The organism is Mycobacterium sp. (assembly GCF_965229105.1).
Classification (GTDB): Bacteria; Actinomycetota; Actinomycetes; order Mycobacteriales; family Mycobacteriaceae; genus Mycobacterium.
On the sequence record NZ_OZ245858.1, the window covers coordinates 5,368,027 to 5,425,697 of the forward strand.

The 57,671-nt window shown below is 64.9% G+C and carries 53 protein-coding genes and 1 tRNA gene (2 of these 54 only partly in view); 32 read left to right on the top strand and 22 right to left on the bottom strand.

What is annotated here, in order from left to right:
- The 6 genes from ADBZ9O_RS25200 to ADBZ9O_RS25225 all read left to right on the top strand — a co-directional run.
- Positions 1-45 (top strand): IS3 family transposase gene (locus ADBZ9O_RS25200; RefSeq protein ID WP_526523762.1) (it extends 1,115 nt beyond the left edge of the window). Within the gene, positions 1-45 belong to an annotated coding region that runs on past the window's edge; the region does not span the whole gene.
- 146 nt (positions 46-191) lie between these two features.
- On the top strand, positions 192-1,067 hold the full coding sequence (locus ADBZ9O_RS25205; protein WP_526525768.1) for an alpha/beta fold hydrolase: 876 nt from the start codon (positions 192-194) through the stop codon (positions 1,065-1,067).
- A gap of 111 nt (positions 1,068-1,178) precedes the next feature.
- Positions 1,179-1,856, top strand: a complete 678-nt coding sequence (locus ADBZ9O_RS25210; RefSeq protein WP_526525770.1) for a cysteine hydrolase family protein — start codon at positions 1,179-1,181, stop codon at positions 1,854-1,856.
- Positions 1,857-1,901: 45 nt separating this feature from the next.
- A complete protein-coding gene (locus tag ADBZ9O_RS25215) occupies positions 1,902-2,378 on the top strand; it encodes a nuclear transport factor 2 family protein (RefSeq protein WP_526525772.1) in 477 nt (158 codons plus the stop codon).
- The gene (locus ADBZ9O_RS25220) at positions 2,375-2,983 is read left to right on the top strand and encodes a carbonic anhydrase (protein WP_526525774.1); all 609 of its coding nucleotides are present in this window, start codon (positions 2,375-2,377) and stop codon (positions 2,981-2,983) included. Before ADBZ9O_RS25215 ends, ADBZ9O_RS25220 begins: the two co-directional genes overlap by 4 nt.
- Positions 2,974-3,903 (top strand): SDR family NAD(P)-dependent oxidoreductase, encoded by a 930-nt coding sequence (locus ADBZ9O_RS25225; protein WP_526525776.1) that lies wholly within the window; start codon positions 2,974-2,976, stop codon positions 3,901-3,903. Before ADBZ9O_RS25220 ends, ADBZ9O_RS25225 begins: the two co-directional genes overlap by 10 nt.
- A 239-nt stretch (positions 3,904-4,142) precedes the next feature.
- Here ADBZ9O_RS25225 and ADBZ9O_RS25230 read toward each other — a convergent pair whose 3' ends face one another.
- Positions 4,143-4,865 carry a GntR family transcriptional regulator gene (locus tag ADBZ9O_RS25230; protein ID WP_526525778.1) on the bottom strand — a complete coding sequence of 241 codons (723 nt, stop codon included), beginning with the start codon at positions 4,863-4,865 and terminating at the stop codon, positions 4,143-4,145.
- A 174-nt stretch (positions 4,866-5,039) separates the two neighbouring features.
- Positions 5,040-6,803 carry a flavin monoamine oxidase family protein gene (locus tag ADBZ9O_RS25235; protein WP_526525779.1) on the bottom strand — a complete coding sequence of 588 codons (1,764 nt, stop codon included), beginning with the start codon at positions 6,801-6,803 and terminating at the stop codon, positions 5,040-5,042.
- 589 nt (positions 6,804-7,392) lie between these two features.
- Here ADBZ9O_RS25235 and ADBZ9O_RS25240 point away from each other — a divergent pair.
- Complete coding sequence (locus tag ADBZ9O_RS25240) at positions 7,393-8,145, top strand: hypothetical protein (RefSeq protein WP_526525781.1); 753 nt, start codon at positions 7,393-7,395, stop codon at positions 8,143-8,145.
- A complete protein-coding gene (locus ADBZ9O_RS25245; RefSeq protein WP_526525782.1) occupies positions 8,142-8,723 on the top strand; it encodes a hypothetical protein in 582 nt (193 codons plus the stop codon). The genes ADBZ9O_RS25240 and ADBZ9O_RS25245 overlap by 4 nt, the downstream gene beginning before the upstream one ends.
- Positions 8,724-8,982: 259 nt before the next feature.
- On the opposite strand, the gene ADBZ9O_RS25250 is transcribed toward ADBZ9O_RS25245, so the two are convergent.
- Positions 8,983-9,213, bottom strand: coding sequence for a hypothetical protein (locus ADBZ9O_RS25250; RefSeq protein ID WP_526525783.1), 231 nt, complete (start codon positions 9,211-9,213; stop codon positions 8,983-8,985).
- 3 nt (positions 9,214-9,216) lie between these two features.
- Between ADBZ9O_RS25250 and ADBZ9O_RS25255 the strand changes: the two genes are divergently transcribed.
- The 7 genes from ADBZ9O_RS25255 (at position 9,217) to ADBZ9O_RS25285 (ending at position 15,454) form a co-directional block, all read left to right on the top strand.
- Positions 9,217-9,654, top strand: coding sequence for a TIGR03618 family F420-dependent PPOX class oxidoreductase (locus ADBZ9O_RS25255; RefSeq protein ID WP_526525785.1), 438 nt, complete (start codon positions 9,217-9,219; stop codon positions 9,652-9,654).
- A 271-nt stretch (positions 9,655-9,925) separates the two neighbouring features.
- A complete protein-coding gene (locus ADBZ9O_RS25260) occupies positions 9,926-10,711 on the top strand; it encodes a TetR/AcrR family transcriptional regulator (protein ID WP_526525786.1) in 786 nt (261 codons plus the stop codon).
- A gap of 53 nt (positions 10,712-10,764) precedes the next feature.
- Entirely contained in the window at positions 10,765-11,634 is an 870-nt protein-coding gene (locus tag ADBZ9O_RS25265; protein ID WP_526525787.1) for an alpha/beta fold hydrolase, read from the top strand.
- Positions 11,635-11,726: 92 nt separating this feature from the next.
- Positions 11,727-12,665, top strand: a complete 939-nt coding sequence (locus ADBZ9O_RS25270; RefSeq protein ID WP_526525789.1) for a transketolase — start codon at positions 11,727-11,729, stop codon at positions 12,663-12,665.
- Positions 12,662-13,657, top strand: coding sequence for a transketolase family protein (locus ADBZ9O_RS25275; protein ID WP_526525790.1), 996 nt, complete (start codon positions 12,662-12,664; stop codon positions 13,655-13,657). The genes ADBZ9O_RS25270 and ADBZ9O_RS25275 overlap by 4 nt, the downstream gene beginning before the upstream one ends.
- Positions 13,650-14,459 (top strand): meso-2,3-butanediol dehydrogenase, encoded by an 810-nt coding sequence (gene budC, locus ADBZ9O_RS25280; protein ID WP_526525791.1) that lies wholly within the window; start codon positions 13,650-13,652, stop codon positions 14,457-14,459. The genes ADBZ9O_RS25275 and budC overlap by 8 nt, the downstream gene beginning before the upstream one ends.
- Positions 14,456-15,454: an alpha/beta fold hydrolase gene (locus tag ADBZ9O_RS25285; RefSeq protein ID WP_526525793.1), complete on the top strand. Its 999-nt coding sequence runs from the start codon at positions 14,456-14,458 to the stop codon at positions 15,452-15,454. Before budC ends, ADBZ9O_RS25285 begins: the two co-directional genes overlap by 4 nt.
- A 989-nt stretch (positions 15,455-16,443) precedes the next feature.
- On the opposite strand, the gene ADBZ9O_RS25290 is transcribed toward ADBZ9O_RS25285, so the two are convergent.
- The gene (locus ADBZ9O_RS25290) at positions 16,444-18,153 is read right to left on the bottom strand and encodes an ATP-dependent nuclease (RefSeq protein WP_526525795.1); all 1,710 of its coding nucleotides are present in this window, start codon (positions 18,151-18,153) and stop codon (positions 16,444-16,446) included.
- Here ADBZ9O_RS25290 and ADBZ9O_RS25295 point away from each other — a divergent pair.
- The gene (locus ADBZ9O_RS25295) at positions 18,138-18,464 is read left to right on the top strand and encodes a DUF8370 family protein (RefSeq protein WP_526525797.1); all 327 of its coding nucleotides are present in this window, start codon (positions 18,138-18,140) and stop codon (positions 18,462-18,464) included. The genes ADBZ9O_RS25290 and ADBZ9O_RS25295 overlap by 16 nt on opposite strands.
- Complete coding sequence (locus tag ADBZ9O_RS25300) at positions 18,428-18,580, top strand: hypothetical protein (protein ID WP_526533806.1); 153 nt, start codon at positions 18,428-18,430, stop codon at positions 18,578-18,580. The genes ADBZ9O_RS25295 and ADBZ9O_RS25300 overlap by 37 nt, the downstream gene beginning before the upstream one ends.
- Positions 18,581-18,635: 55 nt before the next feature.
- On the opposite strand, the gene ADBZ9O_RS25305 is transcribed toward ADBZ9O_RS25300, so the two are convergent.
- A complete protein-coding gene (locus ADBZ9O_RS25305; protein ID WP_526525798.1) occupies positions 18,636-19,034 on the bottom strand; it encodes a VOC family protein in 399 nt (132 codons plus the stop codon).
- A 158-nt stretch (positions 19,035-19,192) separates the two neighbouring features.
- Here ADBZ9O_RS25305 and ADBZ9O_RS25310 point away from each other — a divergent pair, with 158 nt between their 5' ends.
- Positions 19,193-19,384, top strand: a complete 192-nt coding sequence (locus ADBZ9O_RS25310) for a DUF8371 domain-containing protein (RefSeq protein ID WP_526533478.1) — start codon at positions 19,193-19,195, stop codon at positions 19,382-19,384.
- Positions 19,385-19,661: 277 nt separating this feature from the next.
- Here the strand turns inward: ADBZ9O_RS25310 and istB are convergent, their stop codons facing one another.
- Complete coding sequence (istB, locus tag ADBZ9O_RS25315; protein WP_526525800.1) at positions 19,662-20,471, bottom strand: IS21-like element helper ATPase IstB; 810 nt, start codon at positions 20,469-20,471, stop codon at positions 19,662-19,664.
- The gene (gene istA / locus ADBZ9O_RS25320) at positions 20,468-21,976 is read right to left on the bottom strand and encodes an IS21 family transposase (RefSeq protein WP_526525801.1); all 1,509 of its coding nucleotides are present in this window, start codon (positions 21,974-21,976) and stop codon (positions 20,468-20,470) included. Before istA ends, istB begins: the two co-directional genes overlap by 4 nt.
- A gap of 560 nt (positions 21,977-22,536) precedes the next feature.
- Here istA and ADBZ9O_RS25325 point away from each other — a divergent pair.
- The 6 genes from ADBZ9O_RS25325 to relB all read left to right on the top strand — a co-directional run bounded on the left by ADBZ9O_RS25325 (position 22,537) and on the right by relB (position 26,112).
- The gene (locus tag ADBZ9O_RS25325; RefSeq protein WP_526525802.1) at positions 22,537-23,046 is read left to right on the top strand and encodes a hypothetical protein; all 510 of its coding nucleotides are present in this window, start codon (positions 22,537-22,539) and stop codon (positions 23,044-23,046) included.
- A gap of 1 nt (position 23,047) precedes the next feature.
- On the top strand, positions 23,048-24,619 hold the full coding sequence (locus tag ADBZ9O_RS25330; protein ID WP_526525803.1) for an exonuclease domain-containing protein: 1,572 nt from the start codon (positions 23,048-23,050) through the stop codon (positions 24,617-24,619).
- A gap of 123 nt (positions 24,620-24,742) precedes the next feature.
- Complete coding sequence (locus ADBZ9O_RS25335) at positions 24,743-25,039, top strand: site-specific integrase (RefSeq protein WP_526525804.1); 297 nt, start codon at positions 24,743-24,745, stop codon at positions 25,037-25,039.
- A 170-nt stretch (positions 25,040-25,209) separates the two neighbouring features.
- Positions 25,210-25,389 carry a hypothetical protein gene (locus ADBZ9O_RS25340; protein WP_526525806.1) on the top strand — a complete coding sequence of 60 codons (180 nt, stop codon included), beginning with the start codon at positions 25,210-25,212 and terminating at the stop codon, positions 25,387-25,389.
- Between the two features lie 46 nt (positions 25,390-25,435).
- Complete coding sequence (locus ADBZ9O_RS25345; protein ID WP_526525808.1) at positions 25,436-25,786, top strand: type II toxin-antitoxin system RelE/ParE family toxin; 351 nt, start codon at positions 25,436-25,438, stop codon at positions 25,784-25,786.
- Positions 25,783-26,112, top strand: coding sequence for a type II toxin-antitoxin system RelB family anti-toxin (gene relB / locus ADBZ9O_RS25350; protein ID WP_526525809.1), 330 nt, complete (start codon positions 25,783-25,785; stop codon positions 26,110-26,112). The genes ADBZ9O_RS25345 and relB overlap by 4 nt, the downstream gene beginning before the upstream one ends.
- Before the next feature lie 97 nt (positions 26,113-26,209).
- Here relB and ADBZ9O_RS25355 read toward each other — a convergent pair whose 3' ends face one another.
- The 8 genes from ADBZ9O_RS25355 to ADBZ9O_RS25390 all read right to left on the bottom strand — a co-directional run bounded on the left by ADBZ9O_RS25355 (position 26,210) and on the right by ADBZ9O_RS25390 (position 38,713).
- On the bottom strand, positions 26,210-27,949 hold the full coding sequence (locus ADBZ9O_RS25355; protein ID WP_526525811.1) for a DUF2326 domain-containing protein: 1,740 nt from the start codon (positions 27,947-27,949) through the stop codon (positions 26,210-26,212).
- Positions 27,946-28,137: an ABC-three component system middle component 6 gene (locus ADBZ9O_RS25360; RefSeq protein ID WP_526533480.1), complete on the bottom strand. Its 192-nt coding sequence runs from the start codon at positions 28,135-28,137 to the stop codon at positions 27,946-27,948. The genes ADBZ9O_RS25355 and ADBZ9O_RS25360 overlap by 4 nt, the downstream gene beginning before the upstream one ends.
- 35 nt (positions 28,138-28,172) lie before the next feature.
- A complete protein-coding gene (locus tag ADBZ9O_RS25365) occupies positions 28,173-28,874 on the bottom strand; it encodes a hypothetical protein (protein WP_526525813.1) in 702 nt (233 codons plus the stop codon).
- 553 nt (positions 28,875-29,427) lie between these two features.
- Positions 29,428-29,501 (bottom strand) — tRNA-Met (locus tag ADBZ9O_RS25370).
- Positions 29,502-29,645: 144 nt separating this feature from the next.
- Positions 29,646-31,031, bottom strand: a complete 1,386-nt coding sequence (locus tag ADBZ9O_RS25375; protein ID WP_526525815.1) for an FAD-binding oxidoreductase — start codon at positions 31,029-31,031, stop codon at positions 29,646-29,648.
- Between the two features lie 88 nt (positions 31,032-31,119).
- Positions 31,120-34,545, bottom strand: coding sequence for an ATP-binding protein (locus tag ADBZ9O_RS25380; protein WP_526525817.1), 3,426 nt, complete (start codon positions 34,543-34,545; stop codon positions 31,120-31,122).
- Between the two features lie 7 nt (positions 34,546-34,552).
- On the bottom strand, positions 34,553-37,552 hold the full coding sequence (locus ADBZ9O_RS25385) for a UPF0182 family membrane protein (protein WP_526525819.1): 3,000 nt from the start codon (positions 37,550-37,552) through the stop codon (positions 34,553-34,555).
- A 138-nt stretch (positions 37,553-37,690) separates the two neighbouring features.
- Complete coding sequence (locus ADBZ9O_RS25390; RefSeq protein WP_526525821.1) at positions 37,691-38,713, bottom strand: YlbL family protein; 1,023 nt, start codon at positions 38,711-38,713, stop codon at positions 37,691-37,693.
- Positions 38,714-38,831: 118 nt separating this feature from the next.
- On the opposite strand from ADBZ9O_RS25390, the gene ADBZ9O_RS25395 reads away from it, so the two are divergent.
- The 4 genes from ADBZ9O_RS25395 to ADBZ9O_RS25410 all read left to right on the top strand — a co-directional run bounded on the left by ADBZ9O_RS25395 (position 38,832) and on the right by ADBZ9O_RS25410 (position 43,652).
- A complete protein-coding gene (locus tag ADBZ9O_RS25395; protein WP_526525822.1) occupies positions 38,832-40,235 on the top strand; it encodes a zinc-dependent metalloprotease in 1,404 nt (467 codons plus the stop codon).
- A gap of 66 nt (positions 40,236-40,301) precedes the next feature.
- The gene (locus ADBZ9O_RS25400; RefSeq protein WP_526533482.1) at positions 40,302-41,132 is read left to right on the top strand and encodes a bacteriocin biosynthesis cyclodehydratase domain-containing protein; all 831 of its coding nucleotides are present in this window, start codon (positions 40,302-40,304) and stop codon (positions 41,130-41,132) included.
- A 54-nt stretch (positions 41,133-41,186) separates the two neighbouring features.
- Positions 41,187-42,518: a macrolide-binding ATPase MABP-1 gene (locus ADBZ9O_RS25405; protein ID WP_526533484.1), complete on the top strand. Its 1,332-nt coding sequence runs from the start codon at positions 41,187-41,189 to the stop codon at positions 42,516-42,518.
- A gap of 114 nt (positions 42,519-42,632) precedes the next feature.
- Positions 42,633-43,652, top strand: a complete 1,020-nt coding sequence (locus tag ADBZ9O_RS25410; RefSeq protein ID WP_526525824.1) for an EamA family transporter — start codon at positions 42,633-42,635, stop codon at positions 43,650-43,652.
- A 6-nt stretch (positions 43,653-43,658) separates the two neighbouring features.
- Here ADBZ9O_RS25410 and ADBZ9O_RS25415 read toward each other — a convergent pair whose 3' ends face one another.
- Together ADBZ9O_RS25415 and ADBZ9O_RS25420 are read right to left on the bottom strand one after the other, a co-directional pair.
- Complete coding sequence (locus tag ADBZ9O_RS25415) at positions 43,659-43,928, bottom strand: WhiB family transcriptional regulator (protein WP_526525826.1); 270 nt, start codon at positions 43,926-43,928, stop codon at positions 43,659-43,661.
- Between the two features lie 490 nt (positions 43,929-44,418).
- Positions 44,419-46,527 (bottom strand): UvrD-helicase domain-containing protein, encoded by a 2,109-nt coding sequence (locus tag ADBZ9O_RS25420; RefSeq protein WP_526533486.1) that lies wholly within the window; start codon positions 46,525-46,527, stop codon positions 44,419-44,421.
- 77 nt (positions 46,528-46,604) lie between these two features.
- Here ADBZ9O_RS25420 and ADBZ9O_RS25425 point away from each other — a divergent pair, with 77 nt between their 5' ends.
- Positions 46,605-46,868, top strand: a complete 264-nt coding sequence (locus ADBZ9O_RS25425; protein ID WP_526525828.1) for a mycoredoxin — start codon at positions 46,605-46,607, stop codon at positions 46,866-46,868.
- Positions 46,869-46,873: 5 nt separating this feature from the next.
- Here the strand turns inward: ADBZ9O_RS25425 and nudC are convergent, their stop codons facing one another.
- Both nudC and ADBZ9O_RS25435 read right to left on the bottom strand, forming a co-directional pair.
- On the bottom strand, positions 46,874-47,863 hold the full coding sequence (gene nudC / locus ADBZ9O_RS25430; protein ID WP_526525830.1) for an NAD(+) diphosphatase: 990 nt from the start codon (positions 47,861-47,863) through the stop codon (positions 46,874-46,876).
- Positions 47,796-48,878 carry a potassium channel family protein gene (locus ADBZ9O_RS25435; RefSeq protein ID WP_526525832.1) on the bottom strand — a complete coding sequence of 361 codons (1,083 nt, stop codon included), beginning with the start codon at positions 48,876-48,878 and terminating at the stop codon, positions 47,796-47,798. Before ADBZ9O_RS25435 ends, nudC begins: the two co-directional genes overlap by 68 nt.
- Positions 48,879-48,917: 39 nt before the next feature.
- On the opposite strand from ADBZ9O_RS25435, the gene ADBZ9O_RS25440 reads away from it, so the two are divergent.
- Complete coding sequence (locus ADBZ9O_RS25440) at positions 48,918-49,322, top strand: DoxX-related protein (RefSeq protein WP_526525834.1); 405 nt, start codon at positions 48,918-48,920, stop codon at positions 49,320-49,322.
- On the opposite strand, the gene ADBZ9O_RS25445 is transcribed toward ADBZ9O_RS25440, so the two are convergent.
- Complete coding sequence (locus tag ADBZ9O_RS25445; RefSeq protein ID WP_526533488.1) at positions 49,297-52,659, bottom strand: ATP-dependent helicase; 3,363 nt, start codon at positions 52,657-52,659, stop codon at positions 49,297-49,299. The two genes, ADBZ9O_RS25440 and ADBZ9O_RS25445, sit on opposite strands and share 26 nt — an antisense overlap.
- Entirely contained in the window at positions 52,590-55,664 is a 3,075-nt protein-coding gene (locus ADBZ9O_RS25450; RefSeq protein ID WP_526533490.1) for an ATP-dependent helicase, read from the bottom strand. Before ADBZ9O_RS25450 ends, ADBZ9O_RS25445 begins: the two co-directional genes overlap by 70 nt.
- A 175-nt stretch (positions 55,665-55,839) precedes the next feature.
- On the opposite strand from ADBZ9O_RS25450, the gene ADBZ9O_RS25455 reads away from it, so the two are divergent.
- Together ADBZ9O_RS25455 and ADBZ9O_RS25460 are read left to right on the top strand one after the other, a co-directional pair.
- On the top strand, positions 55,840-56,631 hold the full coding sequence (locus ADBZ9O_RS25455) for an alpha/beta fold hydrolase (RefSeq protein ID WP_526525836.1): 792 nt from the start codon (positions 55,840-55,842) through the stop codon (positions 56,629-56,631).
- A 2-nt stretch (positions 56,632-56,633) separates the two neighbouring features.
- Complete coding sequence (locus ADBZ9O_RS25460; RefSeq protein ID WP_526525837.1) at positions 56,634-56,933, top strand: MGMT family protein; 300 nt, start codon at positions 56,634-56,636, stop codon at positions 56,931-56,933.
- Here ADBZ9O_RS25460 and ADBZ9O_RS25465 read toward each other — a convergent pair.
- Positions 56,930-57,671, bottom strand: partial view of a TIGR02569 family protein gene (locus ADBZ9O_RS25465; RefSeq protein WP_526525838.1) — the 3' portion only. The gene runs 113 nt beyond the window's last position; only the last 742 of its 855 coding nucleotides appear in the window; its start codon lies beyond the right edge, outside the window; its stop codon occupies positions 56,930-56,932. The genes ADBZ9O_RS25460 and ADBZ9O_RS25465 overlap by 4 nt on opposite strands.

Consider the following 57,671-nt stretch of genomic DNA (forward strand, 5'->3'; position numbering starts at 1 on the left):
ATAGAGTTCGAACTGCTCCACACCCCAGCCGCAACCGCGGCCTGAAATTCACACCCCGCGAGTCAACTGAACTCGGGGCAGTCCCTTACGTGAGCTTCCTGTCTTCGAAGACGCCGCCGCAGAATCGCGCTCCCAACCACTGGGGTGTATCCCGGATTCGCGCCGTCGGGGTTTCGTGGTCGGCTCGGGGTATGAGTGCTTTTGCCACGCGATACAACACGGCCACGATCGAGGGACTTGAGGTTTTCTACCGCGAGGCCGGTGATCCGACCAATCCAACACTGCTGTTGCTGCATGGTTTTCCGTCCAGCTCGCACATGTTTCGCAACCTGATCAACTCCCTGGCCGACGAATACCACCTGGTGGCACCCGATCACATCGGGTTCGGCCGCTCAGCGATGCCGACCACCACCCAGTTCACCTACAGCTTCGACCGACTCACCGAGATCACCGAAGGCCTCATCGAGCATTTGGGCCTGACCCGGTTCGCCCTCTACATCCACGACTACGGCGCCCCGATCGGTCTGCGTATCGCCAGCCGCCGCCCCGAACGGATCACCGCACTGATCACCCAGAGCGGCAACGCCTACCTCGAAGGTTTCACCCCGTTCTGGGACATCCTGTTCGCTCACGCCAAAGACCGCGCCGCCAACGAAGACGGGGTCCGCGAGAAGTTCACCCCGGAAACCACCTACTGGCAGTACACCCACGGGGTGCCCGCCGATCGGCTCAATAGGATCGCCCCCGAGGCCTGGCAGCTCGACCAACTCGGCCTGGACCGCAAGGACAACGACGCGATCCAGCTGCAACTGTTCTTCGACTACCAGTTCAACCTCGACGGCTACCCCGCGTTCCAGGAGTACTTCCGCACCTACCAGCCACCCCTGCTGCTCACCTGGGGCAAAAACGACGAAATCTTCGGCGCCCCCGGCGCTGAGGCCTTCCGCCGCGATTTCCCCAACGGCGAATTCCACCTGCTCGACACCGGCCACTTCGCCCTGGAAACCCACGGCGAAGAAATCAGCGGCTACATCCGCGACTTCCTCCCCCGCGCGCTGGCGCGCTAGGGCAGCGTCCGACAACCGCGCAGGTACGCCGGGTGATCACCAAATAGTCTACTTCCGAATGTGATTCGTGCGCTTTGAGCCGATCCCGCAGGCCGCACAAGGAGACTCACGATGGAGTACCACAACAACGACACTGCCGTTGTCATCATCGACCCACAGAACGACGTCTTGAGTCCTACCGGAAAGAACTGGGCCAGTGTCGGTGCCAGCGTCACCGAGAACAACACGGTCCAACACTTGGTGGATATCTTGCGCGCCGCCAAGACCGCGGGCTTCGGGGTATTCATTTCGCCGCACTACTTCTACCCCACGGACAGCACCTGGCAGTTCAATGGACCGTTGGAATCAGACGAGTTCCGCACTCAGAGCTTCGCCCGCAGTGGCGCGCTGACGCTGGACGGATTCACCGGTTCAGGCGCGGACTGGCTCGACGAACTCAAGCCGTACATCGAAGACGGCCACACGATCGTGGCCAGCCCACACAAGGTGTGGAGCCCACAATCGAACGACCTGATCCTGCAACTGCGAAAACGGCGGGTTTCCACCGTCATCCTGTGCGGCATGTTGGCGAACATGTGTGTGGAGTCGCACCTACGGGACCTCCTCGAGAACGGTTTCGAAGTAGCCGTCGTTCGCGACGCCACCGCCGGCCCCCGCCATCCCACCTGGGGGGACGGCTACCGGGCAGCATTGATCAACTACGCATTCCTGGCGCACGCTGTCGTGTCCACAGAAGAGATCGTGAAAGCCATGGCGTCACCTCACCGCGAGAGGCAAGCTCCAACCTAGTTCGCGCCAACCATCGACCGAGAGGTCGCAGCCCGAGGAGAACCGATGTCCGCGATTACCCGACCGCCGTTACCTCCCTTCACTTTCGAGACCGCGGTGCAGAAGGTACGGCTGGCTGAAGATGGCTGGAACTCGCGTAACCCGGCAAAGGTCGCACAGGCCTACACCGAGGACAGCTGGTGGCGCAACAGGTCCACCTTCATCCAAGGCCGCGTCGGGATCATTGAGTTTCTCACCGCGAAGTGGGAACGCGAACTCGACTATCGACTGATCAAGGAACTGTGGGCACACGACGGGCACCGCATCGCTGTGCGGTTCTGCTACGAGTATCACGACGCAGACCATCGATGGTTCCGCGCCTACGGCAATGAGAACTGGCAGTTCGAAGACAGCGGTCTGATGAGATGGCGGCACGCCAGCATCAACGACCTGCCGATCGACGAATCCGACCGAAAGTTCCACTGGGACATCAGCGGCCCTCGGCCGGCCGATCATCCCGGACTCAGTGAGCTGGGCCTGTGATTCCAACTTCGTTGGACCGCTTCGTTTACTCGCAGCAACCGGGCTACGACGAAACGGCCACTCGCGCCGCCTTTACCAATGCGGTCCCGCTGAGAACCATCGTCATCTACTGCTATGACCCACGCGCAGTGGCCATCCCGAGCGAGCTAGCCAAGCTGTGGCCGGACGAGACCTACCCCGGAGAGCTCGTCCTCGACGATCACGGCAACAAAGTCGGCAGCACTGCGACCATCTTCCCCATCGTCGTAGCCGGCGGCCGCGCCGTCGATGCCTTACGCTCCATCACCATCGGCCACCACCTCTTCGGGCTGCAGAACATCGTGGTCGTACACCACACAAACTGCGGAACAAGCAGTTTCACGCCCCAGGGCTTACTTGACGCCTACCGCTGCGAACAAGGTGTCGACCTCTCTGACACCTATAGCCTGGACAGTCTCGCCATCGGTCACCTCGAAGCGTCACTGCGCTATGACGTCGACCTGCTGCGAAAATCACCGGCGGTTCCCGCAGCGGTGAAAATCCTCGGCATGGTTTTCGACATCGATCGCGACGAATTCACGGTGCTGATTCCCGACGACACAACGAAGACAGCATCATGGCATTGATCACGACTGGGTTCGGATTTGCATCGACGACCGACGAGGTCCTCGCGGGAGTGGATCTGGAGGGCAAACGGGCGGTGGTCACCGGCGCCACCAGTGGCCTGGGCGTGGAGACGGCACGGGCGTTGGGTGCGGCCGGCGCCGCGGTGACACTGGCGGTCCGCAGACCCGAGGCCGGGGAGAAGGTAGCGGCCGATCTTCGGCGTCAAACCGGCAATGACGCCATTGATGTCGAGCCGTTGGATTTGGCGGATCAGTCATCGGTCACCGCGTTCGCCGAGCGGTGGCAGGGCCCGCTGCACATCCTGGTCAACAATGCCGGCGTGATGGCGATCCCTGAGCTGACCCGGACCGCGGAGGGTTGGGAGATGCAGTTCGCCAGCAACTACCTCGGCCATTTCGCCCTGGCGCTCGGCTTGCGTGCGGCGCTGGTATCAGCGAGCGGTGCCCGGGTGGTTTCGGTGAGCTCCACCGGGCATCTCTTCTCCCCAGTGGTGTTCGACGACTTGCATTTTCGGTTCCGGCCGTACGACCCGTGGGCGGGGTATGGCCAATCCAAGACCGCGAGCATTCTTTTGGCGGTGGAGCTGACCCACCGGTGGGCCGACGACGGAGTGGTGGCCAACGCCCTTAACCCCGGAGCGATCGCGACCGGGTTGCAGCAACACTCCGGTGGCCTGCAGACACCCGAAGAGTTCCGCAAGACCGTGCCGCAGGGAGCGTCGACCGCGGCGCTTCTCGCCGCGTCTCCTCTGGTCGACGGGGTGGGTGGACGCTACTTCGAGAACAACGAGGAAGCGCCCGTCGTGACTGAGCGGGCCGCCAGCCTCGGGCGGGCGGGCGGCGTCGCCGGCTACGCCCTCGACCCGGACAACGCGGTGCGCCTGTGGGAGACGTCTATCGAGTTGATCGGACACCGCTGAACTGCGCACGAATCTGGAGCGCGCTCTCCTAATAAGGATCAATTGCAACGTATCTCGTTGACTCGGTCGCTTACCCAATGTGCGTCAATGGAAGCGCCGAGTAGTTTCTGCCCGACTCAGCCAGCCGCACCGGGGAACATTTTGGGTCGTCGGCCAGTTCTGTCTTCAATCCGACCAGTCTAAATTTTGCGTGGAGCGGCGGATTCCCTCGACGCCCAACGGGCGACCGGCGAAGGGTCCTACGCCGGCGAAGCCAAATTACATCGCGACAAGGCTGCCTCGATATGAGACGTCGCCGCATTCTCGATCAACGCGTCGATATCATCGGGACACTGGCCCACGGGGAGTCCGATAAGTTCCATCAGCTTGTTGTGCTCCCCACAGATTTCGCGCAAGTTTGTTCCGGTATAGCGGATGCCATGGCGCACACGGTAGAGCCGCGTCAGGTTGCGCCATTGACTGATGTGTCGGGCCGCGAGCGTGTAACCCGTCGATGCCGCGATAAGTGTGTGGAAACGAGTGTCGTGATCGGCGAACTCCATCTCGACATCGAGCTGGACCTCGCCTGGCGGTGTCTCGATTGCGAGCCGATCCATCGCCTGCAGCGGTTCATAGATGCGCCTGAACTTGTCGCTCTCTGTAGTAATCGTTCCGTCCGTAAGACTCGCGCCCAGGAAACTCGCCACCATTGCGTCAGCGTCTGCGCGCATGGAGCTGATCTGCAGTAGATCGCGCTCCGTGTGTTCGACTACCCAAAAGCCATGGCGTGCCCGTTGCGCGACCAGTCCCTCCGAGGCGAGGACGGCCAGAGCCATGCGGATGGGCATCCGTGAACCGAACCCGTATCGGGTCTGCAACGCGATCTCAGAGGACGGTTCGTCTTCCGTGGGTGAGAGATCGCCCCGGAGGATGTCCGTCAGGATGCGTTCGTAGGCCTCTACCGCATGCGAACGAGCTCCCACCGATGGATGATTAGGGTCTCCATCAGCGAACGCTAGATCACATGGGCCGGATTGGGCCGCCGGTGGCTCCATCGTTCTGGCCATGATCCCCTCCTCTCAGATCCTCTCCAGGTGAACCTTTGGGATCCCAACGATGAGCGTACACCTCTGGGATCCCAAAGGCGTACCTCTCACTCAGGATGCATCGAGCACGTCAAGGGTCGCCTTGATCGACGAAAAAATCGCGCTCTGCATCCAACCGTGCAATGGGCAGATGTGTTCGCCGGCAAAGAACACCTTCGGGCTATCGGCCGGATGCGGATCGTTGAGCGGCTTCTGAAAGCGGTAGCGCTCTCCTGGATCAAAATGCGCCCAGGCTCCGCCTCCGGCGACGGACTCCTCTATCCATTCCCAGTGCGCGATGTCGCGCACGTCGTTGCGAATTCCAGGGTGGAGATCCTCCAGGCAGCTTAGGACCACCTCGGTCTTTTCGGCTTGACTCAACGAAATAAATCGGTCAGCGTTCACCCCGGTCATGTACGCCCCGGTCAAGATCGCGGGTCGCAGCCAGCCATTCGGGTCCCCCGCCACCTCGAGAGTCGTGTAAGAACCGAGGCCGTTTGCACCCCCGCCGGGGACGAATTCCAGAGGGATCGAACGCTCGCCAGTGTCCTGAACGTCCCACACGTTGTCCGACGGGTACCAGCACTGCTGGATAAGCCGGTCGGTGTAGCTCGCACCTCCGAAGATTGGTGGGTTTTCATCTTCCCAGACTCGGCGGTTGACACTCACCAAACTCTTGGCGGCATTCCGATAATGGAGGCCCGAGAGTGCTGCTGCTTTCCTTCGATCCAGCCGCGGCTCAAATGAGATCCGTGACGTGGCGGAGGCAGGCGTAGCACAGATCACGTAGTCGAATGCGCGACCATCATCCGCAGTGATCTCCTCGTCACCAGTGAAAACTCGCATGCACCGACCGTCAGCTTCCTTAATCACTGCGGTAACGGCTGTCTTGAGTAATATCCGGCCGTGACGTGCCCGGATTTCCGCCTCGAGTGCCCGCGGGAGCGCATCCATTCCGTCTACTAATCGTGTTCGACGGTCAGCGCCTCGTATCCCGTAAGACTCGGTGTAAATTTCAAGTGCTGACATGCCTTCTTCCCACCGCTCGCCGGACGCACGACTCAATAGTTCGTATTCATCTTCGGTGAGAAGCTCGTTGCTTAGGCGGCCAGGACGTGCACCAGGCCTGCGATAGGTGTGGACTACCGACTTTGATCCGCCGTTCCGCTTGGAGGCCCGCAGACTGACGTCGACATCGCGCAGGTACTGCCACAACGAAACTCGATCGACTGCCTGCGCGAACTCGTCCATTGGATCGGCGACGCGCGGCTTGGATTCAAACTTCAAGTCCAGCTGCTCTCCTAACAGTTCGGTCATACTGCCTTGCGGGTGATGGCCCCTCAGAAGCCAGGTTCGATTCAGGTTGGTCCCGTAGGCGTTGTCATAAGCTGCGATGAGACTGCCGAAGTCGGAGCGGCGGCACCTAAATTCACCGACCTGACACCAAGCATTTAGGTTGCTTTGAATGAACACCGCGGTGGCGAGCCCAAGCTCTTCAACGTAGTGCCATGTGCCAGCATGGTTAGGCGGGAAACGCATCGGACCAAACTCGCCGTGTATGTCGTTACCGTACATATCAGTGGTGCGCCAGGTTCGAATCCGCCCACCCAGGCGGTTCCCCGCCTCCACCAGGACGACTTCGTGACCTCGCTCTGAGGATGAACCCAGCAGTTCGTACGCTGCGATAAGACCAGCTATTCCGCCGCCGACGACGCAGACGGTTTTTCGTCGGCTGCTTTTGCGTAGAACGGCGAAATCTCTTGCGGGGAATTCGAATTCGTTGAAACCCGCATCACCTTCATGACCATTTATCGCCGACCAGACTGCTTCTACCATGCTTCCTCCCGACCAAGACTCACGCCGCTTGCTAGGCATCCGAACAATCTCACGTCGCTCGATTCATTGTGGCGGTTTCTCTGAAATTACAATCAGATACACAGGTAAGGGCCACCCGGATGCCGTACCGCCGACATCTAATATTCACGCAATGAATTAGAGCGCACAGATGTGCTTGCAATAACGACGCGGAGAACCTCGATTACAGATCGCCTGGGACAGGCGGCCGATTGTGCTCGCACCCAACCGGCCAATTGTCGTACCCATTTGCAGACATCGTGGAAAATACCGGAGCTATGAAGAAAGGCGTACAGATCCGCTGTCCGATAACGGAACTCGATGGGTCATCCGCCACTGCATTCGGAGCCCCGACGCGTAGCGGCCATACGACTAAGTCCGGTCGATAGGTAGCCCATCAGCGTACTCGGATGGGATTCGAAGTACATTTGGGAGACGTCAAGCTGGTCCGGACTGCTGGGCGGTTTTCCGAAGCCACCGCGTGTATGCAACGATCGGTCAACATCGAGTCTGAGGAACGTAGGGTAGCCATGTCCTGCTTTTCATCCCGCCCGTTACGGTGGGACGCACTGTGACTGCGGGGGCTGCGTTACTACCCAGGGGCTTACGGCCTGCTATCGAGAAGGCGATCGCGGATTCATCGCCTGCGTGGGCGACGTTCGTCGATGCCAACCGGCGATCGCCCGGCCAACCGCCCTTGGCGGTCAAGTATGTCCCGTCGAAATACGCGGCGAACTACCTAAAGCCAAACAATGGCCTGTTTATCGGAAGCAGTAACTTCACCTGGGGTCGAGGCATCTATGTAACCGGCGTTGAGGAGCCTCTCTCGACGGCGATCTACGGACGCGTAGGGATTGTTTCGTGGTTCAATCCAGTCGATTGGAATGCTTTCGACGCTCGTGATCCGTATAACGTACAGCTATATCTGGCATGGCTAATTTCTCAGCCGGACTACAATGAAGCGATATTGACGGTTCACTCGGACCACTGGTTGCATCAGTTCCGTAATACCTTTCGCGAGCAGTTCCAAATTGACGTAATTCTCTTTCACCCAGACGAAAAGGATAATCGCCAGTGGTACACGGATCCAGGACATACCTGGATAGCGGTCAGCGACTGGCAAAGCCCCGGGAAGCTCGCACACAACTACTCGACGCGGTTCCGTGACGTTCGACTGGCGATCCTGGCCGAGGAGGAGTTCACTCCTGACGATCCCGCACTCACGCGCTCTGCGCAGTTCATGCTCAGCGGGACGGCACCCATCGCGCCGACAAACTTGAGACAGGCATATTCGCTGAATCAGATCGTGCGAGTCGAGTCATGAGTCTAATTAGGATTGCAGCGCCCCTAATTCACCTTGCGGCAGCAGACGACGGCTACGCTCAGGATCTGCGCGACGCCATCGCCGACGACGACCGCACGTACAGCGGACTTGTGACCGCGGAGGTCCGCCCCACCGAGCTGGAGTGGTTGAAACCTACAGAGTGGCAATGGTTTGCGGACTGGAGGCAATCGCTCGGCGGCGAACTTGACCCGGTCGTCCTCTCACACCTCACAACCTCTGCCGGATCTCGTTTTGCGCGGTTTCAAGTCCGCGCGCTTGCTCTCCGCGATCCATCTACGAACCGACTTGCTTCGGAGACCGCCAATGTTCCGAATGTCGAAAACGGCGTCGGATTCCAGTGGCTCATTGAGCAGGTTCACGAGCCAACGGTGGATCCGCTTGAGCTGGCGCGTGACTCACTACAATGTGCGACCGAGGCTTCCTGGTTCGTACTAAGGCGACTGACCTCACTCGACGACCTGGATCGCGCCGGCTTTGTGATCGAAATGCTCGACAACTTCGAGGCAACCATCGAAATCGATCCGAGCCTTGCTAGGCGCTGGCGACACCGCTTCTAAGGCAAAACGTCCCTCGCTTCTGAATCGCCGCGACCAGCTCCTGACTTCGATGCCGGAAGGAAAGTAGCGGTAAGGCTTCCCCGTCACGGTGATGTCATCTAGAACGTCGTAGAGACATTCGAGCTGATCGCCTTCGACCCATGTGCTGTGCCGGTGGGACACCTTCAGGTCCCGCCGCCGCCGCCGGCGGCGTAGTTACCCGATCCTCCGTTACCGCCGACACCGCCGATACCGCCGCCACCTCCAGCTCCAGGATCGCTTAGTAGACCACCGTCCCCGCCGATAGCGCCACCACCACCTCCGCCGCCGGCGGAGCCGCCGGGTGCACCGTCGCCGCCGTTGGGGGCAGCGGCGGTACCACCGGCTCCCCGGGGGCTTGGGGGGCGTTGAGATACGAGCCCCCGCTGCCGCCGTCGACCGCACCGCCGCTGATGGCCGCGGTGGTCGAACCAAAGACGAAGAACATGGACCACGACAACGAAGAGGACATTCCGTGACCACCCTTCAAGAAGCAGCATCGCTGTCCAACGACGAGCAAGGCCTGATGGTGCTGCCGACGTTGCGAGCCAACGGCACCATCCAGTCCTCGCTAGTCAACGCAGGCGTCCTCACCCATCCCGTCACCGGGGAGACAATCTTGGCCGTGGTCGCGGCAGGCCCCGTCAAGCTCGCGAACCTGCGGGCTCGACCCCAGGTCACCGCCACCTTCCGCAACGGTTGGCAATGGGCGGCGGCCGAAGGGCACGCCGAACTCGCCGGACCCGATGACCCCCAACCCTGGCTGGACGCCGAAGGGCTGCAACTCTTGCTCCGAGCGAGCTTCGCCGCATCCGGCGGTGAACACGACGACTGGGACGAGTACAACCGGGTGATGGCCCAGCAGCGCCGGGCAGCGGTGCCCATCCGCCCCGACCGGGTCTACAGCAACTGATAGCGCTGCGAGGAAAGGTGTTCGAGGTTGGCCGGCGTAGGTGTTGGAGGTCTACGTGGTTTTTCAAACCGACAACTCCGAGACCTACCTGACCTGCCGAGGGCCGGGCTGGAGGTGCCAAGCGACACTGCGGTCAACTAGGACGTCGTTACGCCCGAAGAAATCGCCGACCGGATCAGCGAGAGTGTCCGGCTAGCAGCCGCATTGCGCGCCGGCGTACCTTCGATTCCCGTCACCGGCGTCACAGACTGGCTGCGGCATACTCGTCACTGTGACGGGTGCGCGCACCGGAGTGTGCGAATGGTGCGGGGAGCGGTTCGAAGCGAGGAGCCCGCGCGGCCCGGTCGGCCGCTACTGCCGACCGTCGCACCGGCAGCGGGCCTGGGAGGCGCGCCGGGCGTCTCGCTGGCCCGCCGCTACTTCGCCGTCCGACGCCGAACATGCCAGAGCGCTCGATGAGGCGAATTCCTCAGTGCCACAGAGCAAGCGCAAGGTCACCCCACGACGCCCGTCGGGTCGGGACGCCATCGTCGGCTCGCTCGTTTCGGCGGCCACCGAGGAGTTCGCGGCTGTCGGGTTCCGCGGCGCGTCGATCCGTTCGATCGCGGGGCGCGCCAACGTCAACCACGGCATGATCAGCCGGTACTTCGGGTCGAAGGGTCAGCTGCTGCACGCTGCGTTGAGCGCGCTGGCCGAGGAGAACGCCAAGCACCTGCGAGCCAACGATGACTTCGACGCCTACCTGTCGAGGCGGTCGTTCCAGTTGGAGACGCAGATCGTCGGGCGGCTGATCCTTGAAGGCGTCGAGCCGACGCTGTTGCCGACGTCGCTGCCGGTGTACGACTTGCTGGGCCCGGCCATCGCCGGTCGGTACGGGCTCTCGGCCGAGGAAGGCCGGATCGCCGTCGCCGCCCGCAGCGCCCTCACGCTGGGTTGGGCGCTGTTCGGCGAGTGGATCGGCTCTGCCTCGGGGCTGTCGCCGGACGGGCAGCAGCGGCTGCAGGCGAGCATCGGCGAGCACATCCGCCGCCTCGGCGTCGAGACCGGTGGATGTTGACTCCAACCGACTGCACCCGGTTGTATCCACTGGTGATGATGCGCGGAGGCCCCATGGGGACCACGGTGACGAGGACGTCGATCGATGCGGCGGGACTGACGTTCGAGGCCTTGGCCTCCGGGACGGACGGCGAGCCGGTGATCCTGCTGCACGGCATGCCGGAGACCTCAGCGATGTGGATTCCGGCCATGGATCTGCTTGCCCGCCAGGGCTATCGGTGCCTCGCCTTCGATCAGCGGGGCTACAGCCCCGGCGCTCGGCCCGACGACATCGCCGCCTACGACCACCGGCACCTGGGGCAGGACGTCCTCGACGTCGCCGACGCGGCGGGATTCGACCGCTTCCACCTGATCGGGCACGACTGGGGTGCGGCGGCGGGCTGGTGCGCGGTCGACCTCGACGGTGGGGAGCGGATCGCCTCCTACGTCAGCCTGTCCATCCCGCACTATCGCGGCTTCGCCGAGGCCACGCGCGACGATCCGGCGGTGCAGGCCTACCGGGACTTCCTCGGTGCCGTGCAGGCCCCGGGGCAGATGGTGGAATCGTTCTGGTCGGCAGACGCGTTCGCCCGGCTGCGCGACGTGTGGACCGCGCACGACGAGGAACTCGTCGAGCAGTACCTCGCCGTCCTCGGGCAGGACGGCGCACTCACTGCTGCGCTCAACTGGTACCGCGCGACGAACGGGCACATGACCGTGCTCGACGGGACGTCGCTGGAGTTCGCGCCTGTTTCCCTGCCGACGATGCTCATCTGGGGTAACCGCGACCCCTACGTCAGTCGGATGGCCGTCGACGTCGGTCGTGGATACGTCGTGGGCCCGCATGAGTTCGTCGAACTGGACGCCGGGCACTGGCTGCTCCAGGAGGAGCCCGAGCTGGTCGGGGTGCTGCTAGCGCGGCACCTGAGCCGGCATCCCCTGTAATCGAGGTGGCGCGTAACCCGTCACAGTGACGAGAACGCTGGCCGATTCCAGTGGCGGCCTTGCCTAAGAGAGCCGAATTAAATTCTCGCACAATGGATGACGGCAAACACCGCTTCCAGAGCGTCATCGACTACCACACGTTGTTGACGCCCACCGACTGCAACCGGTTGTATGCACTCATGGTGGAACACACGATCCTCGCGGCGCATCCCATGCGCGACGCCGCCGACCTTCGGGCCGTCGCGCGCCGGCTGCGACTCCACGCGCTGTGTGCCGCCCGCGGCAAGGGCGAGGCCTACATCGGTCAGGCGCTGCAATCGGCCGAATTGTTCGCGGTGCTGTACTTCCGGGAGCTGAACTGGTCCCCCAGCACGCAGTACGACGAAGCGCGGGACCGCCTCCTGCTGTCGGTCGGGCACTACGGACTGGCGCACTACGCGGCGATGGCCGAACACGGCCTGCTCACGGAGGACGACCTGCGGACCTACGGCGCCGACGGCAGCGCGCTCACGCTCGGCGCCGAGCCCGGTGACGTGCCCGGGATGGAGTTCGCCGGCGGGTCACTGGGCCAGGGACTCGGCGTCGCAGGTGGACTCGCGTGGGGGCTGCGGTACCGCGGCAATTCGGCGAGGGTGTTCGACTACATGTCGGACGGGGAGACACAAGAGGGGTCGACGTGGGAGGCCGCGATGTTCGCCGGCGCCCGCGGGTTGTCCAACCTCACTGCCATCGTCGACGTCAACCGCACCCAGGCCGATGGTGACCTCGTCCTCGAAGTCGAACCGCTCGCCGACAAGTTCCGGGCCTTCGGCTGGTGGGCCTGCGACGTCGATGGCAACGACGTCGACGCCCTCCTCGATGCCTTCGCCGCCGCCGATGGGGAAGCGGGTGCACAACCCCGCGCGCTGATCGCACACACCCGCCTCGCGCAGGGTGCACCCAGCCTGCAGAACCGGCCCCACGCCCACTTCGTCCGCATGAGCGCCGACGAATGGGTAACGGCGCAACGCGAGATCGAGGAGGGTTTGTGAACCAGCACACCGGTGCGGCCGCCGCGATGGGGCTGCGAACCAAGGCCGGACCGTGGGGTCAGGCCCTGCTGGCCGCCGCCGCCGAGCGCGACGACATCGTCGCAGTGTCCGCAGACCTGAAGAAGTACACCGACCTGACGGCCTTCGCCAAGTGCTACCCGGACCGCTACGTCGAGGTGGGGATGGCCGAACAGAATCTCGTGATGACCGCCGCCGGCTTGGCGCGCGCCGGATTGACCGTCGTCGCAACGACGTTCGCGGCCTTCCTGGCCCGCCGCGCGCTCGACTTCGCGATCATGCAGATCGCGCTCCCCCGAGCCAATGTCAAGCTCATCGGCGCCACCCCGGGCATCTCGGCGACGTTCGGGCCGTCGCACACCGCCATCGACGACCTCGCGGTCTGGCGGGCCGTGCCGAACATGATCGTCATCGACCCCGCCGATCCCGCCGAAGCGGCGGAAGCACTCACGGTGGCCCTGGACTACGACGGGCCGGTCTATCTTCGGCAACCGTTCAATCGGGCGTCCGCGAGACGCACCGTGGAGATGCCGCCGTTCGAGCTGGGCAGGGCGGCCCTCCTGCGCGACGGTGCCGACGTCGGCATCATCGCCAGCGGCGACCGCGTCGGCGAGGCGCTCATCGCCGCCGACGTCCTGGCCACATCGGGCGTTCATGCCGCCGTTCTGCGGGTGAGCACCCTGAAGCCCTTCGACGGTGACGCGGTCGCCGACCTGGCCGCCCGCACCGGCCGGCTGGTCACCGCGGAGAACCACTCCGTCATCGGCGGCCTATTCTCGGCGGTCGCCGAGGCCCTGGCACGCCGTGGGGTCGCCGTCCCGGTCAGGCCCGTGGGCGTGCCGGACGTGTTCCCGCCCTTCGGATCTCCGGAATATACCGCCGACCTCCTGGGCATGAGCAGCCGTCACATCGTCGAGGCAGCGCTCGTCGTGACCGGCATCGAGGGACAACCGAAAGAGGCAGCCCGTGGATGAGATCCGACACCAAGGCAAGGTGGCCGTCGTGACCGGCGGCGGTCACGGCATCGGCGCCGCCACCGTGCGAAGGTTCCTCGCCGAGGGGGCGACGGTGCTCGCGTGCGACGTGAACCCCAAGGGTCTGACACGGCTCACCGACGAGTTCGGTGAGGACCGACTCGCCACCCGCATCACCGACGTCTCCGACGAGCAGCAGGTCACCGCCATGATCGAGCACGCGGTGGAGCGGTTCGGCCAGCTCGACGTCCTGGTCAACAACGCCGGTGCGATCACCATGGGTACCGTCGTGGACGTCGAGCCCGCCGACTGGCGCCGCATCATGGCGGTCGACCTCGACTCCGTCTACTACGGCTCCCGCGCCGCCATCCCGCACCTGGCCGCCACCCGCGGCAACATCGTCAATACCGCGTCGATCTCTGGCCTGGGCGGGAACTACGGTCTGGTCGCCTACTGCACGGCCAAGGGTGCGGTGGTCAACCTGACCCGCAACATGGCAATCGACCACGCGCGCCAGGGTATTCGCGTCAACGCGGTATGCCCCGGACCGGTGAACAGCCACCCCGGCGGGATGATGGACCATCCGAACATGAAGCCGGTGTACGAGCGGAACATCCCGATGGGCCGGGTGGGGATGCCCGACGAGATCGCCAGCGTCATTGCCTTCCTCGCGTCGGATGACGCCAGCTTCATCACCGGCGCCAACCTCGTCGCCGACGGTGGGCTCACCGCGCACACCGGTGAACCCAACTTCCAGGAGCTCTACGCCGACGAGTTCCACGCCCGACAGAAGCCGCAATGACATTGAGCGAGAACCAGTTCGAGCACGCCGACCTGACCGTCAACGGCATCAGCCTGCACACGGTCTCGGCCGGCGAAGGCCCGCTGGTCGTCTTCTGCCATGGCTTCCCCGAGTCGTGGTACTCGTGGCGCCATCAGCTGCCCGCGGTGGCGGCGGCCGGCTTCCGGGCGGTGGCCCTCGACATGCGTGGCTACGGCCGCAGCGACGCGCCCGCCGACGTCGCCGCCTACTCCCTGTCGCACCTGGTGGCCGACGTGGTGGGCGTCGTGACGGCGCTCGGCGCGGTGGATGCCGTCGTCGTCGGCCACGACTGGGGAGCGCCGGTGGCATGGTACTGCGCGCTGATGCGACCCGACGTCTTCCGGGCCGTCGCCGCCCTCAGCGTCCCCTACCAGGCGCCGACGGGCTGTCTGCCCGAGGGACTGACCGTCGGTGACCTGATGCGCGCCAAGGCATCCGACGCCGACTACTACCGGCTGTACTTCCAGGAGCCCGGCGTCGCGGACGCCGAGATCAACGCCGATCTCGAGGCCTTCCTACGCGGCTTCCTCTACGGCATCAGCGGCGACGTCGTCACCGACGGCGTGCGTGAGTCCGGCTGGGCCGGATACTTCCCGCGCGGCGAGACCTTCATCCAGCAGCTGCCGGTGCCCGCCACCCTGCCCGGCTGGATCACCGAGGACGACATCCGGATCTGGGTCGCCGAACTCGCCCGCAACGGCATCCGCGGTGGCCTCAACTGGTACCGCAACCTCGACGCGATGCCTGCCATCCTCGCGCCGTTCCTCGGCTCGGCGATCCGGCAACCCGCCCTCTACCTCGCCGGTGAACACGACCTCATCGGCGGCAACACGGCGAAGGCTCTGGACCGGATGCATGCCGAGGTGCCGGGTCTGCGGGACGTGCGGATCTACCCCGGAGCGGGGCACTGGCTACAGCAGGAACGGCCGGACGAGGTCAACGCGGCACTGCTGGACTTCCTGCGCTCGCTGTAGCGCGCTCGACACGCTGCACGTCTGAGGGCAGTACTCACATCCGGCGGCGACACCGGCCGCCGTGCGCTAGTTTCGCCGCACTTCAGGAAGGACACCCCGAGTTCGCCCCCATCGGGCTTGCCGAATACGGGGACGTCCGTCCATCTCGACGCTGCGACACCGCCCGCCAGGGCTACATACCCGCCATTCAAGCGCCTCTGGCGCGACACCAGCCAACGCCGCTCAGCCCGCAGGATCACCACAGCGTGGGCACGGCGCCACCCGCGGTGGACCCGTTGAATTGATTTCGGACGGCCGAGCTGACGTTCACAAATCCGTTCACAAGTGACATGAAAACGGCCCCCGGAGAGATCTCCGAGGGCCATTTTCACTTAGTAGCGGGGCCCAGGATTCGAATCTACGACCTCTGGGTTATGAGCTGCGCCCCAAGGGATTTCGGGTGTACGCGTAATCTTGAAGGTGCAGGTCAAGGTGTGTTGGCGTCTGGACGGTACCGGCGCATCCGGCCGATTTCAGGGGGTTTCGCAGAGTTTTGGTCCCAAATCCGTTCCCAAAGATGGGCGCACTGACGACGTATAGCGCAGCGGTGTTGTAAGTCTCCATTATGGCGTTCACGCGCGGCGTCCGGCTGCTGAATGTCTTCATGAAATCGTTCTGGTCCGCTACACGCTGCATGAGCGAGAAGGACCGCGTTAACCGGGCGTATTGGTCCTGCCAGGTTTTTTGCAAACCAGCAGCGTTGTCTAACGCTCGGCGCAGAACCCGCACGCGAAGGTGATGGCAACGCATGCGAACGACCCATCAATACATATAAACTACCGAGAATTGTTGTGCGACAGTCAAAGTCGAGCGGACTGCATCTATGCTGCTCGGTGGTGCTACCCCAGTTCAGTAGGGCATCAACAGCTCCGACGACCAGCTGTTCACGGTCGGCGCGCGGCCGAACGTAGCCGAGGCGCAATCCCCGCAGTGGACCAATAGACCCGAGACTAGCTCGCGGTCCCGTCTGGCGCGGCAAGGTTTAAGTCGTTGGCGGGTGAGTCTCGCGAGAAAACAAGTGACCAACCTGCAAACTCGTCCGGCTTCAACACGGTCAGTCGGTGCGCGCCATCGCCAGTGGGCTCAACATTCACGAGACGTGCGTCGCTGCTCTCTGGCCCATCAACGGGGTAGGCAAACTCGAGTTCCGGTTGATCGCGCTGCGCTTCCATTATCGCGTGGGCTATCCGCTCAACGTTGACGGCAAGAAGGGCCTTTATTTCACCAGATGCATCGAGCTTGTATGCACACCACTTTGCCACTTCATCAATTAGCCCCGGCTGTTTTGCCGCGAGTTGCGCTTGGGTGAGACCTTTATCTTCGGGTATGCCAAGAACGTCCTCAAGCGTACCTTGCGCGTGAAGCCAAAAGCCGTGGTCTTTCCAAATATCAATAAGCTTAGTAATTCGCGATTGATGGCCCGGAAGTAGCACCGAATTCGCCAACCATTTCGCCCGTTCCTTAGCATTCTTTTCGATTCCATCGGCATTCATGGCTTGGATTAGCGGTGCAAGGACCGTCGAGGTCTTAGGCGGTTCGACAGACAAGTCGTTCTGGTAACGCTGTTGGACGTCGATGGACCGATCCATGACACGGTTGACAGCCTTTTCTAGGCAAGCATCAAGATCGGCGATCGCGCGCACATCGATGTTAAGGGCGTCTGCTATTTCAAACCAGAGAGCAACCGTTCCGCTGCCGCCGCAATCTATTAGATCGGTTTGGGCTACCACTTCTCCTGGCTGCGTTCGTTCCAGCGCCACGGTAAGCGCGGCGACATCGTGCTTTCCCTCTACCAAAACGGGTCGGGGGGCAAATACCAATTGACTTACCAATTCCGAGTTACCGGTAAGTGACGCCGTTACTTGATCTGCTAGGTCCGGCTTGAATGCCGCAGAAAAAGATGCCGCTGCCTTTCCTGCCGAGAAATAGAAGATAGCATTCAAGTCAGACGAAACTTTCGGTCTAATTAAGGTCGGCTGGTGTGTTACAACGATAGCGCGCCGGTTCGTATCTGCGCAGACCTTCTGAAGCTCGCTCAACCAGATCCGTGCCATGGCCGGATGTAAATGTAATTCTGGCTCATCCACGACTAATAAGCGCCACTCACTTCTGTAAACTGCGATGAGTAGTATCAGAAGTTCCCTGAGGCCGTGACCTTCGTCACGAAGGAGCGAATACTCGACCGTACCGAGACGAATAAATGGATCAAGATAGCCGGATTTCTCTTTGAGTACGACAGTTCGTCCGAAGGCGCGTCGAACGAACGCTGCTACTTGCAGCCAAACCTCCGGTTCCTGTTTTATGGCATAGATCTCGGCGATACCGGTACCGTGCAATTTTGATACCTGCTGAGCACGTTCACGTTCTTTATCGCCTAGAGGTATGCCCGGGAATCCCTCTGCATTTGGAGCTGACGTGTGGCCCCAATCGTCGTACTTGACCAGCCCTGACAATCTGTCTGTGGAAAGGCGTCGTCCGTTTAAGTTGTCAGCGATCAGCTTGGCTGTTCTCGACTTACCGCTCCCGTTTCGTCCGACGAAGAAACACACCGGGTGTTCCCATTCGTCGATGGAGAAGAATACCTCATCGGAGCCGCCTCCCCCCGGGAAGACTTCCGAAAATGTGAGGCTCACACCAGGTAGTGGTGGGTGGGTGTCCATCTTGGCATCGTGTCACAGCGCGCCGTGACAGCGGGACTCAACGAGTTTGGCCTCGGCTACACCCAGGGGGCACTTCGGGTGCTGGTTCCGGATCAGGCTTTGCCGGACACTTGGCCGATGGAATTGCGGTCGCCATAGCTCAGGGACTCGATCTGCCAGAACACATCGAGGAGATTGGCATCCTTAACGTTGGCATCGGAGGGGACAAGATCTCGGATGCCGCGTGCAATGTGCTCAAGCACCGATTCATCGAGTACAACCGCGAGGTTGGTGTGTGGAGCGGCATGGCATTGCGACCGGGGAGCATGTGATCCCCAACGCGCGGGTCTTCGCGGAGAACGCCATGTCGGCGTCGGAGTCGGCGATGCTGCCCACCAACCCCGCGACCGATCTTCCAATCCTGTTGTGCCTCAAAATTGCTGAATGACACGCCTGCGCAAACAAGCCAGCTGAACGCGGACTACAAGCGGTCCCCGCAGGAATCAGTCACGATTGTGATGGCACACGGCTTCAAGCATCATGCCAAAGGGATCAAGCCAGAACGTTGCGTAATACGGCGGCGGGTACTCCGGAAACGATCGTGGTGGGTGAATCACACGTCCACTTACTGACAACACGTGACGATGCACCCGATCGACATCACCTCGGCTCCCCACCATGAACGCGAGGTGCTGCAGGCCGGTCTTGTCGCGTGAGTACAGCCCCGGATCGGCGGCCGGATACAAGAACAGGTACGTCCCGGGCTTTCCGCCCGCAGGCTTGTAGGCGCACTGATCTTCCGCGACGAGAAACTTCTCAAACCCCAGGAGCGGCAACAGGTCGTCGTAGTACGCCTGCGCGTCTGCGAGATCCATGACGTTCAGCCCAACATGACCGAGCATGTCGCCAATCCTGCCACAACACCCAACCTGCACCAGCGGCGCTAGATCTCCCAACTGGGGCCAACATCCGCGCAGATTACTGGGGCCAAATCACTTGACGAAACGCAAAGGGAAAACCGTCGAGAAGGATGAAGACTGCGCAGTTGGTCTTCCTTGGTATGGCAAGGCCCTATCTAAGACTATTAGGCGTGGAGTTGGACCGCGAAGTTGAGCTGGGGCGGGGACCAGTCGACTTAAAGATTTCGAGTGGGTCGCAACACCGCCTGCTCGTTGAGGTGAAAAAGCCGCACAGCGGGACGTTCTGGAATGGCCTGGAAGCGCAGTTGCCGAGTTATATGAAGTCCGACTAGTGCCAAATCGGCTGGTTTATCAGTGTCAGGTACCGCGACGACGGTGTGTCCGAGAATCGCGTCATGGATCTTCCCGAGCGGGTTGATCGCAGCGCGGAAGAGTTGGGTAAGACCCTCCGCTACACAACAATTGACGGTCGCCCGAAAGAGCCAGCGTCGAAGCTCAAGAGGAAGTCGCAGGTACCTCGTCTCTTGAGGAAGAACGGAGGCGTGTCAATGGCCAAGTGGAAGTACCCGCTGGTGGCCAGATAAAAGTACCCACCCCGTGCGGTGATTCTCAGCTCGGTTGAGGCGTCTCCTTTCGGTGTTGGGCGTCCTTCATGCGGTAGGACTGGCCGTCGGTGATGACGACGGTGGCGTGATGCAGGAGCCGGTCGAGGATGCTGACTGCGGTGGTCTGCTCGGGCAGGAATCGTCCCCATTCTTGGAACGGCCAGTGCGATCCGATGGCCAGGGAGCGGCGTTCGTAGGCACCCGCGACGAGGCGGAACAGCAGCTGTGTTGCGGTGTCGTCGAGCGGGGCGAAGCCAAGTTCGTCGAGGATGATCAGGTCGACCCGGAGCAGGGATTCGATGATCTTGCCGACGGTGTTGTCGGCCAGGCCGCGGTAGAGGGTTTCCACCAGGTCCGCGGCGGTGAAGTAGCGGACCTTGTGCCCGGCGTGGATCGCAGCCACGCCGAGGCCGATGAGGGTGTGGGACTTGCCGGTGCCGGCGGGTCCGATGATCGCCAGGTTCTGTTGTGTTCGAACCCATTCCAGGCTGGACAGGTAGTCGAAGACCTTCGGCTGGATCGAGGATCCTGCCACGTTGAACGAGTCGAGGGTCTTGGTGACGGGGAACCCGGCGGCCTTGAGTCGGTTGATCACGTTGGAGGCATCGCGGGCTGCCAACTCGGTCTCGACCAGGGTCCGCAACACCTCCTCGGGTGTCCAGCGTTGGGTCTTCGCGGTCAGGAGCACCTCGGGTGCGGTGCGCCGGATCGCGGCCAGCTTGAGCCGCCGCAACCCAGCGTCCAGATCAGCCGCGAGTACCGGAACAGCCAGCGGGGCAACGATCTTGGCTGTCTTCGCCGATGTCCTGGTCATGAGGTGACACCACCGTCGGCGACCGGGGTGACGGTGTAGGCGTCCAACGACCGGGTCGGGGCGACCGGTAGATCCAGGATCAACGCGTCCCCGGCGGTGCGGGGCTGCGGGGTCCCGGCGCCAGCGGCCAGGATGGAGCGGACGTCGGCGGCACGGAACCGCCGGAACGCCACCGCCCGGCGCAACGCCCCGGTCAAGGCATCCTTACCGTGGGCGGCACCCAAAGCCAATAGGACCTCTAGTTCCGAGCCCAGCCGGGTGTTGCCGATCGCCGCAGCACCGACCAGGAACGCCTCGGCATCAGTGCCGAGTGCGCAGAACTGTTGTTCAACCATGGTTTTGGGCCGCGGTCCGCGACTGGGCGCCGGTCGTGGTCCGTCGTAGTGATCGTCGAGGACCGACGCGGTGCCCGGGGCGGCGAGTTCGTGTTCGGCCACGATCACCCCCGTGCTGGGCTCGACCAGGCAGACCGCGCCGTGATCGACGACCACCGCCACCGATGTGCCGATCAGCCGGGTGGGCACCGAGTAACGGGCCGAGGCGTACCGGATGCACGACAGCCGGTCGACCTTGCGGATCACCGACGGCGCCCCGATCCGAATCTGCAGCGATGGTAGTGGTTGCAGCAGTTCACGTTCAATGCTCAGTCGCTCATCGGGCACTGCGCAGATCTCCGAATGCTCCGCTGCATTCACCTCGATGCACCAGGCTTTCGCCGCGGCGTTGGCCGACCGTAGACCCACCGGCACCCCGGCGATCGCAGCCTCGGTCAACAGGGGGACAGCCAGGCCGCGTTGGGCGTAACCACACAAGTTCTCCACCACACCCTTGGACTGCGGGTCCTCAGCGTGGCAGAAATCCGGGGCGAAACCGTAATGACCTGCCAGCCGGACGTATTCGGCCGTGGGGATCACCACGTTGGCGACCACCCCACCCTTGAGGCACGCCATCCGGTCGGCCAGCACCCGGGCCGGAACGCCACCGATCGCCCCCATCGCTTCGGCGATCAACGCCAACGTCGTCGAGGCGCGTTGATCGCTGGCGAACGCGACGAACCGCCACCGGGAGAACGCCAGCACCGCGCAGAACAAGAACAACCCCGGTGCGGCTTGGGCCCAGTCGATCACGAGATACTCACCCGGTGACCACACCGCCGGGCGGCGCCCTCGGTGATGCTCGTTGCGCCACAACACTTTCGCCTCGGCGACGAGGCGGCGGAAGTTGCGTGCTGACCCCTGGTAGCCGGCGGCCCGGGCGATCGGCAGCATCCGCTTGGCCGACATCCGTCCTTTCGACTTCTCGACCCGCTCGGAGACCAGGTCGGTCACCGCATCGTAGTTGTGGGCCCGCTGCGCCCTCGGCGGTGCGCTATCGCCGGCCCCGAACTTGTCGACGACTTTCTTGACGGTCCTATGAGTGGTGCCGCACAGCTCGGCGGCGCCCCGGTAGGACCCGACTTGCTGATAGGCGGAAATGATGTCCATGCGGTCCTTCGCAGATTTCAATGGAACTCCCCGATGGTGGCGATGACTGGTTGGCACCTTCACCGTCACCATCGGGGCCCGCAGTTCCTGATCGACACGACGAACACGGGGCGGATACTTTTATCTGGCCACCAGCGGATACCTCTACTTGGCCACCAGTGGGTACTTTTTCATGGCCACGGACACGGCGGGCGTCGAGCAACTCGTTGAGCAGAGTGCACGACGGCGCTGGTCCTCCGCGGCGCGATCGTCTCGCGAATGGCGGCGATCAGTCGCAGTTTGGAGTCGATGTCGTGCATCCGTCGACGGTAGGAACCCGGAAGTGCAGGATTTGCACTATTTCGACATCCCATGTGGTGGTTGGTTGGCTAGCTAGCAGCCGGTGGCTCACGACACGCTGGACTTGTCAGAATGACGCCCTATGGTGTGGGCACATGCCATAGCCTTAACACGCTTGGTGCTAGATCGGGGGGTTCATGCTTGGGTTTGCGATCGTAGACGCGCAGCCATCGGCGAACGCGACTGCCGTGTGGCTAACTAGCCGCCTTGAGGGTTCGCGAGTCGGTCACACCAACGCGGTCGTGATCCAACGCGACGAAAGGCGTCACGAATCGAAGGTCTGGAACCTGACCGCCGACCGCGCTGTCGTACTCACGACTGGGACAGCGCCGCCAATACCGTTCGCGCACAGCATCACTCTGGAATTGTTCGAGACCCTCTTGGACGAGGCAGCCGCTTACCAAGAACGTATTACCGAGGCGGTCGCGGCCTATGCGAAGCGCACGAAGAACAAAAACCTAACCGCCCCGAACTTTGTGAACCGCCGACCGCAGCTAAACCGTGACGATCGAGACGAGCCGTCATACCGCGCGTTGGCTGCTGCCAACTACGTACGAGACTCATGGACGGCATGGCTAGCGACCGACGAACAGCGGGTGCGTCGCACGATGAACCCCCGTACGGGGAAGCCGCCGTGGATCATGGCCGACGACTTGGGGGATCCGACGCTTGCAGACTTTCCGCCCGGGTTTGGGCAGCTTGTGCGACCAGAACCCTTGGTCAAGCCGGACTGGTGGGTAGCGGCCTCCTAAAGTGCTCGACTTCACTGCGATCGACTTCGAGACCGCGAACTCATACCGCGGCTCGCCGTGTGCTGTCGGCCTTGTCCGCGTCAGAAATGGGTTGCCTGTGGCCGAGCGGAAGTGGCTAATACGCCCGCCGGCGGATGTTGACTACTTCGACGGCTACAACACATTCATTCATGGCATCACCCCCGATATGGTCGCTAGTGCACCGCGCTGGCAAGACGTCCTACCCAGCATCATGGACTTCATCGGCGACGACGTCGTGGTCGCTCATAACGCGGGGTTCGACATAGGCGTCATTCGATACGCGTGCGCAGTGGACAACATCGAGTGGCCCGAAATGCGGTTCCTGTGCACGATGGTCCTGGCGCGCCGCGCACTGGCGCTTCCATCCTACCGACTGCCGTTCGTACTTGAAACGCTGGGTGGACTCATGGGCGACCATCACGAGCCGCTGGCAGACGCTCTGGCGGTCGTGGAAGTTGTCCGCAGACTCGCCGCCAATAAGGGTGTGGACACCCTGGAAGGGCTCGCGGGTTCGGCGGGTATATGCATTGGGCGAATGGCCAGCGGTATCTACCGTGGCAGCGTAGCGATGTCGGTCGGGTCCGGCGGGGCGCTTGCGCGACCCGAACTGAACCCAAACGCTGATCCTGACGGGTATCTATACGGTCGCGTCGTGGTGTTCACCGGCACTCTAATGTCGATGACTCGACGGGTCGCGTGGGAAGAGTGCGCGCGCGTCGGCGCTACACCCCACGATGACACCACGAAGCGAACCAATGTGCTTGTCATCGGCGACATTAACCCCGCTGTGCTTCGGCCTGGATCTAAGGTCACGGGAAAGACGCGGAGGGCGTTCGAGCTCCAGGACAAAGGTCAGCCCATCGAGGTAATGACCGAAAGTGACTTCGTTCGGTGCCTCGAAGGGAAATCGCTCGCATGTGCAGACACCGCGCTTAAGTCTAGTAGCGACAGTCAGCAGGAAGCGCTCGCGGCCGATGCGATCCCGGCCCGCCTCCGCAAGGTGCCCCTCGCAAAACGGCCTGTGCCTGAGCCGCCAAAGCCCCCAAGGCCTCTGCGCCGCGAACGCAAATCGACGGACCAGCGATGCGATGTTCGAGATTGCATAGCTATCGCTGCATTTAGGACACGCTCGAACCCGACGTGGTGCGACTATCACATCGCCGAAATCCAGCGACGCGGTGGAATTAAATCGCTGGAGACGTTCACTCACCCCGACGACTGGCAGCTAACGGAGTGCCTCAGTTGCACCGTGCAGGCGCACTACCGGTTCAACTACACCCTTGAAAAGAACAGTTGCGGCGAACTGACGTGTCGCGCATGCTTCTGGCGCGGCTGGGCAGTCGAAGCGCGAGCGCTGCAACGTGAGTGGGCACACCTGGCGCCCGTTCCCTTCGAAGAAGCGAAGTCGCTCGCCGAAGAACACGGCTTCGACTATCTCGGGCCATTAACGGCTCCATCGCTGCCCGACGATCCGCATCACACCCGCTGCCGCCGGTGCGGAAAGGTTAGCGCCGAACGATTGGCCGACATCACATTTGGGTGCACCTGCTAGCAGGTCGACGCGGCGAGCTTGCAGCTTTGCTCCGCCTAGGCGCTCAGACCGCTGGGTGCCCCCGCCCACGTGCCCACATCCTGCCCACAGTTGCCCACGATCTAGATGCATTTCTAGTTAACAATGCGCCGGCAGGTCTGGGACACGCACGAGATCCAAGCGTTCCTGGCCTCGGTCCGCCATGACCGGTTCGCGGCCCTGTTCCTCCTCGAACTCACGAAGGGTATCCGGCGAGGCCAGATATGCGGCCTGAAATGGCCGGCAGTCGACCTCGACGCCGGCACCAATACGGTGCACGACAACCTGGTGGTCGTGGGCGGTCACGCCTTGGATAAGGCGGGCGGAAAGACCCGCAACGCCGATCAGACGCTCGCGATCGACCGCGGCACTGCGGCGCTGGCGCGAGGCGCAGGACAGTGAGCGCGATTTCTTCGGAACCGACTACCCGCAAACCGGATACGTGTTCACTACCACGACGGTAGGCCGCTACACCCCGACACCATCCGCCAGCGCTTCGACCGCCTGGCCGCCGCGGCGGGGTTGCCGCGCAACACCTTTCACGATCTGCGGCACTCATATGCCACCGGTGCGTGCGGGCCGGGGTCAGTCCGAAGATCGTCAGCGAGCGTATCGGTCACGCCAACGTCGGGTTCTTCTTGGAGACCTATGCACACGTGCTCGGTAACGACGACCGCGAGGAGGCTGAACAGGCGGCGTCGTTCCTGTTGGGCGATGCCTGGGAGCCGGACTCCGACGACACCCCGAGTTGACCTCGTTCGTCCGACGGACCTTGCAAATAACTCTGGAGTTATATTAATGTCGATACCGTCGTGGGACGTGATCCTGCTGGAGGAGGTCGAACGATGGTACTTCTCGCTCGACAAGGATGCGATGGCCGCCGTGACCGGGGCGATCGATCTGTTGGAGCTGGAGGGCCCCACGCTAGGTCGGCCGACAGTGGACAAAGTGAGCGGTTCGAAGTCTCACAGCATGAAGGAGCTGCGGCCTGCAGGCTCCAGCATCCGGGTCCTGTTCATCTTCGACCCGCAACGACAGGCGATCCTGCTACTCGGCGGCGACAAGGCCGGGAGTTGGAAAACTTGGTATGACAAGAACATTCAGGTCGCCGAACGGCGATACGAGAACTGGCTGGCAGAAGGTGAGTGACCATGGCACGCAACTGGCGTGAGATCCGCGCCGACGCCGTGGCCCAGGGTCGCGTCGACCCGGCCCGTGCTGACGCGGCACGCAAGGAGATGCGCGATGCGGTCCAGGCGCAACGCCTCGCGGACATCCGGAAGGCTCATGGTCACGCCCGGCAGGCTGACGTCGCCGCGTTGATGGGAGTCTCTCAGGCGCGCGTGTCGAAGCTGGAGAGTGGCGATCTATCGCACACAGAGCTCGGCACGCTGCAGTCGTATGTGGCAGCACTGGGCGGGAGCCTGCGAGTTATCGCCGATTTTGGCACCTCCCATGTCAGCCTTATTGACTGAAACTAGGTTTTTCCTACTTCAGCCAGTGCGAGTGCCACCGCTTGTTCTTCCCCGGAGTCTCGCCCGGTAGGCATCGAAGGCTACGACGCAGTCACAGTCAGACTCGCACTCCAAGCAACCCACCTGATTCTTCGGCGTCCGTCAGGAGGACAACACGGTTCGCAGCGATGTCGAGTCCGACCCTATCCATCTCGTTAGGAGTCAGATCGTCCGAGTTTGCAGTCAGGAAGTACTGATAGCCGAACTTCTCCGCACTTTCTGCGGCAAGTGCCATTGCAGACGCGGTCTGACGCTCGTCAACACCATCAAACAGGACGCTGTCATGTGCAAGAAAGCCGCATCCAGACTTTCGCGCCGCCCAAGCTTCGGTGATCGCAAGATCATAGGCAAATATGCCGACTTTGCCAGTCCCCGTTGAACCTTCGCGAGGAACCTTCACAGTGAACCGATAGCCTGCATCCCCCACATCTACAAGTAGAAATGCTTCGTTGCCATACAAAGTCTCAAAAGCCTCAGAGAATCTGCTTAGGACCCCTTCGTAGCTTGGTTGCCGTTCCTCTAGATCAAGCTCGACCCTGTCCGCAAGCTCAAGCGTTTCCGCCTTCAGCGCCGACTTGCCGCGCCGAATGTCCTGGATGGTCTCGATGCGCGTGGAAAGCTCGGTCACCGAAGCCGAGAGCGCACCTAGCTTCTTTTGCATCTCCGCGTAATCCTCAAGCGCGCCATGGGATTCGAGCATACGAAGATCGTCACGTCGTCGCTGTTCCAAGTTCTGAAGTTCCTGATTACGCCGGTCTTGGACACTGTTGAGTCGTCTGATCTCAGATTCGAGGTAATGCCGACGGTTCTTTGTAACTGACGCGTGGAAGTCCCTAGTCTGCTTCAGCGTGCTCCGTAAACCATCAGGAAACACAACTCCGACCTCATTGAACAGCGTTTCGACCCTCGCCTGGTCCGCGTCCGTAGATTCCGCCGAAGCCTGCTCGAGGTAGAGGTCAATCTCTCGTGCAGTGATTAAGACCTGATTTGAGAGGTTTCGCATCTCGGCTGCGGCGTCGTTCGCTCGTGTCTCTACCTCCCTGTATTCGGGAAGCACACGAAACTCTCGAACATCCTCATCGAGGCGGTGGAGCTGGCTCGTCTCGCGGGCTCGGCGCGCTTGCAGTTCAGCCAATTCCTGGCCGAGCTCCTCTACATCCGCACCCGAGAGAGCCTTGAGCGTCTTCTCGCGGTCCTTCAAGCGCTGCCACTCGACCGCGTACTCCCAATTCAGACCCAATAGGAACGCGTTCTCGGCCTGCACTTGTACAGGAGGCTGGCTTCCAAACGTCTTGAACGGACTGTTGTAAGCCTCATCTCGGAAGCGCAGAAAGTGACGCATGAGACTTCGAAACGTCGGTGCGTTGGGCACCCGGTCTGCGCGTAGTGGCAGTCCGAAGCTCCTGTCCCCGAGCCAGTCGGACCACTCGCCGGAACCGAGTACCGCGGTCACGGTGTCAGGCTTGTCCGTCAACCCGAGCGTGTAGACGCCATCGCCTGAAACGTCGACTTCTGAAGTATCGATGCCTCGGGTCACGGCAAGCGCGTGACCCGCAATCTCTACATCCAGAGTGAATTCCCACTCGCTCCCTCGAAGCTTGTACAGGGAGTCACCCTCGATTACTCGCCCACCCAGGCAGTAATCGATGATCTGGAGAAGAGTGGTCTTGCCCACACCATTTCGGGAGTCCGTTGCAGATGATTTATCGGTGCGGTCGGCTAGGACCAGGTTCAGTCCCGACTTGAACGTGACAGCTTTGAAGGACTCCTTGTTGCTCGTCAGGCGGATCAACCTCATGCGCGCCACCGGAGTAGGCCACGACGGAAATCCACAGCGCCGAGTGCGTGAAGAACCGTGAGCGAATCTACGAAGCTTGCAAAGGACAAATCTTCGTTCTCAGATCGAGCGCGAGCCCACAAGTCGCTGACCGTCTGGGTCTCACGACGGCAATCGAGGACCGCCGCTGCTTGGCCGATCAAGGACATGCTGAGCGGGACATATTTAGTAGGCAGCAGGTCAGTCACGGTGCCTCGAATACATCACAGATCTCGAAGAGATGGCTCAACACCGCCAAAGCGGCGGCCTGATAATCCCAGCGTAGTGCAACATCAGAACCGGCGGGAGGGTCCGGAGTGGCGCTCTCGACCATCTGGAGGAAGAGCGAATCGCCGGCGAGGCCAGCATCGCGATGCTTGTTGTACATCGCGATGAAACCTTGGCGGAGTCGCCGTGGAAACTCACGGTCGAGCTTCGCCGAATAGATCGCGAGGTACTCCGCCACCTGTGGCGCCTGCATCAAACCGGTGGTCAGGCGGGACGCCACTCGGTCGGTCAGACCGTTCGCATCCATCTTGTCTCGGATCTCAAATGAGATCATCGCAGTGCTATCAATGGCTTTCTCGGTGTCGACCAGGTATCGACATACGATCTCGAGCTCGGCGAACTCGATCGACTTCATCCGGTCGGCAAGTCGCTCATTGACCCACGCTTCGTGGTTACTCTTCCACCCTCGGAGCTCGTCGGACGTATAGGAATTCGCCTGAACGTCAACGACGCCATGATGGTGCCGGCACAGCAACACCAAGTTGTCATAGCCGTCGAGGTCACCTTCATATGGCTCGGCGCCGCGCGGACCATCGACCGACGAACCGACGATGTGAGCTATGTGGCCGACTACCTGTCTCGGATCCGCCAAAGTCTCCGGTTCGACGATGGGGTGCACACAGCCGGGGAACGCGCACCGGTTGGCGGCCAGCGTGAAGAGAATCTTGAGGTCGCGTTCTTTGTAGTTGCGACTACTCTTCTTCCTTTTTCCTTCGCTGTCTTGGCCACTTGTCGTAACTGAAGCTGCCTTCTCTGTAATCTCGTCGCCCCCTCCCCTCGAAACGTCTGGCCTGAACTGTATCGCCCAGGTCCCACAAGAACTGAGAAGATGAAGGCCAGCGGGTCAGTTTGCGCCTGTACGTCCGACCAACCGCGGTGTCCCGCGGCTCTCCGGCTCGGCAATTAAACTGCATCATCGCCGCCGAAGGTAGAACGACTTGGTTCTGCGTCCCGGACAGGCTACTGGCAACGATCACCGAACATCCACCGCCGACGATCCTGGACACCGGAAACATCTTGATGCGAGGCCGCAGACCTCATCGTCGTTACTTCGTCGAACTTGGCAGCTAGCGCCTTCGCGATACTCGTTAGCACTGCGACTGTTCCCAAAAGTGTTCCCAAACGGCATGAAAATGGCCCCCGGAGTCTCCTCCGAGGGCCATTTTGCCTAGTAGCGGGGACAGGATTCGAACCTGCGACCTCTGGGTTATGAGCCCAGCGAGCTACCGAGCTGCTCCACCCCGCGACGGGTAAACACAAGGTTACTGGTCAGTCGCTGAGGCACCAAATCGGGTGCTCAGAGGCTTTTTTACCCTCGCGAGCGCGCATCGCTGTACGCGTTGAACCTGGAATGCGTACCAGAATGTGCGCTCGCGGGCAGGAACGGTGTTCACATGGGGTAGCGCGCCACCTGGCCGACCCGCAGGACCCCGGCAGGGTCATACCGCTCCGCCAGGGCCGCCAGCCAGTACAGCGTGTCCTCGTCGTAGCAGCGGGCCAGCCGGGCCGGATCAGCCGAGGCCGCGAAGTTCGGCAGCTGTCCCCCGGTCGACCACGGTGCCAGCGCCTGGACCACCGCCGCCGCGTGCGCGGGCACCATCTCGGCGATCGGGGGCACCAGCGCGCCGATCGTCGTGACCGTGAAGGCCGCGTCGCGGTGGCAGAACGCACTGCGGTGTCTGGCCGGGCGGGTCAGCGCGCCACCGAGCATCCGCAGCTCGACGATCGTCTGCACCGACCCCGACTCGGGTCCTGCCACGGCCAGCAGCGCCTCGACGGCGTCGGGGGTGAGTTCCCGCAGCAGGGCATGGTCCTCGTGCACCGGCATCGGATTGGGCGGGTCGGCATGCACCGCAGCGATCGCCGCGTACGGCAGCACGGTGACGGCGTCGATCAGCGGGGTGGCCGCCGCGCGCATCGGGGCGAGCAGCCGCGCCCCCTCAAACGCGCTGCCGAGTGCCACGTAGCGCACCGCCACGGTGAACCGGCCCGCTAGCGGTGGCGGCACATCGGGCAGCTCGGGCAGCTGAAGGAACGCGATCGAGGTGCTGACCGACTCGGGCAGCCCCGCACACCACTGCTGAAACGCCCGCAGCACCACCGCAGCCGACGATCCGTCGAAATACAGTGCACCACCGTAGAATTCGGTGATCGGCAGCAGTTCGATCTCCACTGCGGTGACGATGCCCAGCGTCGCCTTGGCGCCCCGCAATCCCCAGAACAGATCGCTGTGTTGCTCAGGGGTCACCCGCAGTACCTCACCGGCGCCGGTGACCAGTTCGAAGGCCAGCACGTAGTCCGACGACAGTCCGATGCTGCGCACCAGTGGACCGATACCGCCGCCGGTCAGGAAACCCACCACGCCCACACTCGGCGCGGAACCGCAGGCAGGTGCCAGACCGTGCGGGGTGGCGGCGTCGAGCACGTGCTGCCAGGTGGCCCCGGCCCCGACGCGGGCGGTGCGGCTGCGTGGATCGACGACGACTGCGGTCAGCTCACCGGTGTGCACCAGGATGCTGTCGCTTCCGACCGGCAGGGCGCCGTGGCCGGTGGCCTGCACCGCCACGGTGAGCCCGCGCTCGGCGGCGAAGCGGACGGTCTCGTCGACATCGCGTGCGCTGGAGGCGAACACCGCTGCACACGGGGCGACGGGCACCGCCACATTCCACGGCATGATGCGCTGATAGTCGGGATCGGCCGGTAGCGCGACGACACCGCCGATCCGGGGCGCCAAGGCGGCGGCGAGATCGTCATCGGTGACGGGGGCGATGCTCATGGAGGGTCCTTCCCTGGTTGGTTGAACACCACTGTGAGCCTCGGTCCTTGGTGACCCCTTGGCGTCGCCACACCAAGAAATCTCCAAGTCAGGCCAGGGCCCTGGCTGCGGCGGCCACACCGCGCATGCCGATGCGTTCGGCCTCTTCGGCTACCGCTGCGGCCGCGGCGCTGTCGCCGTCCAACTCGGCGCGTAGCAGCCGGCAGCGCAGCAGCGCCGGGACGCCGCCGTTGCGCTCGGCGATCGCCTCAGCGTCGGCGATCCGTTCGCGCGCGCGATCGTCCTGCCCGAGTAGCGCGTACAACCTGGCGATGGCCAACGGGACCGGGCCGGCGATACCGACCTGGCCGATCATCGCGATGCGGTCGGCGAACGGCTCAAGCTCGTCGAGCAAGCCCGGCGCGAACTCGACCAACCCGTGATCGGCGCACAGGTGTGCGCGCAGCGCGGCAAAGCCCAAGCTGGTCCAGATGTGCGGCAGACCGGACCCACGGGATAACACGCCTGCGGCCTCGGCACGCGCGTCCGGTCCGGTCTGGACGGTCAGCAGCGCGGCCCGCGCCACGTCGACCATGCCCTCTCCCCCGCTGTCCAGCTCGGCCCCGAGAACCGATGCAGCATCGACGGTTTCGCCCTTCTCGCGGAGCAGGGCCGTCGCGGCGATCATGCCGCTGCCCGCCCCGTAAAGCTCGGTCTGCTCATGCACCTTCACCGCGATGCCGTGGTGGCGCTCGGCTTCGGCAAAATCGCCGCGCCACACCGCCAGAACAGCTTCCATCCATCGCAATTGGGCACGCACCACCGGAAGCCGCAGCTGTTCGCTGCCTTCGATACCGGCCCGCAGATGCCGATCGGTGGCCTCGGCATCGCCGAGATCCATCGCCGCCATCGTCGCGACCGAGTGCGCGATCACCGTGTCTTCACGAATTCGACTGTGCTGCAACATCATCAGCGCGTCGACCCAACCCAGTATGTCGGCACTGCGTTGTGCCACCCCGGAATAGGTGATGATCTTGCCGACCAACGCGTCGGCGATGACGTCGACATCTCCGGTTTGGTCGGCAAGGTCGGCGGACCTGTCGAGAAGCCCGGCGGTGACCGCGGGATCGGGGTGATAACAGTTCCCCACGGCCAGCGCCGCGTGCACCCGGGCACCCGCGGCCGGATCGTCGTCGCACAACTGCGCGGCGCGGTTGAGCAGCGCGAGCAGCTCGGAGGGATCAGCACCCGGCGCCAGCCACGGCCAGCTGCCACTGACCCTCAGCAGCGCGGCCGCCACCCGCCCCGCGGTGGCCGCCCGGCCGGCGCGAAACGCCTCAGCCAATGCGGTGGAGGCACTGTCGACGACCGTCTGCCCGCGACCGGCGCGACCGAGCGCTTCCAGCAGCTCCACGGTCAGACCGTCGCGTTCGACGCTGTCGCGCTCGGCGGCCGGCAACTGGTCGTAGGCGTCGAGGGCCGCCTGCCACCAGCGCGCGGCGATATCGGAGCTCCACTGCTCGGTGGCATGCTCGGCAGCCAACCGGCAGGCGGCGACCACCGCCGCGGGCTCCACCAACGGCAGGGCGGCGATCAGGTGCTGCGCGCGACGGCTGATCGCGTCGTGAGAGTTGTTGTCCACCAACGTGTCCGCCACCGTGGCGTGCAGCCGCTGCCGACGCAGCGCGGGCAGCATCGCCAACAGGTGCGCGCGCAGCAGACCGTGCGCGAACTCGTAACCCGCGCTGTCGTGCGCCGATACCAGGATCCGCGCATCGGCGGCGTCGTCGAGGTAATCAGCCAACGTCTCCAGGTCGAGCCTGGTGGTTGCGGCGAGCAATCCGAACGCTGACGCGTCGAGGGTGTCACCGATCACCGCGGCAGCCCGAAGTACCTGCAGGACTGCCGGATCGACGCCGGCCAACCTGCGATCGAGGACTGATTTGATCGCCGAGGGGATATCGCCGGCGCTGCGCTCTTCGCGGGGCAGCCGGGCGTATTCGGAGACAAAGAACGGGTTACCGCCGGTGCGGTCGGCGAGGATCGTTGCCTCGGCATCGGTGAGTTCGTCGCGCGGGTCCTCGGCGACCTCATTGGCCAAGGCGGTCACCTCACTGAGGCTCAGCGCGGGAACATCGATGCGCCGGTTGCGATCTCCGCGCGCGACGGTCCCGAGCAGTCGGGTCAGCTCCGCGCTGTGGTCACCGTCGCGCACCGTGACGATCATCGCAACGGGGTGCTCACGCAGCGCACCGGCGATATAGGCCAGGCAACTCGCCGAGGTCGGATCGGCCCATTGCGCGTCATCGATCACCACCGCCAACGGTGCTTCGGCCTGCCCAACGCTCTGCAGCAGCACGTGAATGCGTTCATAGACCAAAAATCTGGCGGTATCGGGATCGGCATCCGCCGGCACCTCCAGCACCGCGTCGGCGTCGGCACCGAGCGCGCGCAGCAGTTGGCGCATCGGCCACCACGGCGGGGTACCCCGCTCGTCGGGGCAGTTCACCCAGACCATCCGACCGCCTCCAGCAGCCACCCTGCCCGCCGCCTCCTCGGCGAGTCTCGTCTTCCCGATCCCGGGTGGGCCCGTGAGCACCACCCAGCCGGTGGCCCCGGCCGCCGCACCGTCGAGAACCTTTGACAGCATGGCCAATTCGCGATCACGACCGATCAGCCGACGACGCGATGCGGTGACAGGTTGCTCCGGGGCGGGGGCGACGGTGGCGGGTGAGGACAGGTCATCGGCCCCGGTCCAGGCCGGGGAGCGCGGCCAAGCGGCCAGCTCCGGGGACTGCCGCAGGATGGCGGTCTGCAGGTCACGCAATTCGGTGCCGGGCTCCAGACCGAGTTCGGCGTCGAGGTGGGCGGCGTGTGTGGCATAGGCGTCCAGCGCTTCGGGTCCCCGCCCGGTCCGGTACAGCGCCAGCATCAGTAACCAGCAGGCCCGGTCACGCAGCTGATCATCCGCACGCAGCCGGACCGCATCCGCCAGGGCTTCGGCACTACGGCCCAGCGCCAGCAGCGCGGTGACACGATTCTCCCGGCACTCGGCGCGCAGCTCCTCGACACCGGCCGATTCCCGCCTGACCCAGTCCTCGTCGCGCAGGTCCTCCAGCAGCGGTCCCCGCCACAACGCCAAGGCAGCGTCCGTCGCGGCCAGTGCGTCGCGCCACCCGCCCGCGGTGATCGCCGCCCGCGCGGCGACACAGTGCTCGGTGAAGGCGATCAGGTCGACCACATCGGCCGTCGAGGCGGCCAGGTAGTACCCCGGCGACTGACGCACGATGGGCGATGCCGCCCCGGTATCGGACCGTAAAGCCTTGCGTAGGTTGGAGATATAGGCCTGCAGGCTCGCGGTCGCACTACCGGGCACCTCGTCGCCCCAGACCGCGTCGATCAGGCGGTCCGTGGAGACCACCCTGCCCTGGGCCAGCAGCAGCGCCGCCAGTACCGCGCGCTGTTTGGGCGGACCGATATCCACCGCCGCAGCGCCCTGGGTCACCTGCAGCGGGCCCAGCAACCGGTAGTGCACCGGCGTACTACTTGGCGGTGCGGTACGCGTTCATGGCATCGTCGAGGCGCTGCAGAGCTTCGCCGTACTGCGCGAAGTTGCCGCTGGTCTGAGCGGCCTGCATGCCGTCAAGAGCCTGCTGCACCTCTTGCAGCGCTGCGGCTTTCGCCGTGGACAGCTGCACACTGGCCCCGGGCACCTGAGGCACGGCGACCGGAGTCGGCACCTCTGGTGAATTCGCGGCAGGCGGTGGCGGCGTTCCCGGCGTTGCGGCAGGCACCTGGGCGGCCGGTGGCGAACCGACCACTGGCGCCGGACCCGTCGCGGCGGCGCCCGCACCGGCACCGAAGATGCCGTCGAGTGCGTCGCGCACGGTAGGTCCGTAGCCGATCTTGTCGCCGTACTGCATGGCCACGCGGATCAGTCGGGGATAAGACGACGCGGCGTCACTGGCCCCCGGCGATGCGTACACCGGTGCCACGTAGAGCAGACCGCCTTGACCAACCGGCAGGGTCAGCAGGTTGCCCCACCTGATGCGGTTCTGGTTATCACGGCCGATCACACCGAGGTCCTGGCTGACCGCGGTATCGGTACTGATCGCGTTGAACGCCAGCTTGGGTCCGTTGACCTGATTCGGGATGGTCAGCACCGTGATCTTGCCGTAGGTGGCCGGATCGGAACTGGCGCTGATATAGGCCGCCAGGAAGTCGCGCCGGAACCGGTTCATCGCGGTGGTCAGCTGGAACGCTGCCGAATTATTGTTCTGCGCAAGATCTTTGGCGACGATGTAATACGGCGGTTGGTAGCTCGACGCGGTCGGGTTCGGGTCGAGCGGGACATCCCAGAAGTCCGAGGTGGAGAAGAACGTCACCGGGTCGTCGACGTGGTACTTGGCCAGCAGTGCGCGCTGGACCTTGAACAGATCCTCCGGGTAGCGCAGGTGCTGGGCCAGGTCCGGGCTGATATCCGACTTGGGTTTGACGGTGCCGGGGAAGACGCTCATCCAGGCCTTCAGTACCGGATCGCTTTCGTCCTGGGCATAGAGCGTGACGGTGCCGTCGTAGGCGTCAACGGTGGCCTTCACCGAGTTGCGGATATAGGACACCTGCTTGTCCGGCAGCAACCGGTTGGCCGCGATCTCGTTGGAGTCGGCCGTCGCGCTCGACAACGACGTCAGCTGCGAATACGGGTAGTTGTCCAACGTGGTGTAACCGTCGACGATCCACACCATCTTCTTGTTGACGATGGCCGGATAAACACCGTTGTCGGTGTCCAACCACGGGGCCACCGCCTTGACGCGTTCGGCCGGGTCACGATTGAACAGGATCTTGCTGTTGGGCCCGATCACATTCGAGAACAGGAAGTTACGCTCGGCGAACTTGGCAGCGAATACGCTGCGCGACAACCAGTTTCCGACCGGAACGCCACCACTGCCCTGATAGGTGTAGTTCTTGGTGTCGGTGTTGGTCTCGTAGTCGTATTCGCGGTCGGTGCCGTTGCTACCGACGATCGCGTAGTCCTGCGCGGAGGCGGCGATGATCGGACCGTAGTAGATGCGGGGTTGATCCAGCGGTGCCGGCCCTGGTGAGACGACGGTGCCGTTGGCCCCGACCACACTCGCCAGGAACTCGGGATAGCCGCCGTTTTGATTGGGGTCGTTGGCGATCCCGCGCACCGTGTTGGCCGGTGACGCGATGAACCCGTTGCCGTGGGTGTAGACGGTGTGCCGGTTGATCCAGTCCCGCTGATTGTCGATCAACCGATCGGGGTTGAGTTCCCTGGCGGCGACCACGAAGTCACGCAGATTGCCGTCAGCGCCGGTGTAGCGATCCATGGCCAACTGGTCGGGGAAGCTGTAGAAGTTCTTGCCCTGCTGGAACTGGGTGAAGGCCGGTCCGACGATGGTGGGGTCAAGCAGCCGGATATTGGAGATGGTGGAACGGTCCGACGCGACCTGCTGCGGAGACGTCGGCGTGTCACCGCTGTAATCCCGATACGTCACCGACTCATTGGTCAGTCCGTAGGCCTCTCGGGTGGCGGTGATACTTCGACTGATGTACTCGCTTTCCTTCTGCGCCGCGTTGGGCTTGACGCTGATCTGCTCGACCACCAGCGGCCAGCCCGCACCGACGATCAGCGAGCTCAGCAGCAGCAGCACCAGACCGATGGCCGGAATCCGCAAGTCCCGCAACACCAGTGCCGAGAACACCGCAGCCGCACAGATCAACGCAATCGCCAGCAGAATCAGCTTGGCCGGCAGCACCGCGTTGATATCGGTGTAACCGGCACCGGTGAAGGGCTTACCGCCCCTGGTGTGGCTGAGCAGCTCGAATCGGTCCAACCAGTAGGCGACCGCTTTGAGCAGCACCAGGATTCCGACCAGAGTGACCAGCTGGATGCGGGCCGCGCGGCTCAGGGCGCCGCTACGCCCGGCCAGCCGGATACCACCGAAGATGTAGTGCCCGATCAGGTTTGCGATCAGCGCCAGGAAGATCGCGACGAACATGTAGGACAGCAGCAGCCGATAGAACGGCAGGTCGAAGGCATAGAAGCCCAGATCCTTGCCGAACTGCGGGTCGGTGATCCCGAAGTCGCCGCCGTGCAAGAACAACTGGATCTGCACCCAGCTGCTTTGGCCGATGATCCCGGCGAAAAAGCCGACCACGACCGGGATGCCGATCCCGACCAGCCGCAGCCGCGACACCACGGCCGTGCGGTACCGCGCGACAGGATCGTTGGGGCCGTTGGCCGGGACGAACACCGGCCGCGAGCGGTAGGCCAACGCCATCCCGGCGAAGACGACGACGCCCACCAACAACCCGGTCACCAAGAACACCACGATCTGGGTGAACAGCTTGGTGGTGAACACCGAGCGGTAGCCGAGCTCGCCGAACCACAGCCAGTCGACGTATGTGTCCACCAACCTCGGGCCGACCAGGAGGAGGATCACGACAGCTAGTGCCATCGCGATCAAAACCCGGCTACGCCGTGTCAGCTTTGGCATCCTCGCGGCGGGCCGCATCCCCACGTTCAAACTCCTGGTCGTCGTGTTCGGTTGGACGTCTCTAGTCAGTTCGGACTACATGCGCACGCCGCGGGCGGCTCACACTGCCCTATTGCGGCCTAACTGTACGCAAACAACTTCAGGCGACGGTCGAGCCCGTGATCAGCACTTGGGTGGTTCGCCACCAGCTGAAAGGGTCTTGAGGGCGTCGACAGCCGCATTCAGGTCGCCGACTTTGACCAATTCCAGACCGTCTTGCCCCCCGGATCTGGCCTCGTCGCAGTTTTCGGCGGGAACCAGGAAGATCGACGCTCCGGCGTCGTGCGCGGCCTCCATCTTGTGGGTGATCCCGCCGATCGGACCGACCTTGCCGTCGTCGTCGATGGTGCCGGTACCGGCCACGAACTTGCCGTCATTGAGGTCACCGGTGGTGAGCTTGTCGATGACCGCCAGGCTGAACATCAACCCTGCCGACGGTCCGCCGATATTGGCCAGGTTGAAGTCGATCTTGAACGGCGCCCAGGGCGCGTTGAGCACCGAAACCCCCAGGTAGCCGTACTCGCGGTCGGGATTGGAGCCCAAGGTGATGGTGGCGACGCCTGCCGGTGCGTTCTTGCGCCGGTAATCGATGACGATGTCCTGGCCGGCCTTGGTCTTCTTGAGCAGGGTGGTGAATTCTTCGACGTTGGATACCGGTGTGCCGTTGACCGCGTCGATCGCGTCGCCGTCCTGCAACTTGCCAGCCGACGGCCCCGGGTCGGCGACGTTGGCCACGGTCACCGCGGGCGCGTATTTCAGATAGCCCAGTGCGGCGTACTCGGCGCTGTCCTCGGACTGTTTGAAATCGGCGTCATTGGCCTTGTCGACCTCGTCACGCGACTTGTCCGGCGGATACACCAGGTCGCGGGGAATCAGCTGCTCGCTGCCCGACATCCACAAGGTCAGCGCCTGGCCCAGGGTCAGCTCGTCACGTTGGGAGACCGTCGTCATGTTCAGGTTGCCCGACGTCGGTTTGGTGGGGGTGCCCTCGATGTTCACCACCGGTTTGCCGTCGAAGTCGCCCAACGTGTTGAAGGTCGGGCCCGGCCCCAACGAGACGAAGGGCACCGTCACCACGGCGAGAAGCACGCCGAAGGCGACAATCGGCACGAGCGCCACCAGCAGCGTCAGAATCCGCCTGTTCACGCCGCCAAGACTAGGGCAAGCCCTTCCCTGCCCCGAGAACAGCGGGTTGTACCCGGTTTCCCTGACAGCGTGACCGGGCATCGCACACCGAGCGGCCGTCATGAGTACCGTTGAGGTCATGGCTGACCTGCCCTTTGGCTTCTCCTCCGGCGGAGACCCCGACCCCGATAAGCACAAAAAGGATGAATCCGGCTCCGGCTCGGGTTCTGGCCCGAACCCTGGCGACCCGTTCGGCTTCGGTGCCGGCGGTGGCAACTTCGATATGGGCGACCTCGGCCAGATCTTCACCAAGCTGGGGCAGATGTTCAGCGGCGCCGGCGGTGCGATGGGCGGCGGCGCGCAATCCGGACCGGTGAATTACGACCTGGCGCGCCAACTCGCTTCGAGCTCAATCGGTTTCGTGGCACCCATTCCGGAGAGCACCACCTCGGCGATCTCTGATGCGGTCCGACTCGCCGAAACCTGGCTCGACGGCGCGACCGCACTGCCCGCGGGCACCACCAAAGCGGTCGCGTGGACGCCGAACGACTGGATCGACAACACCCTGGACACCTGGAAGCGGCTCTGCGATCCGGTGGCCGAACAGATCTCCTCGGTGTGGGCCTCGGCCCTGCCCGAAGAAGCCAAGAGCATGGCCGGCCCGCTGCTGTCGATGATCTCGCAGATGGGCGGGATGGCGTTCGGCTCGCAACTCGGCCAGGCCCTGGGCCGGCTGTCCAAAGAGGTGCTGACCTCCACCGATGTCGGGCTGCCCTTGGGCCCCAAAGGTGTTGCCGCCCTGATGCCCGATGCCATCGAGGAGCTCTCGAATGGTCTTGAGCTGCCCCGCGCCGAAATCCTGACGTTCCTGGCCGCCCGCGAGGCCGCCCACCACCGGCTGTTCAGCCACGTGCCGTGGTTGTCCAGCCAGCTGATGAACACCGTCGAGTCCTATGCCAAGGGCATGCAGATCGATATGAGCGGTATGGAGGAGCTGGCCCAAGGGTTCAACCCGGCGGCGCTGACCGATCCGGCGGCGATGGAACAGCTGCTCAGCCAGGGCATGTTCGAACCGAAGGCCACCCCGGAGCAGACCGCCGCCCTTGAGCGGCTGGAGACGCTGCTGGCCCTGATCGAAGGGTGGGTCCAAACGGTGGTGACCTCGGCTCTGGGCGAACGCATCCCCGGCGCAGGCGCGTTGAGTGAGACGCTGCGCCGACGCCGTGCCACCGGCGGACCCGCCGAGCAGACCTTCGCCACCCTGGTCGGCCTGGAGCTGCGGCCACGCAAGCTGCGTGAAGCCGCCACCCTGTGGGAGCGGCTCACCGAAGCCGCGGGCATCGACGCCCGTGACGGGGTGTGGCAGCACCCCGACCTGCTGCCCGATTCGACCGACCTCGACGACTCGGCCGCCTTCATCGACCGCATCATCGGTGGCGACACCAGCGGTATCGAAGAGGCGCTGGCCGACTTCGAAAAGGACTTCGAGAACAACGTGCAGGACGATCCGGAGAAGCCCAAAGATCCCCCTGTGGATAGCTGACCGCGGGCGGCCCCGCCGCCGTGACACAGTCGGCGGGTGACGGGGCAACTCAGCCTGGACCCGGCGATGCCGGTGCTGGTACGACCCGACGGGGCCGTGCAAGTGGGCTGGGATCCGCGCCGGGCGGTGCTGGTTCGCCCGCCGCACGGGATGACCGCCGCCGCGCTCGCCGCGGTGCTGCGCCTGATGCAAACCAATGCCGGCGCCGACGACCTGGTCCGTGAGGCCGGTCGGCACGGCCCCATCGATGCCGGCGAATTCACCCGACTGCTCGACGCACTCGTGGTCGCGGGGGTGGCCAGCTCAGCACCGACGCGCCCGACCGGCCGGGCGGCGTCGATCCGCATTCACGGTCGGGGCCCGCTATCTGACCTGCTCGTCGACGCGTTGCGCTGCTCGGGCGCTCGGATCCGGCACAGCAGCCAACCGCATGCCGCGGTGCGGGCCGAGGGCACCGATCTGGTGGTGCTCTCGGATTTCCTGGTCGCCGAACCGAGAATGGTCCGCGATCTGCACGACGCCGGCATCCCGCACCTGCTGGTGCGTGTCCGCGACGGCGCCGGGCTGGTGGGCCCGCTGGTGATTCCCGGGGTGACCAGTTGTCTGGGCTGTGCTGATCTGCACCGCAGCGACCGGGACGCGGCGTGGCCCGCCGTGGCGGCGCAGCTGCGCGATACCGTCGGGACCGCCGATCGGGCCACCATGTTGGCCACCGCTGCCCTGGCACTGACTCAGGTCGACACCGTGATCAGAGCCGTGCGGGGCACCGCAGGAACCGTCGGCAGCGGCGCGCGACTGCCAACACCGTCGACGCTGTCGACCACCCTGGAATTCGATGTCGGCGCCGGTTCGATCGTGGCCCGCCGCTGGCCACGGCACCCGCGGTGCCGGTGTTGAGCGCCTGTTGAGCCCCGATGTTGCCAGCATCCTGTGAGTGCCCGGCGGCGGGTGGTGGATGATGGTGTGGTGGCTGATATCAAGCGCGGCGGCTTGGCGCGCAATGCGAAGCTGGCGTCGTTGCCAGTGGGGTTCGCCGGACGCGCTGCGCTGGGGTTCGGCAAGCGCCTGACCGGCATGTCTCGCGACGAGGTGAACGCCGAGATGATGGAGAAAGCGGCCAATCAGCTGTTCTCCGTCCTCGGTGAGCTCAAGGGCGGCGCGATGAAGGTCGGCCAGGCCCTGTCGGTGATGGAGGCGGCCATTCCCGAGGAGTTCGGGGAGCCCTACCGCGAAGCGCTGACCAAGCTGCAGAAGGACGCGCCACCGATGCCGGTGGCCAAGGTGCACCGGGTACTCGACGCCCAACTGGGTACCAAATGGCGCGATCGGTTCGCCTCCTTCGACGACAAGCCCGTCGCATCGGCCAGCATCGGGCAGGTGCACAAGGCGATCTGGTCCGACGGTCGCGAAGTTGCCGTCAAGATCCAGTACCCCGGCGCCGACGAAGCATTGCGCGCGGACCTGAAGACCATGCAGCGCATGGTGAGCATCTTCAAACAGCTCTCCCCCGGTGCGGATATCGAAGGCGTGGTCAGCGAACTGATCGAACGCACCGAGATGGAGCTGGACTACCGGCTTGAGGCCGATAACCAGCGGGCGTTCGCGGCGGCCTACAAGGGGCATCCGCACTTCGTCGTCCCCGCGGTGGTGGCCAGCGCACCCAAGGTGGTGGTCGCCGAGTGGATCGACGGCATCCCGCTGGCCGAGATCATCCGCAACGGTACCCAAGAGCAACGAGATCTCATGGGGTACAGGCTTTTTGAGCTCACTGACGATGCGCCTCGACGGTTGGAGATGATGCACGGCGACGCGCATCCCGGCAACTTCATGCTGATGCCCGGCGACAAGATGGGCGTCATCGATTTCGGGGCGGTCGCTCCTCTGCCCGGCGGGATGCCCGTCGAACTGGGCTCGATGCTGCGCTACGCCGTGGACAGGAATTACGACAAGCTGTTGCCGACGATGGAGCGGATCGGCTTCATTCAGAAGGGGCAGCAGGTCTCCACCGTCGAGATCGACGACATGCTGCAGCAGTATGTGCAGCCGCTCGAAGTCGAGGTTTTCCATTACAGCCGCAAGTGGCTGCAGAAGATGACCGCGATCAATTTCGACCGGGCCGCTGGCCAACTCAAGACGGCCAGGCAGATGGACATCCCACCCAAGCTGGCCATCCCGATGCGGGTCATCGCCTCGATCGTGGCGATCTCGTGTCAGCTCGACGCGCATGTGCCGGTCCGCGGGATCGCCGTTGACCTGGTGCCTGGCTTCGCCAATCCCGTCTGACGAGGCAGGGCCGCGAGAGCGGTAATCTGCCTCGACCGCAAATCTCGTCCATGTGACGGCAGCGCTGCCGTTCGGTCATCCCATCAGCCTTGGCATGTCGTGAGGTAGGACCCTGTGCAGCGCCACCAGCCGACCAATGTCCGCGGCTGGGCCGCAGGCGCAGCGTCCATGCTTGCCTACGGCTCGATGGCCGTGGTCGCGGTGTTCGCCTTCAACAGCGGTGCCACCCCAGCTGTTCTGCTCACCATTCGTGGGGTGTTCGCCATCCTGGCCATCGGCGCCATCTGGCTCCTGACCGGGCGGGCCCGCCGCGTGCCGTGGCGGGCGGCCCTCGGCCTGGTCGCCGTCTGCGGCATTGTGTTCGGCGCGCAGATGGTGGTGTTCTTCATTGCCGTGCAGCGCGGCGGGGTGCAAGTGCCGGTGGTCGTCGTCAACGTGTGCCCGCTGATCGTCATCGGACTGGTCTGGCTGCGCGATCGCACGCCAGTACCGCTGACGCTGATCGCCCTGACACTCGTCACGGTAGGCGGGTTGGTGCTGGTCAGCGGCGCGGGAGGCAGCGCCGCGTCCCTGTCGGTGGTGGCAATGAGCCTGCTCAGCGCTACGGGCTACGCGATCTATCTGGTCTTGAGCGAGCGCTGGGTGCACGACGTCGGGACCGTGGCGGCCGCGGGTTTGGTGATGATCGGTTCCACCGCGACCGTCGCGGTGTTCGCCGTCGCCAGCGGCGACAGCTTCGCGGTGTCGGCGCTCGCCTGGCACACTGCGATCCTGCAAGGGCTGGTCCTGACCCCGGTCGGCATGGGCGGCGCCCTGTACGCGGTACGCAGCTTGGGTTCGGTCCCGCTGAGCCTGCTGGGCGCACTGGAGCCGGTCATCGGAATCACCCTGGCGGCGCTGCTTCTGCACGAGTGGCTGGCGCCCGCGCAGTGGATCGGGGTGGTCATCATCGTGGTGGCCTGCGGGGCGGTGCCGTTGGTCACCCGAAGGCGATCAACGACCCCGCCCGCTCCCCTACCGCTGATCACCGGGGTCTCCGCCGGTGAGACGGCGATCCCCGACGAGCGGTTCGAGGAACGCCATCCACCGGCACACGACCATCCGACCACCGACGACACGGCCTCACGCATCTAGGCCTGTCTACGCGGCGACCGCATCCTTACGCGGGCGACCACGCGGCCGTTTCCGCGCGACGATCGTGCCGCGGTCGAAGATCTCCCCGCCCCACACGCCCCACGGCTCCTGCCGGTCCAGCGCCGCCGCCAGGCACTGCCGACGGATCGGGCACCCCTCGCAGAGCACCTTGGCCCGCTGCAGGTCACCGGGGTTCTCGGCGAACCACAGGTCGGGCTCACCCTCATGGCACGGCAGCACCAGCAGCACTTCTTCGCGGACTGTCAGGGCTGACATGTCCTTCACCTCTTCCAGGTCTCGTGGCTTTCGTCTTCCAAGAGATCCGGGACCTGGTGTTCGAGGTTTGCCTCGAAAAACACTATGGCCACGGATCCGGGTGACTTCGGGTCCGTGGCCAGTTGGCTTTTTCGCGGGCTGTTAGGTGGAGCCCCGATTCACGGACGCGTCAGTCGCGGTGGCAGTGCGGCGCTTACGCTGCGGCGTAATAGCGGCGGCTGCCCAGACGGCGGCATGGGCCGTCTGACCCGCATGCGGGTTGGCAGGTGCCGGATGAGCTGCGGCGCCGATATTCATCGGCGCGACACGGAGGAACCCAGCGCTGTATGCCAACCCGGTAACGGATACGACTTGGTTAGTGATCACAGTGAGCTCCTCCTTTCCTGCCTCGTTCTGACGCGACCATCATTGGTGCGGGTTTCAGGTTAACGGCTGACCCTTTGAGCGACAAGCAATTTTCTGACCTGCAGTTTTATTGATGGACCGGGGGTCAGCTGCGGCCACGGACCAGATCGAGGACATCGGCGCCGTACTGCTCGAGCTTGCGGGCCCCGATACCGGGGATCGCGACGAGTGCAGCCTCGTCTGCCGGCATCAGTTCCGCGATCGCGATCAGCGTGTTATCGGTGAACACCACATAGGCAGGCACCTTGAGCTCCTTGGACGTCCGCAACCGCCAATCCTTGAGCTGAACCAGGAGTTCGTCGTCGATCTCGGAGGAACACGTTTCGCAGCGCCGCAGCATCACCGCCGCCGGGGTGGTGAGCTGGCTGTTACAGACCCGGCAGCGCGACGCCGGGCCGCGCTGCCTGCGCGGTTTACTGGGGCTGGCGTCGGCGGCATCGGTCTGCGGTGCGATGCCATTGAGGAACCGTGACGGTTTGCGGGTCTGCCGCCCGCCGGGGGTGCGCGACAGGGCCCAACTGAGGGCCAAATGCACACGCGCCCTTGTTACTCCGACGTACAGCAGCCGCCGTTCCTCTTCCACCGGCTCGCTATCGGCACCTTTGGACAGGGCATGCGAAATCGGCAGGGTGCCGTCGGCCAACCCGACCAGGAAGACCGCATCCCACTCCAGTCCCTTGGCCGCGTGCAGCGACGCCAGAGTCACCCCCTGCACCACCGGTGGATGACGTGAGTCGGCCCGCACCCGTAGCTCGGCGACCAACGCGGGCAGCTCCAATTCCGGGCGTGCCGCAACTTCTTCGTCGACGAGCTCGGCCAGGGCGGTCAGCGTCTCCCAACGCTCCCTGGCCTTGGTGCCGGTCGGTTCCTCGGCGGTCAGGCCCAACGGTTCGAGGAGCTCACGGACCGCGTCGGGCAGGCCACCTTCCGGGATCTGCGGGGATCGCTCCGCAGCCCGCTGCATCGCCAGCAGCGCCTGCCGAATTTCCTGGCGGCTGAAAAAGCCCTCCCCGCCGCGAACCTGGAAGGCGATACCCGCCCCGGTCAGCGCCTCCTCGTAGACCTCGGACTGCGCGTTGATCCGGTACAGCACAGCGATTTCCGCGGCCGGGGTGCCCGCCTGGATGAGTTTCTTGATCGAGCGGGCCACCGCGGTGGCCTCGGCCACCTCGTCGGGGTGTTCGGAGAAGGTCGGCACCGGCCCCGGTTCACGCTGGCCGATCAGGTGCAGCTTGCTACCGGCCACCCGACCGCGGGCCGCGGCGATGACGCGGTTGGCCAGCGACACCACCTGCGGGGTGGAGCGGTAGTCCCGTTCGAGGCGGACCATGGCCGCGTCGGGGAACCGCCGGGTGAAGTCGAGCAGAAACCGCGGGGTGGCGCCGGTGAAGGAGTAGATGGTCTGGTTGGCGTCGCCGACGACGGTGAGGTCATCTCGATTGCCCAGCCACGCCGACAGCACCCGCTCCTGCAGCGGCGTGACGTCCTGGTATTCGTCGACCACGAAGCAGCGGTACCGGTCGCGGAATTCCTCGGCGACGGCGGCGTCGTTCTCGATGGCTGCCGCCGTGTGCAGCAGCAGATCGTCAAAGTCGAGCAGCGTGACCTCAGCGCGGGCCTTCTGACGCTCGTAACCCGCGTACACCGCGGCGACCCTGGCCGCGTCGAGCGGGATGTCCCGGCCCGCCTCGGCTACCGCGGCCGGGTACTGCTCGGGGGTGATCAACGAGGCCTTGGCCCATTCGATTTCACTGGCAAGGTCACGGACGTCGTCGGTACTGACCTGGAGTTTGGCCCGGTTCGCGGCCTGGGCGACGACGGCGAACTTACTGTCGAGCAGTTGCCAGCCGGTGGTGCCGACGACCCGCGGCCAGAAATACGACAACTGCCGCCGGGCGGCGGCGTGGAACGTCAGGGCCTGCACCGCACCCACCCGGGCACCGGCGTCCGACGCGGCGTCGATACCGCGCAGCCGGCTGCGCATCTCGCCCGCCGCCCGGGAGGTGAACGTCACGGCCAGCACCTGCCCGGCCGATACGTGGCCTTCCCCGACGAGGTGGGCGATGCGGTGGGTGATGGTGCGCGTCTTACCGGTTCCGGCGCCGGCCAGCACGCACACCGGGCCACGCGCGGCCAGCACCGCTTCGCGCTGTTCGTCGTCGAGGCCGGCGATCAGAGCGGTATCGGTCGGCATGGCGTTCATCATCGCAGGGATGGGCGACAAGACCCGTGCGAGACGCACGTCGGCCACCATCGGGCAAGATTGATGTCATGACTGCCAGCGAATCTGCGCTCACCATGTACAGCACGACGTGGTGCGGCTATTGCGCACGCCTGAAGACCGCCCTGAAATCCAAGGGCATCTCTTGGGTCGAGATCGATATCGAAGAGGACCCGTCGGCGGCGAAGTTCGTGCAGTCGGTCAACGGCGGTAATCAGACGGTGCCGACGGTGAAGTTCGCCGACGGCTCGACGATGACCAACCCGAGCATTCGCGACGTGGAAGGCAAGCTCGCCGAGCTCGGTGTCAGTTGACGTAGCTAGTCAGCCCACGCCCAGGATTCGATGATCTCCCTGGCGATCGAAATCGATCCTGGCAGAAGCAGTTTCGACTGGGTAGCGGCGGCGCTGGTCCAGTCGCCGATCTGCAGGGCGGCGCGAACCTCGTCGCGGGTGAACCAGGCGGCTTCGGCGATTTCACCATCGTTGAACGCAAAATCCTGCGCGGGATCGGCCAAGGCGTGAAAGCCCACCATCAGCGAACGCGGAAATGGCCACGGCTGGCTGCCCAGGTAGCGGATGTCGTGCACGGCAAGCCCGACCTCCTCGGCGATCTCACGGGCCACACAGGTCTCGAAGGATTCGCCGGCCTCCACGAAACCGGCCAGCAGGGAGAACATCCGCTCCGGCCACAGTGTCTGGCGGGCCAGTACCACCCGGTCGGCGCCGTCGTGCACCAGGCAGATGACGGCCGGGTCGATCCGGGGGAACTCCTCGTGACCGGTGAGAGTGTTCACCCGCGACCAGCCGGCCTTGACCGATTTTGTCGGCGCACCGTCGATCGCGCTGAACTGCGCGCTGTCATGCCAATTGAGCAGGGCGGTCGCCGAGGACACCAGCTGCGCACTCACATCGTCGAAAACCGTTCCAGCCCGGCGTAAGTCGAGCACGTGGGCCTCGACGTCCTGATCAGGGGCGGGGAGCTCGGCCCGAATCGCCCAGACATGCCTGCCGCCTTCGATGCGGCCGAGGAACACCGCCTCAGCCGGAGGTGCGTCGCCCAGGGTGGCGGTATCGCTGAGCAACACCCGACCGTCGACGATGAGGACCTGGCCGCGGCCGTCCACCCGCAACACCGCAGCATCGGCCCAGCCGGCGATGGCTGCGTCGATATCGGTGCGCAGCTGATCGGAGCGGTCGGCACCGACGCGCGACAGCAGTGGGATATTGCGGAGCTGGAAATCAGCCACGGTCTTCTCCCGCGCTGCGGATGTAGAGCAACCGGTCCCCCGTCTCAATGGAATCGACATCAGGATCGTCGACCCGCATCAGTTTGCTGTTGCGGACAACGCCGAGCACGATATCGGGCAGGTGCCGCGGTGAGCCGCCCACCTCTTTGTGCTCGACTTCCCGCTCAGCGATGGCAAACCCGGCGTCGGGAGTCAGTAGATCCTCGATCATCTCCACCACACTGGGGGTGGTGGTCGCAATGCCGAGGAGCCGGCCCGCGGTCTCCGAGGACACCACCACCGAGTCCGCACCTGACTGTTGCAGCAGATGCTGATTCTCGGCCTCCCGGATGGACGCGATGATCTGCGCTTTCGGGGCGAGTTCACGGGCGGTCAACGTCACCAGCACAGCGGTCGGATCGCTGTTGGTGGCCACGATGATGGCCTTGGCGTGCTGGGCGCCGGCCAACCTGAGCACATCGGCTTTGTTGGCGTCGCCGCGCACGGTCACCAGACCGGCCTGATTGGCCCGGTCGAGTGAGGACTGGTCGGTGTCGACGACGACGATCTCCGCGGGCGGGACACCGTCGCCGACCATCGCGGCCACCGCCGTCTTGCCCTTAGTGCCATAGCCGATGACGACGGTGTGGTTGCGCACGGAGTTCCTCCATCGCTGGATCTTGAGGGCCTGGCGCGAGGCCGCGGTCAGCGTCTCGACCGTGGTACCGATCAAGACGATCAGGAACGCCACCCGAAGTGGGGTGATCACCAGAACGTTGATCAGCCGCGCGGACGGCGTGAACGGGGTGATATCGCCGTAACCCGTGGTCGACAGTGACACCGTGGCGTAGTAGAGGCAGTCCAGGAAGGACAGCTCGTTGTCCTGGACGTCGCGGTAACCGTCCCGGTCGAGGTAGACGATGAGCACTGCGAGGAATAGCGCGGCCAGCGCGTACAGCACCCGGGTGACGATTCTGCGGGCCGGGCTGATGAACCGCTCCGGGATATGCAGGTATTCAACGAGGGCGGCATCTGGTTTGGCGGTCAGCGTCTCGTCGAAGCTGCGGAGCCGACGCCGCAACCTACTTTCGGCCACTGTGAACCCGCTCGCCGGTGCGCACGACACAATGTAACCATGACCACCACGACACTCGCCGCTCAGAGCACTCCCAGCCAGGTCCCCGCCCTCCGGATGGGCGCCATGCTGATCGGTATCGGGGTGCTGCACTTCGCCACCCCGAAGCCGTTCGACACGATCGTTCCCGTCGAATTGCCAGGCAGCGCGCGGTTCTACACCTACGCCTCCGGGGCCGCCGAGATCGTGACCGGTGCGCTGGTGTTGGCCCCGCGCACCCGGCGGTTCGGCGCCCTGGCCGCGATCGCGTTGTACATCGCGGTGCTGCCGGGCAACATCAACATGTGCCGGCTGTGGTGGGACAAGCCGTTGCACATGAAGCTCGGCGCGATCGCCCGGGTGCCGATGCAGATCCCGATGATCACCTCGGCGCTCAAGGTCAGGCGCAACGCTCCGACGCCGTAGCGGGGTCTGCGGCATCGAGCAGCGCTTCCAGTTCGGCCCGGCCCGCCAGCACGTCCGGTGTGACGGTCTGCCCGCTGCGCACATAGTGGAAGACCGCACGCACCGAGGTCTCCGGGCAGCCGTGCAGCCCGGCCCACGCCTGCCGGTACACCGCCAGCTGCACTGCCGCCTGCTGCTGCGCCTCCGCGTCATGCGGTGGCTCGCCGGTCTTCCAGTCCAGCACGGTCACCCCGCCGTCCTGGTCGGGGAACACCGCGTCGATGCGGCCGCGGATGACACGCCCGGCGAGGACCATCTCGAAGGGCACCTCGATATCGAGTGGTGTGCGCGCCGCCCACCGCGACGCCATGAAGGCGGCTTGAAGCTCGGCCAGTTCGTCGGACTCGGCGCGGCCGGTGTCGTGGTCGACCGCACCTGGCAGGTCGTCCAGATCGAACAGACGGTCGGCCCCGTAGAAACGTTGCACCCAATCGTGAAAAGCGGTGCCGAGCAACGCATGAGGGTCGGGCCGCACCGGAATCCGCCTGCGTAGGCGCTGCGCGGCGCCGACCGGGTCACGGCCAAGATCGACCAGGCTGCTCACCGAGAGCTGCGCAGGCAGAGCCGACGGCGCCGGTGCACCTTCTTGGCTGCGGGCGCGTTCGGCCAGCAGCGCATCCACATCGGCGGCCCAATTGAACGGATCGGGCAGCGGTGCCGGCTCTGTCTCGGACATGGCCGCCGCGACCAGAGCCGCACCGCGATCGACATCCGCACGAAGCGAACCCATCGGGTCGGCGGGCCACATGGCCTCGACGACGTTATCGCGCAACGGGTTCGGTTCGCCGTCGGCGGGCGCGGCGGCCCACTGCTCCACCTCGCCGCAGGGCCTGCCGTCGGCCGCCGCCGCTTCGATGATGTCCTTGAGCTCGCACAGGAAATCCGACGGGCCACGTGGCTTGCTGTCGGTGGCCCCCCAGTGGTGACCGGATAACAGCAGGGTGTCCTCGGCTCGGGTGATCGCGACGTACAGCAGCCGGCGTTCCTCGTCGACCCGTCGCTGGTCGAGCAACTTGCGGTGCTCGGCGATGGTGTCCGACAGCTGCTTTCGGTTGGTCACCGCCGAGGTGTCCAGCACCGGTACGCCGTACGGACCGAGCTGGGCCCGATCACCGCGCAGCAGCGGTGGCAGATCGGCGGCGTCGGTGAGCCATGTGCGGTTGGATGCGGTGGACGGGAACACCCGCGCCGACAGGTGTGGCACCGCGACGATCTGCCACTCCAGCCCTTTGGCCGCGTGCACGGTCAGGATCTGCACCCGGTTCTGCGCGACGGTCACCTCGGCGGGTGCCAATCCGTTCTCGACGATATGCGCGGCATCGAGGTACGCGAGCAATCCGTGAATGTCGTTGCGGGCCGGGTTGCTTCGCTGTGCGTAGCCGTCGACGATATCGGCGAAGGCGTCTAGCTGTTCACCGCCCGTCGCGCCATCGGCCGCCCCCCGCAGGGCGCGCACCTCGACATCGACACCGAGTAAGCGGCGTACCTCGGCGACGAGATCGTTCAGTGAGTGGTCCAGGTGTCCCCGCAGGGCAGTCAATTCATCGGCGAGTGCACAGATACGGCCATACCCAGCAACGGAATACCCGTCGGCACTGCCGGGGTCATTGATCGCGTCGGCCAGGCAGGCGCTATCGGCATCGGGGGCCAGCTGTGCGACGATCTGCTCTGCGGTCGCCATCCCGGCGGCAGGGCGGTGATCAAGAGTGCGCGCCCGACGCCACAGTGCAGCGATATCTCGGCCACCGAGGCGCCAGCGCGGACCGGTGAGCACCCGCATTGCCGCCGCGCCCGCGGCGGGGTCTGCCACGAGCCGCAACATCGCCACGACATCGGCGACCTCATCGACGGCCAGCAGGCCGGCCAGCCCGACGACCTCCACCGGTACCCCGCGGGCCCGGAGCGCATCGGCGATGGGCGCAGAATCAGCGTTGCGGCGCACCAGGACCGCGGCCGTGGTCGGCGAGTCACCATCGCTGTTGAAGCGCCCAGCGATGTGATCTGCCAACCACTCTCGTTCCGCGGCAACATCGGAGAGCAGCGCGCAGGCGACGGTCCCGGGCTCGGCGCCTGGGCGGGCCCGCAGCTCACGCACGGCTACCGAGCGGCGGCGAGCCTCGGCGGACACCGCATTGGCCACCGCCAGCGTGCTCGGCGGGTTACGCCAGCTGGTACGCAATTCCAGGGTCGGTGCCGGGGCGCCGTCCGCAGTGGGGAAATCGGTGGTGAACCGCGGCAGGTTGGTCGCCGATGCGCCGCGCCAGCCGTAGATCGATTGGATGGGGTCGCCGACCGCAGTGAGCGCGAGACCGTCATCGACCCCACCACCGAACAAGGCGGACAACGCAATTCGTTGCGCGTGACCGGTGTCCTGATATTCGTCGAGCAGCACCACCCGGTAGCGTTCCCGCAGCTGGGCGCCGACCTGCGGTGCCTGCACAGCCAGCCGGGCCGCGGCCGACATCTGCATACCGAAGTCCATGGCTTTCTCGTCACGCAGGCGCTGGTGCAACGCATCGATCAGCGGCACCAGTTCGGTGCGTTCGGTCTGTGTGGCCAGCATCCGCAGTAACCACTGGCTGGGACCGCGGTCACGCTGATAGGGGCCCGCGGGCAGCGTGTGCACCAGCCGCTCCAATTCCAGATGGGTGTCACGCAGTTGATCGGTGGTGACGAGATGTTCGGCGAGCTCACCGGACAGACGCAGCACCATCGACGTGATGGACGCGGGTGTCTTATCGGTATTCAGCTCGCCCTGGTAATTGCAGACCACGTCGAAAGCCAACTGCCACAACTCGGTTTCGCTGAGCAGCCGGGTGTCCGGTTCGACAGGCAGCAGCAGACCATGGTCGCGCAGCAGGGCACCGGCGAACGCGTGGTAGGTGCTGACCCGAACCGTCTCCGAGATGCCGTCGACCACCGGCGTCACACCGGCCAGACCGGCCCCGGCGAGCCGGGCCAGCCGCGACCGCACCCTGCGCAGCAGCTGACCGGCCGCCTTGCGGGTGAACGTCAGACCCAGCACCTGAGCGGGGTCTGCGTAACCGTTGGCGACCAGCCATACCACCCGCGCCGCCATCGTCTCGGTCTTCCCCGCCCCCGCACCCGCGATGACCACCAGCGGACCTGTCGGAGCGGCGATGACGGCGGCCTGCTCATCGGTGGGCTGGTGAAGGCCAAGTGCGGCAGCCAGTTCGGCGGGACTGTAGCGCGGACTCGGTGACGGTGTCACTGCATCTCCTGCGAGGTCGGAACGGTGTGGGCGGGGCAGGCGGGTCGCACCGGGCAGTGCGTGCAGCCATCGTTGCGTCGCGCCACGAACTGCGGGCCCGCGGTCGCCGCGGCGGCCCGGTGCACTTCTGCCTTCCAGTCCGCCAACGCCTCTGGGGTCAACGGGTCCTGCGCGCGCTCGGTGGCACCGTTGGCCCCGCTTTTGGCGACGTACACCAGCTTGCCCCCACCGGGTTGGTCGCCGTGCGGAAGCAGACCTTCAGCCACGGCAAGCTGATACGCCGCCAGCTGGGCGTGGCGCTGCGCGTCATCCTTGGTCACCGGACTCTTACCGGTCTTGACATCGACGATGACCAGACCCCCCGCGGCGTCACGTTCGAGGCGGTCAACCCGGCCGCGAATCCGGACATCCGGTCCGCCCTCGCCGTCGTCGTGCAACACACCGTCGACCTCGACTTCGGTGCCCACCTCGGTCAGCTCGCGACGACTCTGTTCGCGCCACTGGGTGAACGTCGCCAGCATGACCTGATGGCGGTTGAGCTCGTTGCGCGCAAACCACTCCGACTCAAACGGCAACTGGCGCCACAACGTGTCGAGTTCGACCATCAGTTGCGCTTCGGATTTGCCGGGCTGGGCGATCAGCGCATGCACCAACGAGCCGATGGTGGAACGCAACTCGCGGGCATCGGCACCGCCGTGGCGTTCCATCAGCCACCGCAGCGGGCAGTCCTGCAGGGTCTGCAATGTCGAGGGTGACAGGGTCACCACCGCATCGGGGCCGCTCTCCCATAGCGGCGCGTCGGTGCTGACAGGAACCATCGAATACCAGCAGGCGGGGTCCGCACCGGGCACACCCGCTGCCGCAAGCCGCGCCAATTGATTTGCCGCACAGGATCGTTCGGCATCACTGACACGGCCATCGGGTGCGCAGACGACGCCGCGCAACTTGCCCACCACCGCCGGGACCGACAGCACCTGGGGTGCGACCACCGGCGGTGGCAACTCGACGGGGACACCGTCGGCGGTGCCGAAGCGGGCGATATCGTAGAAAAACGGTGACGGCACAACCATCTCATCGGAGTCGCCCGCGGTCCCGTCGACCGCGGTGACGACCAGCCGGTCCCTGGCCCGGCCCATCGCAGCGATCAATAGGCGCCGCTCTTCGGCGACCAGCGGTGCCGTGAGTGAGACATCACCGGTGATCCCGCCAAGCACGTCGAGCAACCGCTGGGTGCCCAGAATGCCGCCGCGCGGAACGGTGTTGGGCCACAACCCTTCCTGCAGCCCGGCGATCACCACGACAGCCCAGTCGCCGTCGAGCGCCTGGTGCGGGCTGAGCACCGCCACCGCTTCCGGTGTCTCGACAGGCTCGGTGGCAGCCGCCGGCAGCTGCAACGCAGCGATATGGTCGACCAGCCCCGACACCGACGCCCCCGCGGTGCGTGAGACGAACTGGTCGGTGATATCGAACAGCGCGGTCACCGCGTCCAGATCTGCCGCAGCCCGCAGGCCGCCCTGGCCGCTGCGCTCGCTGGCGGTCAGCAGCCAGCGGGCCAGGCTGCTGCGCTGCCACGCCTGCCACAGCGCCGATCGAGGATCCTGGGCGGCTGCGGTAGCAGCCAGCACCGCCGCGACCCGGCGCAGCGGTTTGGCATGCGACGGCGACAACGCGTCGGGGACACCACCGGTCAAGGCACCGACGAGCAGGTCACCGAAATCGCGTGGCGGCTCGGCACCGTCGATGCGGCGCAGCGACCGGCGCAGCTGACGCAACGACACCGGATCCATCCGGCCGATCGGCCCGGTGAGCAATGCCAACGCATGATCGCCGGTAAGCCCGTTGGCCGTTGCGGTCAGCACCGCCAACAACGCCCGCACGGTGGCGTTGTCCAGGAGCGGGCCATGCGTCGACGACGGCGCCACCGGGACGCCGGCCCCGGCGAGCGCGCGCGGCAGTGCGGCCGCCCTGGGCACAGACCGGACGATGACGGCCATCTGCGACCACGGCACCCCGTCGATGAGGTGGGCCCGCCGAAGGGTATCGGCAACCAAAGCGCCCTCGGCATGCTCGGAGGCGGCCAGCAGAGCGCTGACCGCGCCGGCATCAGTCCTGGTGCTGTGAAGTTCGCGATGGGACGTACCGCCGGGCAGCTGCGCAACCAGGCCGGTGATGGCCCGCGCGATCTCCGGCACGCAGCGCGAGGTGGCGTCCAAGGTGATCGACGGTGACGAATCAGACAGCAGGAGAGCCGGATCCGCACCGCGGAACCCGAAAACCGTCTGGTGCGGATCCCCTGCGATGACCGCCGTCTCGGCCCCCGCCGCGAGCAGGCGGACCAGCCGGGCGGCCTGAGGATCGAGATGCTGGGCGTCGTCGACGAGCAAGGTGGAGATGCGGCTGTGCTCGGCGGCCAACAGATCAGGATCGGTGGCGAATGCTTCCAGCGCGGCGCCGACCAGCTCGGCCGCGCCCAACGCCGGAACCGTCGCCTGTGGGGCGGCCATCCCTACCGCGGCCCGCAACAGCATCACTTGTTCGTACTGCTGGGCGAAGCGGCCCGCGGCGGACCACTCCGGGCGTCCCGACAACCGCCCCACCCGCTGCAGCTGCAACGGGTCGATCCCGCGCTCGGCGCAGCGCGCCAGCAGGTCCCGCAGTTCGTTGGCGAAACCCGCGGTGCCCAGTGCCACCCGCAGCTCCGGCGGCCATGCCGAGGCGCCGTCCTCGATATCGCCGGCCAGGAGCTCGCGGATGATGCCGTCCTGTTCGGCGCCGGTGATCAGCCGTGGCGGCGGATCGCCCGCCCGTTGGGCCGCCAACCGCAGCACCGCGAACGCGAAGGCATGTACCGAACGCACCAGCGGTTGGCGTATCACCGCGCGATCCGGGTGCGCCGCGAGCAGTTCGGTGGTCAGTGCGCTGCGGGCGCGTGCGCCCAACCGTCCCGAACCGGTCAGCAACAGAACTGATTCCGGGTCGGCGTCGGCGGCTATCCGGGCTGCCGCGATATCGAGGAGCAGGCTGCTCTTCCCGGTGCCGGGACCACCGAGTACGCGAACCGTGCCACGCATGTGCGGGTCGAGCACCGCAGACACTGCCGCATCCCAGCGACGGACCCCGGCGACCGGCGCGGTGCGATGAGATGGTGCGGTGGTGGCGGGGCTGAGCATGTAGGCATGACATCACGAGGCTCCGACAAGTTTGCCCCGTCTGATTTCACACCGGCTGAGCTGGCACCATCTACGTGTGACCGCGAACCTCAACGTGTACCGCTACGGCCCGCAGGGGCCGACCCGCGTCCTGGCCATCCACGGGTTGACCGGCCACGGCCGGCGGTGGCAGAGCCTGGCGGACGCGCACCTGTCCGATATCGCCATCGCCGCTCCCGACCTGTTGGGCCACGGTCGGTCGCCGTGGTCGGCGCCGTGGACGATCGATGCCAATGCCGCAGCACTGGCCAAAGTTCTCGATGACACCGCGGCGGCCACTGAACCTGCAGTGGTGGTGGCACATTCGTTCGGTGGTGCCGTCGCGCTTCAGCTGGCGGCCAGCCGGCCCGACCTGGTGGCCGCGCTGGTGCTGCTGGATCCCGCGGTCGGACTCGACGGCGGGTGGATGGCCGATATTGCCGAGGAGATGTTCGCCTCCCCCGATTACACCGACCGTGCCGAAGCCCGCAGCGAGAAGGCCTCCGGATCCTGGGGCGAGGTGGACGAGGCGCTGCTGGAAGCCGACCTCGACGAGCATCTGATCACGCTGCCCAACGGCCGGGTCGGCTGGCGGATCAGCATTCCGGCGATGATGTCGTACTGGAGCCAGCTGGCTCGCGATATCGTCCTGCCCCCCAAGGGGATTCCGACCACTTTGGTACGTGCGACCCGGACGTCACCACCATATGTCTCCGAGGCGCTGACAACTGCCCTTCGCGAGCGTCTCGGCGACGACTTCTCGCTGCTGGACATGGACTGCGATCACATGGTGGCCGAGGCCAGGCCAGCGGAGACCGCAGCGCTCATCCGCGAGCAGCTGAGCCGGTAGCGATGGCCCCCATCACCGACGATCAGGTGGAACGCGTCCGGGCCCTGGTGGCCTCGATCCCGTCGGGTCGAGTCGCCACCTATGGTGATATCGCTTCCGCCGCAGGGCTTTCCAGCCCCCGCATCGTGGGCTGGATCATGCGGACCGATTCGTCGGACCTGCCGTGGCACCGGGTGATCACCGCATCGGGACGGCCCGCCGCCCACCTGGTCAGCCGCCAGCTCGAATTACTGCGCACCGAAGGTGTGCTCGCCGACGACGGCCGGGTACCGCTGCGTGAGGTCCGGCATCAGTTCGACTAGAGAGCCAGGCGTACCAGGGCCGCGGTGCGCGCCAGTCCCGGAAACGCCGATGCCGTCGCGCGCGGATGCAACGCATGCACGGCAAGGCGGAACATCAAGGCGCGCAACAACATCTGCGGCCATTCGGGCAGTGGCGTCCACCGCTCGATCAGGCCGTCGTCGGCCTCACCCCAGGCCAGCGAGTCGACGACCACCACGCCTGCCGCCCAGGCCGCAGGCCGCCAGTACGGAGTGATATCGGTGATGCCTGGGGCGGCGGTACCCGCGAAAAGCACTGTGCCGTAAAGATCGCCGTGTACCAGCTGATTCGGGCTCTTCGTCGGCTTGCGCAACGTGGCCAGCTGGTTGATCAGGTCCACCGAACGCTGACCATCGGTAGAACCCGGCGAGACGCGCGCACCCGCAGGCAGCGAGTGCAGCGGACGCTCCTCCCAGGCCGCGCGGTCCGCGGCGATGAAGACATCCACGTCCGCCCAGGGAGCCACCGGCGGCTGCGTCAGGAACCGGGGACGCTCCAGCTTGGCGGTGGCCTCATGCAGGCGAACGGCCGACGAGACCACCTCGTCGTGCCTGGGCTCGGGGGTGCCTGCGACGAACGTGTCGCCGCGCCACCCCGCCACCACATACCGACCGTCGGTCGAGCGCACCGGGCGGGCCAGCCGGACACCGTCGACGAACAGTGTTTCTCTGACTTTCGCCGACCAGGCCGCGCGGGCATGGTCGGCGACCATCGACAGA

Bases quoted from the DNA above. Each gene is read 5' to 3' on its own strand.
- ADBZ9O_RS25205 (WP_526525768.1), top strand. From the start codon at position 192: ATGAGTGCTTTTGCCACGCGATACAACACGGCCACGATCGAGGGACTT.
- ADBZ9O_RS25210 (WP_526525770.1), top strand. From the start codon at position 1,179: ATGGAGTACCACAACAACGACACTGCCGTTGTCATCATCGACCCACAG.
- ADBZ9O_RS25215 (WP_526525772.1), top strand. From the start codon at position 1,902: ATGTCCGCGATTACCCGACCGCCGTTACCTCCCTTCACTTTCGAGACC.
- ADBZ9O_RS25225 (WP_526525776.1), top strand. From the start codon at position 2,974: ATGGCATTGATCACGACTGGGTTCGGATTTGCATCGACGACCGACGAG.
- ADBZ9O_RS25235 (WP_526525779.1), bottom strand. From the start codon at position 6,803: ATGGTAGAAGCAGTCTGGTCGGCGATAAATGGTCATGAAGGTGATGCG.
- ADBZ9O_RS25245 (WP_526525782.1), top strand. From the start codon at position 8,142: ATGAGTCTAATTAGGATTGCAGCGCCCCTAATTCACCTTGCGGCAGCA.
- ADBZ9O_RS25250 (WP_526525783.1), bottom strand. From the start codon at position 9,213: ATGTCCTCTTCGTTGTCGTGGTCCATGTTCTTCGTCTTTGGTTCGACC.
- ADBZ9O_RS25265 (WP_526525787.1), top strand. From the start codon at position 10,765: ATGGGGACCACGGTGACGAGGACGTCGATCGATGCGGCGGGACTGACG.
- ADBZ9O_RS25270 (WP_526525789.1), top strand. From the start codon at position 11,727: ATGGATGACGGCAAACACCGCTTCCAGAGCGTCATCGACTACCACACG.
- ADBZ9O_RS25285 (WP_526525793.1), top strand. From the start codon at position 14,456: ATGACATTGAGCGAGAACCAGTTCGAGCACGCCGACCTGACCGTCAAC.
- ADBZ9O_RS25290 (WP_526525795.1), bottom strand. From the start codon at position 18,153: ATGGACACCCACCCACCACTACCTGGTGTGAGCCTCACATTTTCGGAA.
- ADBZ9O_RS25305 (WP_526525798.1), bottom strand. From the start codon at position 19,034: ATGCTCGGTCATGTTGGGCTGAACGTCATGGATCTCGCAGACGCGCAG.
- ADBZ9O_RS25310 (WP_526533478.1), top strand. From the start codon at position 19,193: ATGGCAAGGCCCTATCTAAGACTATTAGGCGTGGAGTTGGACCGCGAA.
- istB (WP_526525800.1), bottom strand. From the start codon at position 20,471: ATGACCAGGACATCGGCGAAGACAGCCAAGATCGTTGCCCCGCTGGCT.
- ADBZ9O_RS25335 (WP_526525804.1), top strand. From the start codon at position 24,743: ATGCGCCGGCAGGTCTGGGACACGCACGAGATCCAAGCGTTCCTGGCC.
- ADBZ9O_RS25345 (WP_526525808.1), top strand. From the start codon at position 25,436: ATGTCGATACCGTCGTGGGACGTGATCCTGCTGGAGGAGGTCGAACGA.
- ADBZ9O_RS25355 (WP_526525811.1), bottom strand. From the start codon at position 27,949: ATGAGGTTGATCCGCCTGACGAGCAACAAGGAGTCCTTCAAAGCTGTC.
- ADBZ9O_RS25360 (WP_526533480.1), bottom strand. From the start codon at position 28,137: ATGTCCTTGATCGGCCAAGCAGCGGCGGTCCTCGATTGCCGTCGTGAG.
- ADBZ9O_RS25375 (WP_526525815.1), bottom strand. From the start codon at position 31,031: ATGAGCATCGCCCCCGTCACCGATGACGATCTCGCCGCCGCCTTGGCG.
- ADBZ9O_RS25395 (WP_526525822.1), top strand. From the start codon at position 38,832: ATGGCTGACCTGCCCTTTGGCTTCTCCTCCGGCGGAGACCCCGACCCC.
- ADBZ9O_RS25400 (WP_526533482.1), top strand. From the start codon at position 40,302: ATGCCGGTGCTGGTACGACCCGACGGGGCCGTGCAAGTGGGCTGGGAT.
- ADBZ9O_RS25415 (WP_526525826.1), bottom strand. From the start codon at position 43,928: ATGTCAGCCCTGACAGTCCGCGAAGAAGTGCTGCTGGTGCTGCCGTGC.
- ADBZ9O_RS25420 (WP_526533486.1), bottom strand. From the start codon at position 46,527: ATGCCGACCGATACCGCTCTGATCGCCGGCCTCGACGACGAACAGCGC.
- ADBZ9O_RS25425 (WP_526525828.1), top strand. From the start codon at position 46,605: ATGACTGCCAGCGAATCTGCGCTCACCATGTACAGCACGACGTGGTGC.
- nudC (WP_526525830.1), bottom strand. From the start codon at position 47,863: ATGTCGATTCCATTGAGACGGGGGACCGGTTGCTCTACATCCGCAGCG.
- ADBZ9O_RS25440 (WP_526525834.1), top strand. From the start codon at position 48,918: ATGACCACCACGACACTCGCCGCTCAGAGCACTCCCAGCCAGGTCCCC.
- ADBZ9O_RS25450 (WP_526533490.1), bottom strand. From the start codon at position 55,664: ATGCGTGGCACGGTTCGCGTACTCGGTGGTCCCGGCACCGGGAAGAGC.
- ADBZ9O_RS25460 (WP_526525837.1), top strand. From the start codon at position 56,634: ATGGCCCCCATCACCGACGATCAGGTGGAACGCGTCCGGGCCCTGGTG.